The 56,051-nt window shown below is 58.8% G+C and carries 56 protein-coding genes, 1 tRNA gene and 3 pseudogenes (2 of these 60 running past the window's edge); 34 read left to right on the top strand and 26 right to left on the bottom strand.

Annotated features, from left to right (window positions below):
* Positions 1-1,396, bottom strand: the 5' portion of a protein-coding gene (gyrA, locus tag DXT96_RS05180; protein WP_153513714.1) for a DNA gyrase subunit A. Its footprint begins 1,397 nt before the window's first position; the window shows 1,396 of its 2,793 coding nt (coding positions 1-1,396); its start codon is at positions 1,394-1,396; the stop codon falls past the left edge of the window.
* 217 nt (positions 1,397-1,613) lie between these two features.
* Here gyrA and DXT96_RS05185 point away from each other — a divergent pair, with 217 nt between their 5' ends.
* Both DXT96_RS05185 and DXT96_RS05190 read left to right on the top strand, forming a co-directional pair.
* Entirely contained in the window at positions 1,614-2,243 is a 630-nt protein-coding gene (locus tag DXT96_RS05185; RefSeq protein ID WP_149897602.1) for a MarC family protein, read from the top strand.
* A gap of 132 nt (positions 2,244-2,375) precedes the next feature.
* Positions 2,376-3,524, top strand: a complete 1,149-nt coding sequence (locus DXT96_RS05190; RefSeq protein WP_153513715.1) for an HPP family protein — start codon at positions 2,376-2,378, stop codon at positions 3,522-3,524.
* Positions 3,525-3,639: 115 nt separating this feature from the next.
* On the opposite strand, the gene DXT96_RS05195 is transcribed toward DXT96_RS05190, so the two are convergent.
* Positions 3,640-4,212: a single-stranded DNA-binding protein gene (locus tag DXT96_RS05195; RefSeq protein ID WP_174372579.1), complete on the bottom strand. Its 573-nt coding sequence runs from the start codon at positions 4,210-4,212 to the stop codon at positions 3,640-3,642.
* A gap of 265 nt (positions 4,213-4,477) precedes the next feature.
* On the opposite strand from DXT96_RS05195, the gene uvrA reads away from it, so the two are divergent.
* The 3 genes from uvrA (at position 4,478) to DXT96_RS05210 (ending at position 8,972) form a co-directional block, all read left to right on the top strand.
* Positions 4,478-7,399, top strand: a complete 2,922-nt coding sequence (gene uvrA / locus DXT96_RS05200; RefSeq protein WP_153513716.1) for an excinuclease ABC subunit UvrA — start codon at positions 4,478-4,480, stop codon at positions 7,397-7,399.
* A gap of 57 nt (positions 7,400-7,456) precedes the next feature.
* Positions 7,457-8,257 carry a DUF72 domain-containing protein gene (locus DXT96_RS05205; RefSeq protein WP_153513717.1) on the top strand — a complete coding sequence of 267 codons (801 nt, stop codon included), beginning with the start codon at positions 7,457-7,459 and terminating at the stop codon, positions 8,255-8,257.
* Positions 8,258-8,447: 190 nt separating this feature from the next.
* Entirely contained in the window at positions 8,448-8,972 is a 525-nt protein-coding gene (locus DXT96_RS05210; RefSeq protein ID WP_153513718.1) for a GNAT family N-acetyltransferase, read from the top strand.
* Between the two features lie 87 nt (positions 8,973-9,059).
* Here the strand turns inward: DXT96_RS05210 and dusA are convergent, their stop codons facing one another.
* Entirely contained in the window at positions 9,060-10,076 is a 1,017-nt protein-coding gene (dusA, locus tag DXT96_RS05215; RefSeq protein WP_153513719.1) for a tRNA dihydrouridine(20/20a) synthase DusA, read from the bottom strand.
* A gap of 123 nt (positions 10,077-10,199) precedes the next feature.
* Between dusA and DXT96_RS05220 the strand changes: the two are divergent.
* The 4 genes and pseudogenes from DXT96_RS05220 to DXT96_RS27360 all read left to right on the top strand — a co-directional run bounded on the left by DXT96_RS05220 (position 10,200) and on the right by DXT96_RS27360 (position 12,998).
* Positions 10,200-11,245 (top strand): annotated as a pseudogene (locus DXT96_RS05220) (tyrosine-type recombinase/integrase).
* A gap of 736 nt (positions 11,246-11,981) precedes the next feature.
* A complete protein-coding gene (locus tag DXT96_RS27350) occupies positions 11,982-12,212 on the top strand; it encodes a transposase (RefSeq protein WP_371418810.1) in 231 nt (76 codons plus the stop codon).
* 155 nt (positions 12,213-12,367) lie between these two features.
* A pseudogene (locus DXT96_RS27355) lies at positions 12,368-12,628 on the top strand (transposase); the annotation flags it as partial.
* Positions 12,564-12,998 carry a transposase gene (locus DXT96_RS27360; RefSeq protein ID WP_371418811.1) on the top strand — a complete coding sequence of 145 codons (435 nt, stop codon included), beginning with the start codon at positions 12,564-12,566 and terminating at the stop codon, positions 12,996-12,998. The pseudogene DXT96_RS27355 and the gene DXT96_RS27360, both read left to right, overlap by 65 nt.
* A gap of 370 nt (positions 12,999-13,368) precedes the next feature.
* Here the strand turns inward: DXT96_RS27360 and DXT96_RS26885 are convergent, their stop codons facing one another.
* The 3 genes from DXT96_RS26885 to DXT96_RS05245 form a co-directional block, all read right to left on the bottom strand.
* Entirely contained in the window at positions 13,369-13,830 is a 462-nt protein-coding gene (locus tag DXT96_RS26885; protein ID WP_174372576.1) for a hypothetical protein, read from the bottom strand.
* Between the two features lie 143 nt (positions 13,831-13,973).
* Positions 13,974-14,999, bottom strand: a complete 1,026-nt coding sequence (locus DXT96_RS05240) for a cyclopropane-fatty-acyl-phospholipid synthase family protein (protein ID WP_153513721.1) — start codon at positions 14,997-14,999, stop codon at positions 13,974-13,976.
* A complete protein-coding gene (locus DXT96_RS05245) occupies positions 14,996-15,784 on the bottom strand; it encodes a DUF1295 domain-containing protein (protein ID WP_153513722.1) in 789 nt (262 codons plus the stop codon). The genes DXT96_RS05240 and DXT96_RS05245 overlap by 4 nt, the downstream gene beginning before the upstream one ends.
* 189 nt (positions 15,785-15,973) lie before the next feature.
* Between DXT96_RS05245 and DXT96_RS05250 the strand changes: the two genes are divergently transcribed.
* From DXT96_RS05250 to DXT96_RS05280, 7 genes are all read left to right on the top strand, one after another.
* Entirely contained in the window at positions 15,974-17,347 is a 1,374-nt protein-coding gene (locus DXT96_RS05250; protein WP_153513723.1) for an NAD(P)/FAD-dependent oxidoreductase, read from the top strand.
* Positions 17,344-18,162, top strand: coding sequence for a DUF1365 domain-containing protein (locus tag DXT96_RS05255; protein WP_153513724.1), 819 nt, complete (start codon positions 17,344-17,346; stop codon positions 18,160-18,162). The genes DXT96_RS05250 and DXT96_RS05255 overlap by 4 nt, the downstream gene beginning before the upstream one ends.
* Positions 18,149-19,381, top strand: a complete 1,233-nt coding sequence (locus DXT96_RS05260; protein WP_153513725.1) for a cyclopropane-fatty-acyl-phospholipid synthase family protein — start codon at positions 18,149-18,151, stop codon at positions 19,379-19,381. Before DXT96_RS05255 ends, DXT96_RS05260 begins: the two co-directional genes overlap by 14 nt.
* 27 nt (positions 19,382-19,408) lie before the next feature.
* Complete coding sequence (locus DXT96_RS05265; protein ID WP_153513726.1) at positions 19,409-19,786, top strand: DUF2147 domain-containing protein; 378 nt, start codon at positions 19,409-19,411, stop codon at positions 19,784-19,786.
* 94 nt (positions 19,787-19,880) lie between these two features.
* Entirely contained in the window at positions 19,881-20,312 is a 432-nt protein-coding gene (locus tag DXT96_RS05270) for a DUF2177 family protein (RefSeq protein ID WP_149898503.1), read from the top strand.
* A gap of 131 nt (positions 20,313-20,443) precedes the next feature.
* Entirely contained in the window at positions 20,444-20,986 is a 543-nt protein-coding gene (locus DXT96_RS05275) for a sigma-70 family RNA polymerase sigma factor (protein ID WP_149898502.1), read from the top strand.
* On the top strand, positions 20,983-21,693 hold the full coding sequence (locus DXT96_RS05280; protein WP_153513727.1) for an anti-sigma factor domain-containing protein: 711 nt from the start codon (positions 20,983-20,985) through the stop codon (positions 21,691-21,693). The genes DXT96_RS05275 and DXT96_RS05280 overlap by 4 nt, the downstream gene beginning before the upstream one ends.
* A gap of 173 nt (positions 21,694-21,866) precedes the next feature.
* Here DXT96_RS05280 and DXT96_RS27145 read toward each other — a convergent pair.
* Positions 21,867-22,301 (bottom strand): annotated as a pseudogene (locus tag DXT96_RS27145) (sensor histidine kinase); the annotation flags it as partial.
* Between the two features lie 101 nt (positions 22,302-22,402).
* Here DXT96_RS27145 and DXT96_RS05290 point away from each other — a divergent pair.
* Both DXT96_RS05290 and DXT96_RS05295 read left to right on the top strand, forming a co-directional pair.
* Entirely contained in the window at positions 22,403-23,092 is a 690-nt protein-coding gene (locus tag DXT96_RS05290) for a fumarylacetoacetate hydrolase family protein (RefSeq protein ID WP_153513728.1), read from the top strand.
* A 35-nt stretch (positions 23,093-23,127) separates the two neighbouring features.
* Positions 23,128-23,661, top strand: a complete 534-nt coding sequence (locus DXT96_RS05295; RefSeq protein WP_149897595.1) for a gamma carbonic anhydrase family protein — start codon at positions 23,128-23,130, stop codon at positions 23,659-23,661.
* A gap of 38 nt (positions 23,662-23,699) precedes the next feature.
* Here DXT96_RS05295 and zur read toward each other — a convergent pair whose 3' ends face one another.
* From zur to znuC, 3 genes are read right to left on the bottom strand one after another with little or no spacing between them, the layout of a single operon-like run.
* A complete protein-coding gene (gene zur / locus DXT96_RS05300; RefSeq protein ID WP_149897594.1) occupies positions 23,700-24,113 on the bottom strand; it encodes a zinc uptake transcriptional repressor Zur in 414 nt (137 codons plus the stop codon).
* Entirely contained in the window at positions 24,110-24,928 is an 819-nt protein-coding gene (gene znuB / locus DXT96_RS05305) for a zinc ABC transporter permease subunit ZnuB (RefSeq protein ID WP_153513729.1), read from the bottom strand. The genes zur and znuB overlap by 4 nt, the downstream gene beginning before the upstream one ends.
* Positions 24,921-25,835, bottom strand: a complete 915-nt coding sequence (gene znuC / locus DXT96_RS05310) for a zinc ABC transporter ATP-binding protein ZnuC (RefSeq protein ID WP_153513730.1) — start codon at positions 25,833-25,835, stop codon at positions 24,921-24,923. The genes znuB and znuC overlap by 8 nt, the downstream gene beginning before the upstream one ends.
* Before the next feature lie 104 nt (positions 25,836-25,939).
* On the opposite strand from znuC, the gene znuA reads away from it, so the two are divergent.
* On the top strand, positions 25,940-26,917 hold the full coding sequence (gene znuA / locus DXT96_RS05315) for a zinc ABC transporter substrate-binding protein ZnuA (protein WP_153513731.1): 978 nt from the start codon (positions 25,940-25,942) through the stop codon (positions 26,915-26,917).
* A gap of 21 nt (positions 26,918-26,938) precedes the next feature.
* Here the strand turns inward: znuA and DXT96_RS05320 are convergent, their stop codons facing one another.
* Positions 26,939-27,991, bottom strand: coding sequence for a LacI family transcriptional regulator (locus tag DXT96_RS05320; protein ID WP_153513732.1), 1,053 nt, complete (start codon positions 27,989-27,991; stop codon positions 26,939-26,941).
* A 488-nt stretch (positions 27,992-28,479) separates the two neighbouring features.
* Between DXT96_RS05320 and DXT96_RS05325 the strand changes: the two genes are divergently transcribed.
* The 3 genes from DXT96_RS05325 (at position 28,480) to DXT96_RS05335 (ending at position 32,628) form a co-directional block, all read left to right on the top strand.
* The gene (locus DXT96_RS05325; protein ID WP_194287549.1) at positions 28,480-30,978 is read left to right on the top strand and encodes a glycoside hydrolase family 2 protein; all 2,499 of its coding nucleotides are present in this window, start codon (positions 28,480-28,482) and stop codon (positions 30,976-30,978) included.
* 103 nt (positions 30,979-31,081) lie between these two features.
* Positions 31,082-32,113 carry an L-glyceraldehyde 3-phosphate reductase gene (gene mgrA / locus DXT96_RS05330; RefSeq protein ID WP_153513734.1) on the top strand — a complete coding sequence of 344 codons (1,032 nt, stop codon included), beginning with the start codon at positions 31,082-31,084 and terminating at the stop codon, positions 32,111-32,113.
* Between the two features lie 188 nt (positions 32,114-32,301).
* Positions 32,302-32,628 (top strand): RcnB family protein, encoded by a 327-nt coding sequence (locus DXT96_RS05335; protein WP_149897588.1) that lies wholly within the window; start codon positions 32,302-32,304, stop codon positions 32,626-32,628.
* A 69-nt stretch (positions 32,629-32,697) separates the two neighbouring features.
* On the opposite strand, the gene gndA is transcribed toward DXT96_RS05335, so the two are convergent.
* From gndA to ccoG, 5 genes are all read right to left on the bottom strand, one after another.
* Positions 32,698-34,128, bottom strand: a complete 1,431-nt coding sequence (gndA, locus tag DXT96_RS05340; protein ID WP_174372561.1) for an NADP-dependent phosphogluconate dehydrogenase — start codon at positions 34,126-34,128, stop codon at positions 32,698-32,700.
* 164 nt (positions 34,129-34,292) lie between these two features.
* On the bottom strand, positions 34,293-34,451 hold the full coding sequence (ccoS, locus tag DXT96_RS05345; protein WP_149897586.1) for a cbb3-type cytochrome oxidase assembly protein CcoS: 159 nt from the start codon (positions 34,449-34,451) through the stop codon (positions 34,293-34,295).
* Positions 34,448-36,736: a cation-translocating P-type ATPase gene (locus DXT96_RS05350; protein WP_153513735.1), complete on the bottom strand. Its 2,289-nt coding sequence runs from the start codon at positions 36,734-36,736 to the stop codon at positions 34,448-34,450. Before DXT96_RS05350 ends, ccoS begins: the two co-directional genes overlap by 4 nt.
* Positions 36,733-37,233, bottom strand: coding sequence for a FixH family protein (locus DXT96_RS05355; RefSeq protein ID WP_153513736.1), 501 nt, complete (start codon positions 37,231-37,233; stop codon positions 36,733-36,735). The genes DXT96_RS05350 and DXT96_RS05355 overlap by 4 nt, the downstream gene beginning before the upstream one ends.
* Complete coding sequence (gene ccoG, locus DXT96_RS05360) at positions 37,230-38,813, bottom strand: cytochrome c oxidase accessory protein CcoG (protein ID WP_153513737.1); 1,584 nt, start codon at positions 38,811-38,813, stop codon at positions 37,230-37,232. The genes DXT96_RS05355 and ccoG overlap by 4 nt, the downstream gene beginning before the upstream one ends.
* A gap of 119 nt (positions 38,814-38,932) precedes the next feature.
* On the opposite strand from ccoG, the gene DXT96_RS05365 reads away from it, so the two are divergent.
* From DXT96_RS05365 to DXT96_RS05375, 3 genes are read left to right on the top strand one after another with little or no spacing between them, the layout of a single operon-like run.
* Positions 38,933-39,337: an SRPBCC family protein gene (locus tag DXT96_RS05365; RefSeq protein ID WP_153513738.1), complete on the top strand. Its 405-nt coding sequence runs from the start codon at positions 38,933-38,935 to the stop codon at positions 39,335-39,337.
* Positions 39,338-39,348: 11 nt separating this feature from the next.
* Positions 39,349-39,705 (top strand): VOC family protein, encoded by a 357-nt coding sequence (locus tag DXT96_RS05370; protein ID WP_153513739.1) that lies wholly within the window; start codon positions 39,349-39,351, stop codon positions 39,703-39,705.
* A 16-nt stretch (positions 39,706-39,721) separates the two neighbouring features.
* The gene (locus DXT96_RS05375; protein ID WP_153513740.1) at positions 39,722-40,180 is read left to right on the top strand and encodes a VOC family protein; all 459 of its coding nucleotides are present in this window, start codon (positions 39,722-39,724) and stop codon (positions 40,178-40,180) included.
* Positions 40,181-40,219: 39 nt separating this feature from the next.
* On the opposite strand, the gene ccoP is transcribed toward DXT96_RS05375, so the two are convergent.
* The 5 genes from ccoP to cobU form a co-directional block, all read right to left on the bottom strand.
* On the bottom strand, positions 40,220-41,083 hold the full coding sequence (gene ccoP / locus DXT96_RS05380; protein WP_153513741.1) for a cytochrome-c oxidase, cbb3-type subunit III: 864 nt from the start codon (positions 41,081-41,083) through the stop codon (positions 40,220-40,222).
* Positions 41,084-41,086: 3 nt separating this feature from the next.
* A complete protein-coding gene (locus DXT96_RS05385) occupies positions 41,087-41,239 on the bottom strand; it encodes a CcoQ/FixQ family Cbb3-type cytochrome c oxidase assembly chaperone (RefSeq protein WP_006316283.1) in 153 nt (50 codons plus the stop codon).
* 12 nt (positions 41,240-41,251) lie between these two features.
* Positions 41,252-41,983 carry a cytochrome-c oxidase, cbb3-type subunit II gene (ccoO, locus tag DXT96_RS05390; protein ID WP_153513742.1) on the bottom strand — a complete coding sequence of 244 codons (732 nt, stop codon included), beginning with the start codon at positions 41,981-41,983 and terminating at the stop codon, positions 41,252-41,254.
* Positions 41,984-41,993: 10 nt separating this feature from the next.
* Positions 41,994-43,616 (bottom strand): cytochrome-c oxidase, cbb3-type subunit I, encoded by a 1,623-nt coding sequence (gene ccoN, locus DXT96_RS05395; RefSeq protein WP_153513743.1) that lies wholly within the window; start codon positions 43,614-43,616, stop codon positions 41,994-41,996.
* 240 nt (positions 43,617-43,856) lie between these two features.
* Positions 43,857-44,378 carry a bifunctional adenosylcobinamide kinase/adenosylcobinamide-phosphate guanylyltransferase gene (cobU, locus tag DXT96_RS05400; RefSeq protein WP_153513744.1) on the bottom strand — a complete coding sequence of 174 codons (522 nt, stop codon included), beginning with the start codon at positions 44,376-44,378 and terminating at the stop codon, positions 43,857-43,859.
* A gap of 505 nt (positions 44,379-44,883) precedes the next feature.
* Between cobU and DXT96_RS05405 the strand changes: the two genes are divergently transcribed.
* Entirely contained in the window at positions 44,884-45,576 is a 693-nt protein-coding gene (locus DXT96_RS05405; RefSeq protein ID WP_153514204.1) for a DUF599 domain-containing protein, read from the top strand.
* Between the two features lie 60 nt (positions 45,577-45,636).
* Positions 45,637-46,602 (top strand): heparan-alpha-glucosaminide N-acetyltransferase, encoded by a 966-nt coding sequence (locus tag DXT96_RS05410; protein ID WP_153513745.1) that lies wholly within the window; start codon positions 45,637-45,639, stop codon positions 46,600-46,602.
* 250 nt (positions 46,603-46,852) lie between these two features.
* Here the strand turns inward: DXT96_RS05410 and DXT96_RS05415 are convergent, their stop codons facing one another.
* Both DXT96_RS05415 and mgtE read right to left on the bottom strand, forming a co-directional pair.
* Positions 46,853-47,239 (bottom strand): MerR family DNA-binding transcriptional regulator, encoded by a 387-nt coding sequence (locus DXT96_RS05415; protein WP_149897573.1) that lies wholly within the window; start codon positions 47,237-47,239, stop codon positions 46,853-46,855.
* A 74-nt stretch (positions 47,240-47,313) separates the two neighbouring features.
* On the bottom strand, positions 47,314-48,741 hold the full coding sequence (gene mgtE / locus DXT96_RS05420) for a magnesium transporter (RefSeq protein WP_153513746.1): 1,428 nt from the start codon (positions 48,739-48,741) through the stop codon (positions 47,314-47,316).
* Between the two features lie 362 nt (positions 48,742-49,103).
* Here mgtE and DXT96_RS05425 point away from each other — a divergent pair, with 362 nt between their 5' ends.
* The 3 genes from DXT96_RS05425 to DXT96_RS05435 are packed head-to-tail and all read left to right on the top strand — an operon-like array spanning position 49,104 to position 52,218.
* On the top strand, positions 49,104-51,404 hold the full coding sequence (locus tag DXT96_RS05425; RefSeq protein WP_153513747.1) for an FdhF/YdeP family oxidoreductase: 2,301 nt from the start codon (positions 49,104-49,106) through the stop codon (positions 51,402-51,404).
* Positions 51,404-51,706, top strand: coding sequence for a hypothetical protein (locus DXT96_RS05430; protein ID WP_153513748.1), 303 nt, complete (start codon positions 51,404-51,406; stop codon positions 51,704-51,706). Before DXT96_RS05425 ends, DXT96_RS05430 begins: the two co-directional genes overlap by 1 nt.
* 17 nt (positions 51,707-51,723) lie before the next feature.
* On the top strand, positions 51,724-52,218 hold the full coding sequence (locus DXT96_RS05435) for a peptide deformylase (protein WP_153513749.1): 495 nt from the start codon (positions 51,724-51,726) through the stop codon (positions 52,216-52,218).
* A 3-nt stretch (positions 52,219-52,221) separates the two neighbouring features.
* Here DXT96_RS05435 and DXT96_RS05440 read toward each other — a convergent pair whose 3' ends face one another.
* Positions 52,222-52,650: an OsmC family protein gene (locus DXT96_RS05440; protein WP_149897568.1), complete on the bottom strand. Its 429-nt coding sequence runs from the start codon at positions 52,648-52,650 to the stop codon at positions 52,222-52,224.
* Between the two features lie 123 nt (positions 52,651-52,773).
* Here DXT96_RS05440 and DXT96_RS05445 point away from each other — a divergent pair, with 123 nt between their 5' ends.
* Positions 52,774-52,941 (top strand): Thivi_2564 family membrane protein, encoded by a 168-nt coding sequence (locus DXT96_RS05445; RefSeq protein WP_003495928.1) that lies wholly within the window; start codon positions 52,774-52,776, stop codon positions 52,939-52,941.
* A gap of 67 nt (positions 52,942-53,008) precedes the next feature.
* Here the strand turns inward: DXT96_RS05445 and DXT96_RS05450 are convergent, their stop codons facing one another.
* Complete coding sequence (locus DXT96_RS05450; protein WP_149898122.1) at positions 53,009-53,434, bottom strand: PAS domain-containing protein; 426 nt, start codon at positions 53,432-53,434, stop codon at positions 53,009-53,011.
* 196 nt (positions 53,435-53,630) lie between these two features.
* On the opposite strand from DXT96_RS05450, the gene DXT96_RS05455 reads away from it, so the two are divergent.
* Complete coding sequence (locus DXT96_RS05455; RefSeq protein WP_149897567.1) at positions 53,631-53,792, top strand: hypothetical protein; 162 nt, start codon at positions 53,631-53,633, stop codon at positions 53,790-53,792.
* A gap of 199 nt (positions 53,793-53,991) precedes the next feature.
* Here the strand turns inward: DXT96_RS05455 and DXT96_RS05460 are convergent.
* Positions 53,992-54,076, bottom strand: a tRNA-Leu gene (locus DXT96_RS05460).
* 189 nt (positions 54,077-54,265) lie between these two features.
* Here DXT96_RS05460 and lipB point away from each other — a divergent pair.
* Both lipB and DXT96_RS05470 read left to right on the top strand, forming a co-directional pair.
* Positions 54,266-54,997, top strand: coding sequence for a lipoyl(octanoyl) transferase LipB (gene lipB / locus DXT96_RS05465; protein WP_153513751.1), 732 nt, complete (start codon positions 54,266-54,268; stop codon positions 54,995-54,997).
* A 66-nt stretch (positions 54,998-55,063) separates the two neighbouring features.
* A protein-coding gene (locus DXT96_RS05470; RefSeq protein ID WP_153513752.1) for an NAD(P)-dependent alcohol dehydrogenase crosses the window boundary here: on the top strand, positions 55,064-56,051 show its 5' portion. It continues 80 nt past the right edge of the window; 988 of the gene's 1,068 nt are visible here — the first part of the coding sequence; its start codon is at positions 55,064-55,066; its stop codon lies beyond the right edge, outside the window.

The following is a 56,051-nucleotide window of genomic DNA, read 5'->3' on the forward strand; positions in this document are numbered from 1 at the left end:
TCAGACGGGCAAGACGCAATTCGAGAATGGCGCGCGCCTGCTCTTCGGAAAGATTATAGGTGCGGTCTTCGTTGATACGGTGACGCGGATCATCGATCAGCAGGATCAGGCTTTCCACATCCTGCGCCGGCCAGCGCCGCGTCATCAACTCTTCACGGGCCGTAGCCGGATCGGGAGCACGACGGATGACGCGGATGACCTCGTCGATATTGGCAACAGCGATCGCCAGACCCACCAAAACATGCGCGCGGTCACGCGCCTTGCGCAGCAGGTACTTGGTGCGGCGGCTGACCACATCTTCGCGGAAGGAAACGAAAGCGCGCAGCATGTCCAGCAGCGTCATCTGTTCCGGCTTGCCGCCGTTCAGCGCCACCATGTTGCAGCCAAACGAGGTCTGCAGCGGCGTGTAGCGATAAATCTGGTTCAGGATGACATCGGCATTGGCGTCGCGCTTCAGCTCGACGACGACGCGATAACCCTGACGGTCAGACTCGTCACGCAGGTCGGAAATGCCCTCAATGCGCTTTTCCTTGACCAGTTCGGCCATCTTCTCGATCATCGAGGCCTTGTTCACCTGATAGGGAACCTCGGTGATGATGATCTGCTCGCGATCGCCACGCATCGGCTCAATGGTGGCGCGACCGCGCATGATGACCGATCCGCGACCTGTCTCGTAAGCCGAGCGGATGCCGGACCGGCCCATGATCAGCGCACCGGTCGGGAAATCCGGGCCGGGAATGATCTGCATCAGTTCCGGCAGTTCGATAGCCGGATTTTCGATCAGCGCGATACAGCCGTCGATGACCTCAGACAGATTGTGTGGCGGAATATTGGTGGCCATGCCGACAGCAATACCGCCTGCGCCATTGACCAGAAGGTTCGGGAATTTCGCGGGAACAACGACCGGCTCCTGAAGCGTGCCGTCATAGTTGTCACGGAAATCGACCGTTTCCTTGTCGAGATCGTCGAGCAGCGAATGGGCGGCCTTGTCCAGACGGCATTCGGTATAACGTTCGGCCGCCGGCGGATCGCCGTCGATGGAGCCGAAGTTGCCCTGCCCGTCGATCAGCGGCAGGCGCAACGACCAGTCCTGCGCCATTCGCGCCAATGCATCATAGATCGCCGAGTTGCCGTGCGGATGGAATTTACCCATCACGTCACCGGTGACGCGGGCGCATTTGACGTATTTCTTGTTCCAGTCGATACCAAGTTCGGACATGCCGTAAAGAATACGGCGATGAACCGGCTTCAAACCGTCACGGACATCAGGAAGCGCACGGGACACGATAACGCTCATGGCGTAATCGAGATAGGACCGCTGCATTTCCTCAATGATGGAAATCGGTTCAATGCCTGGCGGAAGTTTTCCGCCGCCGGGGGGGCTCTGGTCAGTCAAAACGGATCACATTCTCTGTTAAGAATCGGATGGATTTTTATAGCGGAAACAGCCACGTTACGCCAATTTCCCGGCGAGTTTTGAACAGTCTTTTGCGTCATTTGCAAGACATACACCGCTTTTCGCCGTTTAGGTCGGCAAAAGCGCCGCCGCTCCCTTTTAAAGCGTGTATGACTTGCGTAGGCTCCGGCCTAAAAATAGAATAGGCGGGGAAAAAATGGCCAGCAGCGAAACGCTCATCAACGCGCTTACCACACTTCTGGTCACGCTCGATCCGCCGGGTCTGGCGCCTGTTTTCCTCGCACTTACCGTCGGCATGACGCGCGCCCAGCGTGCCCAGGTGGCGCTGCGCGGCTCCATCATCGCCTTCGGCATTCTCGCCGTCTTCGCCCTATTCGGCCTTGCCATCCTCAATCTGCTTGGCATCTCGCTCGGCGCCTTCCGCATTGCCGGTGGTCTATTGCTGTTCTGGATTTCCTTCGAGATGATTTTCGAGAAACGCCAGGAGCGCAAGGAAAAGACCTCCGAGATCGCCATCACCAAGGATCATCTGCACAATCTGGCGGTCTTTCCGCTGGCGCTGCCGTTGATCGCCGGGCCGGGCGCGATTTCCGCCACCGTGCTTCTGGCGGGAACGATGAGAACGACGCTCGAAATGGTCGTGCTCATCCTGATCCTCGCTTTCGCCATGGCCCTCGTCTACGCGGCCCTCATCGTTTCGGAGCGAATGGACCGTTTTCTCGGCAATACCGGCCGTGCCATCCTCACCCGCCTGCTCGGCGTTCTGCTCGCCGCCCTTTCCGTGCAATTCGTGGTCGACGGCATAAAATCGGCCTTTGCTTTCTGAGCGCCAGTCTATTGCGATGCTTACGCAATAAAATCCTGCGACCGGCAGACATTGCGAAAAATATGCCCTTTAAACCGGCGACCCGCTTCGGTTAAAAGACGCGCATCTTTTCCGGATCAGAAAGTTCTCTCCATGCGATCCACGCTGCGCCGCCTCATCCCGGATGCCGCTCCCGTCAGCAACAGGGAAAGGCTGCGCGCAGCCACCGGCGCCTTTGTCGGCATTCTGCTGACCGGACTTCTGGGCAGCCTTGCCTTCCGTTTCGACCCCACCCTGCCCGCCATGATCGCGCCAATGGGCGCATCGGCGGTGCTTTTATTCGCCGTGCCGTCCAGCCCTCTTGCGCAACCCTGGTCAATCATGTGCGGCAATCTGGTGTCGGCTTTCGTGGGCGTAACGGTGGCGCTGCTTGTTCCGGATATATTCTTCGCCAGCGCGCTCGCCATCAGTCTTGCCATCGCCGCCATGATGGCGTTGCGGTGCCTGCACCCGCCAAGCGGCGCGGTGGCGCTGACAGCCGTTCTCGGCGGCCCCGCCGTGCACGGCCTCGGCTATGGTTTCCTGCTCTGGCCGGTCGCCGGAAACTCGCTGATCCTGCTCGCCCTGGCGCTGGTCTATAACAATGCCACCGGCCGCGCCTATCCGCACGGTCTGAAACTGGGAAAAGCCAGCCACGGCACCACGGATCCCACCCCCATCCAGAAAATCGGCTTCTCCTCCGCCGATCTCGACGAGGTGCTGAAGGAATACGACCAGGTTCTGGATATCGACCGCGACGAGCTGGAAACCATCCTGCGCAAGACAGAGCTGCGCTCCTGGCGTCGCCGTGCGCTGCATCTCGATTGCGCCAGCGTCATGTCGCGGGATGTGGTCGGCGTCGCCCCTGACGATAGCCTGCGCCATGCCCATGCGCTGATGCACAGCCATCATTTCAAGGCGCTGCCCGTCACCAACGACAAAGCCGAAATCGTCGGCATCGTCACCCAGACGGATTTTCTGGAAAAGGCGAGCTGGAGAAACGGCCGACCCTCCATCGGCTTCCTGCAGCGGCTGCGCCTCATTCTGTCCGGCGCCAGCGCCCCCAACGATACCGTCAAGGACATCATGACCTCGCCGGTCAGAACCGTGCGGCCAGAAACGGCAATCGAGGAAGCAATTATCCGCTTTGCGGAAGAAGGACTGCACTACCTGCCTGTCATCGACGCCAACGGCAAGATGGTGGGCATCGTGTCGCAATCCGATGTCATGGTCGCGATGCTGGCGGACAAGGCCGCAGCATAAGAAGAGCCTGCGATACCGTCACAATATGCGCCGCAAGCCCTTTGGTGAGCAGCCTGTGACAGGCAAAAACGATGGAAGCCGACACGCGCAGCCCGCTCCCACCATCGTCACGCGATCAGAACGGGATATCGTCGTCCATATCGTTGGAGAAGCCGCCGGAAGGCTGGCCACCGCCGCTGCGGGAAGAGCCGCCGCCACGTGCCGGCTGCTGGTCGTAACCGCCGCTGCTACCATAATCACCGCCGCCGCCGAAGTCTCCGCCGCCGCTGCGACCGCCACCGCCGCCGCCTTCACCGCGACCATCAAGCATCGTCAGCGTGGAATTGAAGCCCTGCAACACGATTTCGGTCGAATAACGGTCGTTACCCGTCTGGTCCTGCCATTTGCGGGTCTGCAACTGGCCTTCGATATAGAGCTTGGCGCCCTTTTTGACATATTGTTCGACGACCTTGCACAGGCCTTCGTTGAAAACCACGACGGTGTGCCATTCGGTCTTTTCCTTGCGCTCGCCGCTGTTGCGGTCGCGCCAGGTCTCCGAGGTGGCGATGCGCAGGTTGGCGATGGGGCGGCCATCCTGCGTCCGGCGAATTTCGGGATCGGCGCCGACGTTTCCGATCAGAATTACCTTGTTTACGCTACCAGCCATCTCGTCATCCTGTCCGCCGACCATCATGACCGGCAATTGCATTTCAAAAAATCCCGCACACAATAACCATCGCGGACGTCAAAAGGCACCGCAACGGCGGAACTATCCACAGCGAATAATCACGACCTTCGAAGGGCGAATATTGGCGCTTGCTATTTGTTCCTTTTTTGTTCTATTTAATCGCGAAATTCGAGTCAAGTGGGCTGAAAAGCTCCGACCGACAGGGAATAGACCTCGACACCCCCGGCTGCGTCACTACATAAGGACGCGCTGCCATCAAGCCCGTTAATTTTGTCCGAGCCTTGCCATGAGTGAACTGAAGACGATTTCCATCCGTGGTGCCCGCGAGCATAACCTCAAGGGTATCGATCTGGATCTGCCCCGCAACAAGCTGATCGTCATGACCGGACTTTCCGGCTCGGGCAAGTCGTCGCTTGCCTTCGATACGATCTATGCCGAGGGCCAGCGCCGTTATGTCGAAAGCCTTTCGGCCTATGCGCGCCAGTTCCTCGAAATGATGCAGAAGCCGGATGTCGACCGGATCGAGGGTCTGTCGCCGGCGATTTCCATCGAGCAGAAGACCACCTCGAAGAACCCGCGTTCCACGGTCGGCACGGTTACCGAAATCTACGACTATATGCGCCTGATGTTTGCGCGTGTCGGCGTGCCCTATTCGCCCGCTACGGGCCTGCCTATCGAGAGCCAGACCATCAGCCAGATGGTGGACCGCATCCTCGCCTTTGAGGAAGGCACGCGTCTTTATGTTCTCGCGCCGATCGTGCGCGGCCGCAAAGGCGAATATAAAAAGGAACTTGCCGAGCTGATGAAGAAGGGCTTCCAGCGCGTCAAGGTGGATGGCCAGTTCTACGAGATCGCTGACGTTCCTGCCCTCGACAAGAAATACAAACACGACATCGATGTGGTGGTTGACCGTGCGGTGGTGCGTCCGGACATGGCCGCGCGCCTTGCCGACAGTCTCGAGACCTGCCTCAAGCTCGCCGATGGGCTGGCTATCGCCGAATTCGCCGACAAACCCCTGCCACCGGAAGAAACCGCCGCGGGCGGCTCCGCCAACAAGTCGCTCAACGAAACCCATGAAAGGGTGTTGTTTTCAGAGAAATTCGCCTGCCCGGTCTCCGGCTTCACCATTCCGGAAATCGAACCGCGGCTGTTCTCCTTCAACAATCCCTTCGGCGCCTGCCCCAGCTGCGATGGCCTCGGCTCGCAGCAGAAGGTCGATGAGAACCTGATTGTTCCCGAGCCGGCGCGCACGCTGCGTGACGGCGCGATTGCCCCATGGGCGAAATCGTCTTCGCCCTATTACAATCAGACGCTGGAAGCACTCGGCAAGGCCTTCGGTTTCAAACTGTCGAGCAAGTGGTCGGACCTCTCCAAGGAGGCACAGCACGCCATTCTTCAGGGTACCGATGACAAAATCGAATTCAATTATCAGGACGGCGCGCGCTCTTATAAAACGTTGAAAAACTTCGAGGGCATCGTTCCCAATCTGGAGCGCCGCTGGAAAGAGACCGATAGCGCCTGGGCGCGCGAGGAAATCGAACGTTACATGTCGGCAGCGCCCTGCCCGGCCTGCAACGGTTTTCGCCTCAAGCCGGAAGCGCTGGCCGTCAAGATCAACAAGCTGCATATCGGTGAAGTCACCCAGATGTCGATCCGCAAGGCGCGCGACTGGTTCGAGACGCTGCCCGAAAATCTCAATGCCAAGCAGAACGAGATCGCGGTCCGTATCCTCAAGGAAATCCGCGAACGCCTGCGCTTCCTGAATGATGTCGGACTGGATTATCTCAGCCTGTCGCGCAATTCCGGCACGCTTTCCGGCGGCGAAAGCCAGCGCATCCGGCTGGCCTCGCAGATCGGCTCGGGCCTGACAGGCGTTCTCTATGTTCTGGACGAGCCGTCAATCGGCCTGCATCAGCGTGACAATGCCCGCCTGCTCGAGACGCTGAAACATCTGCGCGATATCGGCAATACGGTGATTGTCGTCGAACATGACGAGGATGCCATTCTGACGGCGGATTATGTGGTCGATATCGGCCCGGCCGCAGGCATTCACGGCGGCCAGGTCATCGCCGAAGGCACACCGCAGGAGGTGATGGCCAATCCGAAATCGTTGACCGGTAAATACCTCTCCGGCGAACTCGGCGTTGCCGTACCGGCAGAGCGCCGAAAGCCCAAGAAGGGCCGCGAGATCAAGGTTTATGGCGCACGCGGCAACAATCTCCAGAATGTCACGGCGGCAATTCCGCTCGGCGTTTTCACCGCCGTTACCGGCGTGTCGGGCGGTGGAAAATCCACCTTCCTGATCGAGACGCTTTATAAGTCGGCGGCACGCCGGGTGATGGGCGCACGTGAAATCCCGGCCGAACACGACCGCATCGACGGTTTCGAATTCATCGATAAGGTTATCGATATCGACCAGTCGCCGATTGGCCGCACGCCGCGCTCCAACCCGGCCACCTATACCGGCGCATTTACGCCGATACGCGACTGGTTCGCCGGTCTGCCGGAGGCCAAGGCGCGCGGCTACGCGCCGGGCCGTTTCTCCTTCAACGTCAAGGGCGGCCGCTGCGAGGCCTGCCAGGGCGACGGCGTCATCAAGATCGAGATGCACTTCCTGCCCGACGTCTATGTCACCTGCGACGTCTGCCACGGCAAGCGTTACAATCGCGAGACGCTGGACGTGACTTTCAAGAGCAAGTCCATCGCCGACGTGCTGGATATGACGGTGGAAGAAGGCGTGGAATTCTTCGCCGCCGTGCCGGCAGTGCGCGACAAGCTGCAGGCTTTGTTCGATGTCGGCCTCGGTTACATCAAGGTCGGCCAGCAAGCCAACACGCTGTCCGGCGGCGAGGCCCAGCGCGTCAAGCTCGCCAAGGAACTGTCGAAACGCTCGACAGGCCGCACGCTCTACATTCTCGATGAGCCAACGACGGGCCTGCACTTCCACGACGTCAACAAACTGCTGGAAATGCTGCAGGCACTGGTGGACCAGGGCAATTCCGTCGTGGTGATCGAACACAACCTCGAAGTCATCAAGACAGCCGACTGGATCATCGACATCGGCCCCGAGGGCGGCACGGGTGGCGGCGAAATCGTGGCGACCGGCACGCCGGAAGATATCGTCAAGGTCGAGCGCTCTTACACCGGTCATTTCCTGAAGGAACTTCTGGAACGCCGGCCGGCCGGGAAACGCGAGGCTGCGGAGTAATCCGCAGTCTTTCACAGCAAAGGTCGAATGGGCCAAAGGCCGGAGGAGGAACAGCATATGTCGACATCAGGCACGATCCGCACCGGTATCGGCGGTTGGACCTTCGAGCCCTGGGAAGGCACCTTTTATCCGGAAAAACTGCCGAAGAAGCGCCAGCTCGAACATGCCAGCCGGCAAATGACGGCAATCGAGGTGAACGGCACCTACTACAGCAGCCAGAAACCGGCGACCTTCGCCAAATGGGCCTCCGAAGTGCCTGACGATTTCATCTTCTCCCTGAAGGCCAGCCGCTTTGTCACCAACCGCAAGGTTCTGGCCGAAGCGGGTGAATCGATGACGAAATTTTTGACTCAAGGACTGACGGAGCTTGGCTCTCACCTCGGCCCGATCCTCTGGCAATTTGCGCCGACGAAAAAATTCGATGTGGAGGATTTCGGCGCCTTTCTGGCGCTCCTGCCGGAGAAACAGGATGGTATCCGGCTTCGCCATGTGGTCGAAGTGCGCAACCCGACATTTCAGGTACCGGAATTCATCGATCTTATCGCCAGACACAAGGTCGCCGTTGTCTGCGCCGATCACCACGATTATCCGATGCTGCCGGATGTGACGGCCGACTTCGTTTATTGCCGCCTGCAAAAAGGCGAAGACGACATCGCCACCTGCTATCCGAAGGCCGAGATTGGCCATTGGGCAAAACGGGTCAAAACCTATGCGGCGGGCGGTGTACCTGATGATCTGCCGCTGATCGCGCCCGACCGGAAAGCGGAAAAGACACCGCGCGACGTTTTCGCCTTCTTCATCACCGGCGGCAAGATCAATGCGCCCAACGGTGCGCAGGAATTGCAAAAGGCTGTCTGAGTGATGCGGCGCCGCTGAACACCGGATGTTGCAGCCTCACCCGGCAGGTCGTCGTGTTGGAAAACATTCGATGTCCGGAGAATAAACAGCCTGCGTCTCACTCCCGTCATCTCACCCCGGCAAGAATGCCGATGATCGCCCAAGACGTTTCGTCGGCAAAGGGCTGTCGTCTTTAGAAGGTTGAGCGGGAATGGATATGATCGAGACGGAACGTTTACGCCTGCGCCATTGGCGGGACGATCATTTTGACGCCTTCGCTGCAATGCAGACCGATCCGCAGGTGATGGCCGATCAGGGCGGGCCGGCGGACGAGGCGCGGAGCAGGGAAAAATTCGAGCGTTATCGCAGGGCGCAGCGCGAACAGGGCATCGCCCGCTGGGCGGTTGAAAATCCCGATGGCCTGTTTCTCGGTTATGCAGGCGTTATGCCACGCCTCTCCGAAGACCATCCGCTCGGCCCGCACCACGAAATCGGCTGGCGTTTCATAAGGCAGGCGTGGGGAAAAGGTTATGCGACCGAAAGCGCAAAAGCCGCCTTGGCGCATGCGAACGATTTCAAAGGAATAGCTGGGATCGTCGCTTATACAAGCTCCGATAATTTCCGCTCCCGGGCCGTCATGTCGCGCCTCGGCCTGATCCGCAAACCATCACTCGATTTCTGCATGACTGGCGATACCGGGAGGGAATGGCACGGGCTGGTCTGGATCGTCCCTTGAGAGATTACCCGATCCCGGCTGCGGAATTTCTCGCGATACCCCGGTCGCTAAGCGGCATGAAAATCGTAAGAAGGCCGTTTCCAGCCTTCAGCCCGCCAGTTCTTTTGTCGGATTGAAATCGATCGCAGCAAAAGCCGCCTCGATCACCTCCGGCCCTGCCCCCGGCCGGGTGGCATCGCTGGAGAGAATTTGCCGGAAACGGCGCGCGCCCGGCATGCCCTGAAACAGACCGACCATGTGGCGGGTAACGTGGTTGAGACGCCCGCCCGCGGCAATATAATCGACGGCATAGGCCATCATGGCGTCGCGCAACCCCATCCAGTCGTATTGCGGGGCCTCTTCGCCATAGATGCGGTGATCCACATCGGCGAGGATGGATGTGTTGTGGTAGGCAGCACGGCCAAGCATGACACCATCCATATGCTGCAGATGATCGCAAGCCTGATCGAGATCGGCGATTCCGCCATTGATACCGACGAAGACGTCGGGATTTTCCCGTTTCATGCGATAGACGAGATCATAATCGAGCGGCGGCACCTCGCGGTTTTCCTTCGGCGAGAGCCCTTGCAGCCAGGCTTTGCGCGCATGGATCCACACGGCATCCGCGCCGGCCGCGACAACACGCGCCAGAAAATCCGGCAACACCGATTCCGGCTCCTGATCATCCACCCCGATGCGGCATTTGACAGTCACCGGCACAGTCGCAACCGCCTTCATCGCCGAAACGCACTGCGCCACGACTTCGGGCTCGCGCATCAGGCAGGCGCCGAAAGTGCCGGATTGCACCCGGTCCGAAGGGCAGCCGACATTGAGGTTGATTTCATCATAGCCGTAATCCCCGGCAATCCGCACCGCCTCGGCAAGCTTGGCGGGGTCGGATCCGCCAAGCTGTAGCGCAACGGGATGTTCCTGTGGATGGTAACCGAGCAGCCTGTCGCGCTGGCCGTGGATGATGGCGTCGGCAACGATCATTTCGGTAAACAGCAGCGCACGCTTCGACAATTGCCGGTGCAGAAACCTGCACCTCGTGTCGGTCCAGTCGATCATGGGGGCCACGGAAAAAATCTTAACCCCTGATTTTATTGATTTTTCGTATAAATTCAATATTTTATACCCGTTATATTGATGTCGTTTTTCATCTTGTTTCGTCCTACTTTTTCCACGCTGTTCCACCCAATTTTATAGTCAAGTATGACGATGTCGTACCGAGAGAGGAATATTGAACCGATGAGCACCATCACCGCGAGAAAACGAAAAGACGGATCGCTTGGTTATACCGCGCAGATCCTCAGAAAAAAAGGCGGCCGTATAGTTTTCAGGGAGGCCAAGACTTTCGATCGAAAGCGCGAGGCGGAGGCGTGGGTTCGATTTCGCGAGACCGATATCGACAAACCTAGCGCGCTGGAGCGGTTGAATGCGGACCGCTTCACCTTAGCGGACGCCATTGATCGGTACGTCAAAGAGAAAGGAATGATGGGAGCCACCAAGAGCAGGTGCTCAGAACGATCAAAACCTTCAAGATTGCCACGATGGATTGCGCAGATATCCGAAGCGATGATATCGTGACATTTGCCACCCAACTGGCCGAAGGCCGTAAGCCGCATCTGTCCTCCATATTTTCGATCGCTCGGCCGGCGTGGGGTATGCCGCTTGATCCCGTCGCCATGCGGGATGCGCAGACGGTCCTTCGTAAGCTGAACGCCATCGCCAATTCTGAGAGCCGGTCGCACCGCCCTACCCCCCAGCTCGACAGGATCATGAATTACTTCACCACCCGAAATTTGGCGACGCTACATGTCTCACGCATGGATCGGGTGGTCGCGTTCGCAATCTACTCGACACGCAGGCAGGAAGAGATAGTCCGGATAGAATGGGAATATCTAGATGAGCCTCACAGCCGCATACTCGTCCGGGACCTCAGGCATCCTGGACAGAAAAAGGATAATGACGTGTGGTGCGAGCTTCCGCCAGAGGCAATGCAGATCATCAAAGCTATGCCGAAGACTGGGCCGCGGATATTCCCCTACGGCACTGCCGGGGTTGGCGCAGCCTTCACCCGCGCTTGCCGTTTCCTTGAGATCGAAGACTTGCATTTCCACGACCTGCATCACGAAGGGATTCCCCGCCTGTTCGAGATGGGTAAGACGATCCGACTCGCCGCCAGCGTATCGGGCCATCGTAATTGGAACAGTCTAAAAAGATACACGCATATCAGGGAGAAGGGCGATAAGTTCGCCGGGTGGAAGTGGCTAAAAACGGTGACGGATAACTAAGAGTGCTTGTATATGTAGACTTGAGGGATCATCCGGTAAGGCCGGAGATATGATCCCTTCATCGGCCGAAAAGAAGCGGCTGCTTACCTTGGGAGCACTGAATCTAACTCGCAAGATGCCGCCTACCATCCAGGCGCAAGGAAATGAGACAAGCGAGCGATAGACACGAAGCTTGACGAAATCAACGGGTTGGCGGTCGACCTTTGTGAGGACGAATTTGAGATGTGGGAGCGAGAGCCAGCGGCGCGAGTAGCGTTACGCGAAGACACAGGGACGAAGTCAGTGAGCCGGATTTCAACTAGCGAGGTTTCAAAGGCAACTACCGCGCCCCCTCTTAAATCAACACACCAGCACCCGATGCGAAAAAGGCAAATTTTCGGAATTGGGTAGCAACTGCCACCAGCCCTTCAGAGTGGGACTACGACGCCCTCGACAGACTCGCCTTTCGTGATGTTAGGGCAGCTCCGCTGCCAGTGATCCATCCATCCCGAAAAGAATCCGATCGACTCTCTTGCTGGACCTTGGTACGAACCGAAGCATGTTCAGACCCATAGACATACGACAACGCTGATTTTCCGCTCGCCGACCTCCGGCGAGGCCCTGTCGTATCGCGTAATCATCAAGGGATCGAACATGCCGACCAATCTGCCCGCCACCATTTCGCCGCAGACCTCCATCTCCTCTGAACTGGAGGCACTTCGGAGGGTGGAAATATTGGGGCAACCAGCACTTCCTGCTGTCACCCTATTGCCAGACCTTCACGCTTAGGAACCTTCGCACCTTCGACGAAGAGCGGTCGTACAAGGCTTTCTGCTTCATCCGCTGGCCGGATACCGAAGGCAGGCCGACCTGCGTCCGCTGCGCGCATTCGAACTGCTGGGAGATCCGACGTCGCCGTTTCAAGTGCCAGGCTTGTCGCCGCGAGTTCTCGGTCACGCCGGAACGGTCTTCGTGTTCCGGAAGATGAGCTTCCGGGACATTCTGGCGGGACTCTGGTTCTCGGTGAATTCGGTTAAAGGCAAGAGCGCTCTCCAGCTCTCCCGCGAGCTGGGCATCCAGTAAAAAACCGCATGGGTGCTGCTGATGAAGATGGGTGAGGCGATTTCGACGCGGCGCTTCCGAATGATACTGGAGGGCGAGATTCATATCGACGGCAAGTACGCGGGCGGCCACATTAAGCCGGAGAATCGAAAGGAGGATCGCGTCGATCGGCGTCGTGCCGAGAACCAGAACTTCAAGCGCCTGACCATCCTGACGTTGCGTGAGAAGACGCCTTTCCGCCGTGGGCGCGAGCAGACCCTATCGCGCGTCATCCGGAGTGAAGACTCCGACGAGGCGTGGGAGATGGTCAAGAAGCACGTTCGAAAGGGTTCACGGCTGCACGCGGACGAGCACTTCAGCTACGACGATCTTGAAGGCCTGCAGGAACTGCACCGGGTCAATCACAGCAAAGAATACCAGGCAGAAGGCGGGGGTCAACACGAACCACGTCGAGAGCTTCTTCAGCCGCATCCAGCGTGCCTATATCGGCATCCACCATCGCTTCTCGGTACGCTACTTCGACTGGTACGCGGCCGAAATCGCCTGGCGCGAGGACAATCGTCGTGTCGACAACGGCCTTCAGCTCCGGGGCATGCTCTACAAGGCGCCCTCAAGGCCAACGTCGAGAAACCTATGCGGATATTGGCAGGGCAACCACCCACCCGACCTTGTTTGGGAGGGCGGGGAGAACCCGGAGCGCCAGTGGCGGTGACTACAGAGGGGCCGCTAGGCCGTAGGGCATGGTGAATCTAGTAGCCAATCAAAGCTGGCGATCGCTTCACTCTCGGCCAAGTCGGCGCTTCCGAATAGTCCGAAATCGCCATGTATGGGCTTCCAACCTTCGGCGACGATCTCCCCTTCGAACACGTTTTGATACCATTCTTCCGGTCGGAGAACGTACACACCATAAGATCGTTCAACGATCCGAACGCGCCTCAGGGCGTCGCCGCCCTGGAGAACTTTTACTATCTGATCTGCATTGCTGGGTGCAGATCTCATCTTTTAATATTCTCCTCGGCAACGACATCTACATTTTACGCTTCGTCAGCATGAGGATCAATGCCGGGTACGCTGTCCCCATGCTATGCGGCAACCTCCCATAAATGCCGCTGCCCGTCGATCTTCCCCGCCCGGCGCACCCGATCAGCCTTGGCAAGCTGATCCAGCATCTGGGAGAAACGGTTGCCGATGAGGCCAAGCCTTGCGTCGTCTTCGCCGAGGCCGTTCTCGCGGGCGAAGGCCACAGCGAAGTCCGCTGTCGTGATCGGCCGTCCCGCCTCTCGGAGTGTCCGCAAAACGAAACCACGGCGATCAAAGCCTTTGAAGAGCATGGAGATGCTCCCCTTGTCGACACCATCCAGCTTGCGTCGACGGCGGGCGGATCCCTTCTCGATCAAGGGCGCATGATCCGGATCATAGGACCGAATGACGACATCGAATGCTGCCTGCTGCTGCTCCAGCAAGATGATCTGCGCCCGCAATTCACCGATGCGAAGGCCGATCTCCCCCTGCTTTCTCTTCAGTTCATCAACGATAAGAACCATGCTCAACCGCTCCATAGGATCGCAGCGATCCTATGCGTTCAGCGGCAGGAAGTCTGGTGGCAGTTGCCACCTAATTCCGCAAATTTTGTCAGCTCAAACGTGGTCCAAATGGGTAAACTCTGTTTTCAGCTGACGTTTTAAGCTTAGTTGGGCATCAGAACGTAGTGCCCGACGCCCCAAACCTCACCATCCTGATGCCCGAAAAGCCCCGCCGTTGCCAGAAAGAACAATCGCCAACGCCGTTCCCACAATCGGGCATCAACGCCATAAACCCGCTGCAGGATCGGTCGTACAAGCACGATCTCCCGGTCGAAATTCGCCAGCCAGTCGAGCGCTGTCCGACGATAATGCGATCCCGACCAGCGCCATTCCCGTTCGACGGTGAAAAGCGTGTCGAAACGATGCGGAAGGTCGAAGGCGGGCATGATGCCGCCGGTGAAGAAATGCTGCGCGATCCAGTCTGCCGGATTATTGTGGTCAAAACGGTAAGACCGGCTACGATGATTGAAGACGTGCAGGAAAAACCGGCCGCCCGGCTTCAGCCATGAATGAACACGCTCGAACAATGCGCGCCAGTTGGACATGTGTTCGAACATTTCCACCGAGACGACGCGATCGAAACGCGCGCCGGAGGTGAAATCATTCATATCGGCGGTCACCACCGACAGGTTCGAGAACCCCCGTGCCCGAGCGCAGCCGATGATATATTCGCGTTGCGATGCGGAATTCGAAACGGACGTGATCCGCGCATTGGGAAAGCGGCCTGCCATATAAAGGGAAAGCGAGCCCCAGCCGCAGCCGAGTTCGAGAATGTCCATACCATCCTGCAATCCGGCATGGGCAACGGTCTCGGCCAGCGCGGCAGTCTCCGCCTCATCGAGCGTCGTCGTGGCATCGGGATAATAACAGCAGGAATACTTGCGCTGCGCGCCCAGAACGAGCGCAAAAAACTCTGCCGGAACCTCATAGTGCTGCCTGTTCGCCTCATCGGTATGGCTGGCTACGGGAAATTTTGCCATATCGGCAGCGAAATCCAGCTCCGCCGCTGCGGGAATACGGGCAAGCCGTCGTTTCGTTCTGGCGCAGAGCATATCTATCCCGGCGAGTGTGACGCTGTCGTTGAGCGGCGCACGTTCTGCGGCATTGATGGCAAAGGCGAGCATGTTCATGGCGTTTCCTCGTTCTTGCGCGGCCCTGGAAAGAAGGCGTTGACGCGACGTTGCAAGGCACGGAATTTTTCCCCGCGCGAGTTCAGCATGTGCTCTTCAAGCGGCGGAATGCCGGAGACGTGGACGAGCAGCCAGTACATCATGACGGGTGCGGCGAGCGAGGCCCATGACAAGGCGTTCGTCTGAACGGCCAGCAGCGGCAAACTGCACCAGAAAAGCCATTCGAAGAAATAATTGGGGTGGCGGGAATAACGCCAAAGACCGGTTTCGCAGACGCCGGTTTTTGCTTCAGGAGTTTTCCTGAATTTCGAAAGCTGAGCATCCGAGAGGGCTTCCCCTGCCAACGCAGCGACGGCAATCATGGTGGCAAGGAGATCGATGACACGCGGAAAAACCTGGCCGTTGCCGGCGGCAAGATAAACCGCCAGAACAAGCACGAAGGCGGCGGCGGCCTGTATCTGGAGGAAGATGAAAAGCCGAAAGGAGGCCGCGCTGCCCCATTTTTCGATGAACTTTGCATAACGGGGATCTTCCCCGCCGCCCCGCGTGCGCAGTCCGATATGGCCGGCAAGCCGCAGGGACCAGACGGCAATAAGGAAGAATACGATGGCGCGCCGCCCGCCGTCACCCTCCGCCAACAAAACAGCCAAAACGCCGCCAAACCCGACGCTCGCCGACCAGACGGTGTCGATCCAGCCGCTGGAACCGGTTGCTCTCTGCAATGCCCACGCTCCGGCCATCAGGAGCGACATGAGAATGGCAAGCATCAGGATCACAGAAAACATCACTACTTCGCTCACCGTTTTGAACAGATCGAGGCCGGGTGTCGTGATGAGAAATACGCCCGGACCGGCAAAAGAGTTTCAGGGTTCGGAAAAAAATCTAAAAACCGTCGGCCGCTGAAACTTATCAGAGGGTTGCCTCGTATCTGCGCTGTCCCAAGGCAAATTTCTGTAATGCGATAGTGAGGATAGATGACCGACACCGAAGCAACACCAAGAGAAAGCCGGCGCCGCATCGCCATCGTGGGAACGGGAATTTCCGGCCTGTCGGCAGCCTGGCTATTGTCGCAGCGGCACGATGTCACGGTCTTCGAGGCGGCGGATCGCATCGGCGGTCACACCAACACGGTAACATTCGATACGGATAATGGGTCGGTTCATGTCGATACCGGCTTCATCGTTTATAACGAATGGACCTATCCCAATCTCACCGCGCTTCTTCAAACACTGGACGTGCCGACCGCAGCCTCCAACATGTCTTTCGCCGTTTCCCTTAACAATGGCGGCTTTGAATATTCCGGCGGAACCGGTCTTGGCCTGCTGGCACAAAAGAGAAATGCGCTGCGACCACGTTTCTGGTCGATGCTGGCGGACCTGCTGCGGTTTTACCGCAACGCTCCGCGAGACCTGCATGTGATGGGAGACGTGTCTCTCGACGACTATCTCACGCGCAACCATTACGGGGCGGCGTTCCGCAACGATCATCTCTACCCCATGGCCGCGGCCATATGGTCCACGCCAGCCATGGAGGTCGGCCGTTATCCGGCAGCGCATTTCATCAAATTTTGCCGCAATCACGGTCTGCTGTTGCTGCGCAATCGGCCAGTCTGGCGCACCGTCGTCGGCGGCGCACGCGAATATGTAAAACGCATCACCGCGCCGTTTGCGGATCGGATTCGCCTCTCGACGCCGGTGACGCGCATCCACCGCCTGCCGGACGGGATCGAAATCACCACTGTGGACGGCGAAGTCGCGCGCTTCGATGACGTGGTGATCGCAACCCATGCGGATCAGGCGCTCGATATGCTCGTGGATGCAACGCGTGCCGAACGGCGCATTCTCGGCGCTTTTACCTACACCCAAAACCGCGCTGTGCTTCACACCGACAGCAGTTTCATGCCGCGCCGGCGCGCTGCATGGTCAAGCTGGAACTATGTGGCGGACACGCGCATTGAAGCGGGCCAGCCGAGCATCACCTACTGGATGAACAGGCTTCAGCCGCTGGGCGAAACCCAGGACATTTTCGTAACGCTGAACCCGACGCGGGAACCGGATCAAGGAAGAATCATCGCCGAGGAAACCTATCACCACCCGGTTTTCGACGCTGGCACCGAACAGATGCGTCAGGAACTGTGGGCCTTGCAGGGCCTGCGAAACACCTGGTTCTGCGGCGCCTATTTCGGCTCTGGTTTTCATGAAGACGGTCTTCAGGCAGGCCTTGCCGTCGCCGAAGATCTTGGCGGCGTGTCCCGCCCCTGGAAGGTTGCCGACGACAGCGGCCGGATCATCCGCCTGGATTTGGCGACGATTGCGACAGGCACACAACTCATGGAGGCGACGGCATGACCCCTCCCCTTAACTCAGCGCTTTTCCCTGGCCACGTGACCCATGCGCGCTTCAAGCCGAAAACCCACAAGCTGGACTACCGGATTTATTCGCTGCTTCTCGATCTCGATGAGTTGGAGACGCTCAACCGGAAATTACGGTTTTTCTCCGTAGACCGTTTCAACCTGTTTTCATTTCATCGCAAGGATCGCGGCAACGGCAGCACGATCGGGCTGCGCCAGCAAATAGAGACCGCCATGGCGGCGGCAGGCATCGCCGTCGATGGAGGGCCCATTCGCCTGCTCACCATGCCGCGCCTGCTTGGCTGGGCCTTCAACCCGCTCAGCGTGTTCTTCTGCCATGGGCGCGACATGTCGCTCAAAGCCATTCTCTGGGAGGTCGATAACACCTTCGGCCAACGACACTGCTATCTGATCCCGGTGGAGGCCGGCACGGGAACAGAGATCGTCCAGCGATGCGACAAGGCCTTTTATGTTTCGCCCTTCATGGACATGGACCTCCACTATGTTTTCCGCGTCATCCCGCCGAGTGACAGGCTGAAGATCGTCATTGAAACTTTCGACGACGACGGTGCCGTCCTGACGGCCCGACATCTTGCCCGAAGGGTCGAGCTGACCGATGGCGCGCTCCTGAAAGCCTTCGTCACCATCCCCTTCCTCACGCTGAAAGTCGTTCTCGGCATTCACTGGGAAGCCCTGCAAATCTGGCTGAAGGGCGTGCGGTTTAGAAAGCGTCCGCTGCCACCAGTCGATCCCATCTCTTTCGTTCCCCCTTCATCGTCGCAAATCGAGGCCAGAATTCATGACCCCGTTTGAAAATCTCTCCCAATTGCCGGCACAGAATACCCGCCTCAACGGCCGCATAGGCATGGGGATATGGCTCATCAACCGGCTGCTGAACAATATCGAGCGGGGCCAGCTGTGCGTCGTCCTTCCCGGCGGCGGAACCATCGAAAAATCGGGTGGGTCTGAAGGCAGTCACGCCGTTATCGTGCTGCATAACTGGCGGGCAATTCGCCGGATGCTCGTCAACGGCGATATCGGCTTCGCGGAAGGCTTCATCGAGAATGACTGGTCTACGCCTGATCTGACGGCGCTCATCCGTTTCGCCGCTCAAAATCGCGACGCATTTGCAAGGTCGATGCGCGGCAGCCTGCCCATGCGCCTCATCAACCGGCTTGCACACGGGCTGAATGCCAATACCAGACGCGGCAGCCGCCGCAACATCGAGGCGCATTACGATCTCGGCAACGAGTTCTACCGGCAATGGCTCGATCCTTCGATGCTCTATTCGTCGGCGATTTTTGACGGCACCACACCCAGCCTTGAGGCCGCTCAACGCAAGAAACTCGAATGCATTGCGGAGAAACTCCAACTAACCGACAACAAAAGCGTCCTGGAAATCGGCTGCGGCTGGGGTGCGCTCGCCATCCACCTCGCCACGCAGCACAATGCCAGCGTGACCGGCATCACCCTATCGCCCTCCCAGTTGAGCTGGGCGAAAAACGCGGCGGAAAAAGAAGGCAAGGCCGGCCGGATCGATCTCAGATTGCAGGATTACCGCGATGTGACCGGCCAATTCGACAATATCGTCTCCGTTGAAATGTTTGAAGCGGTCGGTGAAGCCTACTGGCCAAGTTATTTCGAAACATTGAAACGCTGCCTGAAACCCGGCGGACGTGCGGTGCTGCAAATCATCTCCATCGAGGAAAACCGCTTCGATACATATCGGCGCAAGACAGATTTCATTCAGAAATACGTCTTTCCCGGTGGGTTCCTGCCCTCCGATTCAGCGCTCGAAAAAGCCGTCGGGCAAGCCGGCCTGAAGCTCACGGAGACAGAACTTTTTGGCCAGTCCTATGCGCTCACGCTTTCGGAATGGCGCCAGCGTTTTCATGCCCGATGGCAGACGATTTCCCTGCTTGGTTTCGACGACCGCTTCCGGCGGCTCTGGGATTATTACCTCTGCTATTGCGAAGCAGGTTTTGCCGAAGGGACCATAAATGTCGGCTTGTACACGATAGAACATCGATGAGGCGGGGCTAACAGGTGGAGAAAGACAATGATAATCATTAGATTGGCAATTGTATCTGCCCTGTCCCCGATGCTGGTCGGCGCCAGCGCGACAGCGGCGGAGATCGACGGTAACTGGGTGCGTGGCGACGGCAAGGCAAAAGTGCTGATCGCGCCGTGTGGTGAAAAAATATGCGCCACAAACACCTGGATCAAACCCGGCACGCCGAAGGAAAAGACCGGCGACCGCCTGATCATGGACATCAAGCAGAGCGAAGCGGGCATCTATTCCGGCACCGCCTTTGATCCTCAGCGGGACAAATCCTACAGGATAACGGTGACACTTTCCGGCAATAACATGACCACGAAGGGCTGTATCGTCGCCGGCCTTCTGTGCAAGGGCATAAGCTGGACCCGGATCGACTAGCGCAGATCACGCGCCGTTCCATCCATTAGTTCCATTGTCTTCCGAACGAAAAAACACTCGCCGTCTTCTCAATGCCCGGCAAAGGAAAACACCGATGAAGACCTATTTCGCAGCCTATTTTTTCACGCTCGTCGCCTTTCTGGTGATCGATTTCATCTGGCTGAGCACCATGGCGTCGCGTCTTTACCGCCCGGCCATCGGCGATCTTCTGGCGGAAAATTTCCGGCTCGCTCCAGCGGTCGTCTTCTATCTCATCTACGCTGGCGGCCTCACCTTTCTCGCCGTGCGCCCCGCCCTGCTTTCCGGTGAATGGACGACGGCGCTGCTTTACGGCGCGATTGTCGGCTTCATGGCCTACGCGACCTATGATCTGACCAATCAGGCCACGTTGAAGAACTGGCCAACCACCCTCACCATCGCCGATCTTCTTTGGGGAACCTTCGTTTCCGCAGCTGCGGCCATCATCGGCTATCTCGTCACGGTGCGCCTCCTCGGCCCACTGGAAAATTCGGCGGGCATATCATGACGACGCTTCCTCTCGGCTACGGCGTAAGTGGGGCCCTCCTGTGGCCCCCACATCATGAACTTCCTCTTCCTCATCCCTTGTCTTCGTGTGAAGGACGACCTTATAAAGGAAGCGCAGCAAGGAAGGTTCGAATGCAGGGCACAGAGATCGCAAGCCTAATCAACCGTGTCGGCATGGGTGATCGTTCAGCATTCGTCTCGCTCTATCAGGCAACCAGTCCGAAGCTTTTCGCGATCTGCCTGAAAATCCTGCGTGACAGGACCGAAGCCGAAGAGGCGCTGCAGGAAATCTACATCAAGGTCTGGCAGCGCGCCCGCACATTTGCCGCAAGCGCCGGCAAGCCCGCAACATGGCTTGCCGCCATCGCCCGCAACCATGCGATCGATACGATCAGGGCGCGCAAGCCCCTCAACGACGACATCGACGACGCCTATGACATCGCCGACGACAGCATCCGCAATCCGGAGCAGCAGATCGTGCTGGCCGACGAGGGTCGCCGGATCGACAATTGCATGCGGGAACTGGAAACGGTTCACGCGCAGGCGGTACGCCGGGCCTATGTGGAAGGCTTGAGCTATATCGAACTCGCCGAGGAATTGCGGGTGCCGCTCAACACGATCAGAACCTGGCTGAGACGCAGCCTTCTCAAACTCAGAGAGTGCATGCAACGATGACGACGGGCGAACACAGCGACGGCATGCATTCGCGCGACGAAATCCTCGCCGGCGAATATGTGCTTGGCGTGCTGTCGGTCGAAAAGCGTCGCGAACTCGAGCGGCGCATGGAGAACGACAAAGCCTTCGCCCAGCTCGTCCAGCGCTGGGAGGCGGAATTCTCCGACTTCAATGCCGATTACCAGGAACAGGTGCCGAGCGCGACCATTCTTGCCCGCATCGAGGAGCGTCTGTTCGGCGCCAGGCATATCAATACCAATGGCAGCCTGTGGAGTTCGGCATCCTTCTGGCGGTGGATATCGGTCGCCACCAGCGCGACTGCCGTAGCGGCGGTCGTCTACGCCGCATTTCCCGAGAGATGGCAGGAAACCACACCGCTGGTGGCCGAACTCGCGACAACCGACAGTCAGGTCAACCTGCTTGCCTCCTACGATGCGGAATCGGGACGGATGCGCATCGTTCCTGTCGCAACCGGCAAGACCGACGAGAAATCTCTGGAGTTGTGGCTCGTGATGGATGGCGGCAAGACCCGCTCGCTCGGCGTCTTCCAGCCCGGCGCAAATGGCGATCTGATCATTCCCGCCGATATGCGCGGCAATATCAGCGAAGGCACCACCTTTGCGATCAGCGTCGAGCCCTTTGGCGGCTCACCGACCGGTCAGGCGACCGGTCCCGTCATCGCCGTCGGCAGCGCGCGTCACCTGTGAGGTTATCAATCGATAGTTGGGAGTGATGCAGAAGAACCTGCCAGCCTCAATCCCATGCTGGGTTCTCATAGGCTGAAAGATCAGTCAGCTTCCTGCAGCCAACTAGCAACAGGAAAATAGAGGGGTCAATCAATCCCTTGCACCTACACCGCCAATATACGTGGCTCTACGAGTTACGACTTCTCATCCCACGTCATAGCGAAACGGGTTCCCTTCCCCAAATCCGGATGCGTACGCGTTTGCTCAACGCGAGCGCCGATATTCTGCGCCATCGCCATGATGAGCTTCGTGCCAAGGCCGGTGCCGCGGGGTTTTGATTCTGCCTTCGAACCGACGCCATCGTCTTCCACAACGAGAAAGAATTGTCCATTTTGTTCGGATAGACTGTCACGGACCGTACCCGTTTGACCGGGATAGGCATACTTAAGCGCATTGGTCAGAAGCTCGGTTATGATGACACCAAGCGCAACGGCATGGTCCGCATTCAGGTAAACCTCACATTGTTTCGACCGTTATGGAGGAAGATCCGGGCACGGCCTGAAACAGATCGCTGAAGATGGAGGTCAGATACGAACCGAGGGATACAGACCCACATTGGCTGTATTATACCGCAAAATGCCAGTTTTGCGCTCGACAGCATTTTCAACTGGAAATCGGCCCGGAATCGCGGGACAAGAATTACACCTTAAAGAGACGACAGGAAATTCCCATGGCCGCCACCGTCATCCCCGCCCCGAAACCCGTTCTCCTGCCCGTTGAGGGCACAGACGACATGTTCCCCGTGCGGCGGGTCTATTGCGTTGGTCGCAATTATGCCGATCATGCCATCGAGATGGGCCACGATCCCTCGCGCGAACCACCCTTTTATTTCCAGAAGAACCCGGACAATCTACTGCCCGCCGGCAGTGATTTCCCCTACCCGTCGCTATCGTCGAATGTGCATTACGAGGTTGAATGTGTTGTGGTTCTGAAAAGCGGCGGCGCAGATATTCCGGCGGACGAGGCGCTGAACCATGTCTGGGGTTATGCCGTCGGCATCGATATGACGCGCCGTGACCTGCAGGACGGGCTGAAGAAGATGGGCCGCTCCTGGGAGGGCGCCAAGGCGTTTGAATATTCCGCACCGGTTTCGGCCATCGTGCCAGCGGACAAGATCGGCCATCCCGCCACCGGCGCAATCTGGCTCGATGTCAATGGTGAACGCAAACAGACGGGCGATCTTGCTCAGATGATCTGGAAGGTGCCGGAAGTGATTGCCGAACTCTCCAAGCTCTTCACGCTTGCCGCCGGCGATGTGATCATGACCGGGACGCCGGCAGGTGTTGGTCCGATCGTGCGCGGCGATCACATCGAGTGTGGCGTTGATGGTGTTGGCAGGCTGTCGGTCACAGTCGCCTGATCGCTGCCGGCGCATAATCCAGAGGGAGAAACCGAATGCCGCTTTACCGCCTCGCCGACCGGGTGCCGCAAACCCCAGCAGCGGATCGTTACTGGGTCGCCCCCGATGCCAATGTCATCGGCTCGGTGACGCTCGGTGAAGATGTCGGCATCTGGTTCGGCGCGACATTGCGCGGCGATAACGAGCCGATCAGCGTCGGGCGCGGCACCAATATTCAGGAAGGGACGATGGTGCACAGTGATCCCGGCTTTGCTGCCACCATCGGCGAAATGTGCACCATCGGCCACCACGCCATCGTGCATGGTTGCAGCATCGGCGACAATTCGCTGATCGGCATGGGCGCGACGATCCTGAATGGTGCGAGGATCGGCCGCAACTGCCTCGTCGGCGCCAATGCGCTGGTGACGGAAGGCAAGGAATTTCCCGACAATTCACTGATTGTCGGATCGCCGGCGCGGGCCATCCGAACGCTGGATGACGAAGCCGTCGCCGGCCTGCGTCGCTCGGCCGAAAAATACATTGAAAACTGGAAGCGTTTTTCGAAGGATCTGGCGATTATCGAAGGATGAGCAATGGCGGGCAGCGATGCCCGCCCCGCAAACAAAACCTATGACGCACAATTGGCGCAGAGACCGCGAATCTCGATGGTGGTCTTTTCCGCCTTGAACTTGTTGTCCTTCACCCAGCGCTCAAGGCGGTGGTCGATCTCGTGATCATGGAACTCGGTCACCTGCCCGCAGGATTCGCAGATGGCAAATGCCACCGTTCCATGGTGTTGCGAGCAGCATTCGGCTTGAGTATGCGTGCAGGCGACGAAAGCGTTGAGGCTCTCAAGCCGGTGCACGAGACCGAATTCCACCAGCTTTTCCAGAGCCCGATAAACCTGCAGCGGCGCACGGAAACCATCGTCCCGCAGCTTGTCGAGGATCATATAGGCGCTAAGCGGCTGATGCGCGTTTGACAGGGCATTCATGACCAGCGACTGGTTTTTGGTAAGGTTCTGCTGGGTTTGCGCATTCATGGCTTGCCTCCTTCATCCGCGGAGCGGGAAAAACCCGGCGCCGGCAACAGGCTTATAACGAACAGGATCACCGCGGCAACCACGATGGAGGGGCCGGACGGCGTATCGTAAGTCAGCGAACCGAACAGGCCACCGATAACGGCGATAGCGCCGATCAGCGAAGCCACCACCGCCATCACCTCCGGCGTGGCGGAAAACCGTCTGGCGGTCGCCGCCGGTATGATCAGCAGCGAGGTGATCAGCATGATGCCAACCACTTTCATGGCAATGGCGATCACCAGCGCCATCAACAGTGTGAAGATAAACTTCGCACGTTCCGGGTTCAGCCCCTCGGCCTCGGCAAGCTCCGTATTGACGGTGGAAGCCAGCAACGACCGCCACAGGAAGACCATCGAGACGACGACCACCAGCCCACCGCCCCAGATCAGGGCGATATCGCTGCGGGTGACGGCAAGAATATCGCCGAACAGGAACGAGACGAGATCGATACGCACCCAGTTCATGAAGGCGACAATGACGAGGCCAATGGCGAGAGCCGAATGGGACAGGATGCCAAGCAATGCGTCAGACGATAGTGCCTGCCGCCGCTGCAGAAAAATCAGCAGGATCGAAACGGCCGACGCCACGAGAAAGACGCTGATGATGAGGTTGAGCTGCAACAGCAGCGAGAGTGCGACGCCAAGCAGCGCCGAATGGGCCATCGTATCCCCGAAATAGGCCATACGCCGCCAGACGACGAAACAGCCGAGAGGCCCGGCGGTGAGAGCAACGCCGATGCCAGCGACCATGGCGCGAACGAAGAAATCGTCAAACATGCCGTTCTCCCTGCCCGTGGTTCGAGGGTGCATGGTCCCCATGTTCATGACCGCAGCCGCATTCGCCATGGTGATCATGATGGTGATCGTGAGAATGGGCGTGATGGTGGCCATCTTCAGGATGGCAATGATCGGTCACCGAACCATCCGAGTGCTGTACCCGGCCATCGGGCAAATGGGTGTGATCGTGGTGGTGGCTGTAGACGGCAAGCGCCTTGGCGGCAGAACCGCCGAACAGCCGCATATATTCCGGGCTCTGGCTCACCGCCTGCGGTGTTCCCCGGCAGCAGACATGCCCGTTCAGGCAGATCACGGTATCGGTTTCCGCCATCACCACATGCAGGTCATGCGAGATCAACAAAATTCCGCAATTATTTGAATTTCTGATATTTTTTATCAGATCATAGAGCGCGATCTCGCCGGAGAAATCCACGCCCTGCACGGGCTCGTCGAGAACCAGCAGATCGGGCTTGCGGGCGATGGCGCGAGCCAGAAGCGCGCGCTGGAACTCGCCGCCGGACAGATGCTGCACCTCGGCATTGGCAAGATGCGCAATGCCTGTCGCATTCAGCGCCGCGTCGATCTCGCGCGCGGGCAGCGGCCCGGTCAGCGTCATCAGCCGGCGCACCGAAAGCGGCATGGTCCAGTCCACCGAAAGCTTCTGCGGCACATAACCGACGCGCAGGCCGGCAATGCGCGAGACCTCCCCTTCGCTCGGTTTCAAGACGCCGATCGCCATTTTCGCGCTGGTGGATTTGCCCGAACCGTTCGGGCCGATCAACGTGACGATCTCACCTTTGCTGACGGAAAACTCCACGCCGCGCACCAGCCAGCGGCCATTGCGCTGCACGCCGGCATTGGCAAGGGAAACCAGTATATCGTTACCCTGACGGGCGGAATGAAGCATGGGATTGTCCGTTCGGCGATGTTGCCTACCGCTATTGCATACGTTATAGAGTTACGCAATAAATGTAATAACATAACTATACTTCTTCAAGTGGAGTGCATTTCATGAAATCGATCCTGATCCCGCTCATGGCGTCGGTGGCAATAGCGGCCGCCGCTTCGGGCGCCACAGCCGCGCCCGATGTCGTGGTCTCGATCAAGCCCGTCCACTCCCTCGTCGCGGCCATCATGCGCGGCGTGGGTGAGCCGCAGCTTATCGTCGAAGGTGCTGCCTCGCCGCATACCTATAATCTGCGGCCATCCAATGCTCGCAGGCTGGAAAAGGCCGATCTGGTATTCTGGGTCGGGCCGGGGCTGGAAGCTTTCCTGGAAAAGCCGCTGGAGGCACTGGCCAGCAAGGCGACGGTGGTGGAACTGGAAGATGCCAAGGGTCTGGAAAAGCTGCCTTTCCGTGAAGGCGGCCCCTTCGAGGCACACGACCATGGCGAAGAAGGCCACGAGGACCATGCGGATGGCGAGGCGGCCCACGACCATGGCCATGACCACGGCGACCACGACCATGAGCACGGCGCTTATGATACTCATCTCTGGCTCGATCCGGCCAACGCCAAGGCGATGGCGCAGACGATCGAAACCGCATTGATTGCGGCCGATGCCGGCAATGCCGCAACCTATCAGGCCAACACCAAAAAGCTGATCGACGATCTGGATGCACTCGACACGGAACTGGCTGAAACGGTCAAGCCGATCAAGGAGAAGCCGTTCATCGTCTTTCACGACGCCTATCAATATTTCGAGCATCGTTATGGCGTGAAGACGGCGGGGTCGATCACCGTCAGCCCCGAGACCCTGCCCGGCGCAGATCGCGTCAAACAGATGCAGGAGAAGGTTCGTCAACTGGGCGCAACCTGTGTTTTCGCCGAACCGCAATTCGAGCCGAAACTGATCTCGGTCATCACCGAAGGCACGGCGGCGAAGTCTGCGACGCTCGATCCGGAAGCGGCAACGCTGGAGCCCGGTCCAGACCTCTATTTCAAGCTGATGCGCGGCATTGCCGGCTCACTGAAGGATTGCCTGTCCTGATCCGGAACGGCGCCGGGCTCCTTACGGCTTCGGCGCCATGGAAGACCAGACCGGCTCGCTGACGCTCTGCAGGGTTTCCGGCGGTGCGCCGTTGATGCGCGCCAGAAGGGCTTTCGCAAGCTCCCTGCCCGCCAGCTTGATATCCTCGTTGACGGTATGGATTTGCGGCTTGATCCAGTTCAGGAACTCGGCAGACTGTTTCGAGACGATATCGATATCCTCACCGATCTTGACACCCGCCGCTTCAAAGCCCGCCACCAGCGCGATGGTGCTGCTGCCGCTGATCGACACGATACCATCGGGGCGATCATCCGATTGCATCAGCCTCTCGCCGAAATCACGGATTTTTTCGAGCGGCGTCTCGATTGTGACGACATCGATGGGAAATTCGGCAAGGCCGAAATCCCTGATCCCCCGATTGAACCCCTTGCGCGCGTGATCGTGGTAAGAAAATCGCGATGGCGGCATGATCACGGCAATCCTTTTGCGCCCGCATTGCGCCAGCCGCTCGACTGCCTCGTAGGCGTAAGCCTCATTGTCGAAATCGTGAAAGGCATGTTCGATGCCCATATCCGAACGCCCATGGGTGACGAAGGGCATGTTGCGCTCCGTCATGAAACGCACGCGCGGATCGTTCGGCTCGATTTTCGAAATAATGACCCCATCCGCCGAGCCGGTCTCGAGAATATAGCGGATCGGCACCATGGAATCCTTGGCGTGGATATGCGGCGTGACGACGAGATGATATTGCGTGCTGGAGAGGACCTCGGTGATGCCGAACACCATCTGGCTGGTGAAACCCATCAGCTCTTCATCGACACTCAGCACCAGCGCAATGACATTGGTCTTGCCAGTACGAAGCCGCACGCCAGCGCGGTTCGGCTGGTAGCCGATTTGCCGGGCGATCAGCCGCACGCGCTCCTTGGTCTCGGCGCCGATATCGGGCGCATCCTTCAATGCACGCGACACCGTGGTGATGCCAAGACCCGTCATATAGGCAATGGTCTTCAAGGTCGGGCGCTCGCCCGTCGTCGCGGGGATGTCGCCTCCGCCGGATTTACCAGTATCGTTCATGTCATTTCGCCACGCTTTACCGAACGATAATCATAGATAGCTTTTGCGCTGTTGCAAAGGCAAACGTCCCTTCGCACAGTTCGGTCTCATCCGATCATGCCTCGATTCAGCTATAACGATGCAGGTGCAGAAAATATTTCCGCCCATGAGACCGCTCCTGCAGCCATGAAACCCATGTTTCTTCAACATACCAAACTTAATTATTTAAATTAAAAAATAAACATAATTAATTGATATATAAATCAAAAATATCGAATTATAAAAACAAGACCACTTCCTCACCGTGTAGCGTTGATGACGGACGCTTTTAACCTCACAAGTCGGCAATCAAAGGCATGACGGCACGTTTGTTTTACGGTAACGTTGCCGGAGAGAGGAAATTGTGAAGCGGAGCGAACCGGCAAAAGCCGTTTTGCCGGCATCCAGTTCCCCCAGATTCTGACACAAGCCTGCTTCATAATGCCGGCCTGTCTTCTTCGAATTCATATATGCAGGGTCCGAACATGATCTCTTCCTCCACGCCCGAAACCACCATCGATCTGGCCGGGCTCTGGCGCCTCACATCGGTGGACGGAGATCATGCCACCGAGCTTTCCGTTCCAGGCGATATTCATACCGCGCTCAAAAACGCCGGCATCATTCCCGACCCCTATCACGGTGCCAATGAAAACGCGGTGCAATGGGTGGCGCAGCGGGACTGGATCATTGAGCGCACATTCATCCTCGATGAGGCCGATGCCAGCTGGTATCTCGATATCGATTATCTCGACACCGTTGCCATCGTCTTCGTCAACGATATCCCGGTCCTGAGCGCCGACAATTGTTTCCGCCGTTACCGCCCCGATATTTCGCGCGCCGTGCGGCCAGGCGAGAACACCATCCGCATCCATTTCCATTCCAACATCGTGGCCGGCGCAGAGCGACAGGCGCGGCAGCCCTTTTATATTCCCTATCACCCGGGCAATTCGCCGATCGCCAATGGCAACATGCTGCGCAAGCCGCAATGCCATTTCGGCTGGGACTGGAACATCGCCATTGCGCCGCTCGGCCTTTATGGCAAAATCCTGCTGAAGCGCCTCGATACGGCCCGCATCGAGCATGTCGTCACCTCGCAGCACCATGTCGAAGGCGGCGTCGAGCTGCATGTGGCCGTCACGCTTTTTGCCGAAGGCCCGGCAAGCCTGCCGGTCTATCTCTCCCTCAACGATGAAAGGCTGCGGCTCGATTGTGGTGTCGGCGCAGGCGAGACGGTGGTGCGCCACGTCTTCTTCGTGGAGAACCCCGCGCTATGGTGGCCAGCGGGCAGCGGCGAACAGACGCTCTATACGCTCGCGGTAGAATTGCCCGACGAAACCGTCACCCGTCAGATCGGCTTCAGGACCATCGAACTGCTGACGGACAAGGATGAGGCCGGCAGCCGCTTCGCCTTCCGCATCAATGGCCGGGAAATCTTCTGCCGTGGCGCCAACTGGATTCCATCAGATGCGCTTTATTCGCTGACCAGCCGGGAAAAGACCGAAGACCTCCTCTGCTCCGCCGTCGAGGCCAACATGAACATGATCCGTGTCTGGGGCGGCGGATTTTATGAGGAAGACTGGTTCTACGATCTCTGCGATCGTCTCGGCCTGCTGGTCTGGCAGGATTTCATGTTCGCCTGCAATCTTTATCCCTGCAGCGAAGACTTTCTCGACAATGTCGAACACGAGGTCGATTATCAGGTGAAACGCCTGTCCTCGCATGCCTCCATCGCGCTCTGGTGCGGCGATAATGAGCTGGTGGGGGCGCTGACCTGGTTCGATGAATCCCGCAACAATCGCGACCGTTATCTCGTCGCCTACGACCGCCTGAACCGCACTATCGAAAGAGCCCTGAAAAAAGCCGCCCCCGAAGCGCTCTGGTGGCCCTCCAGCCCCGCCTCCGGTTATCTCGATTATGGCGATGCCTGGCATGCCGATGGTTCCGGTGACATGCATTACTGGTCCGTCTGGCACGAGAACAAGTCATTCGACAATTACCGGTCGGTCAAACCGCGTTTCTGCTCCGAATTCGGTTTCCAGTCCTATACATCCATGCCCGTCATCCGCACCTATGCGGAAGACAGGGACATGAACATCGCCTCCCCGGTCATCGAGCTGCACCAGAAGAATGTCGGCGGCAATGAACGGATCGCCGGCACCATGTTCCGTTATTTCCGCTTCCCCAGGGATTTCGAGAACTTCGTCTATCTGAGCCAGGTCCAGCAGGCGCTGGCCATCCGCACGGCTGTCGATTACTGGCGCTCATTAAAGCCCCATTGCATGGGCACGCTTTATTGGCAGCTGAACGACACATGGCCGGTCGCCTCGTGGTCGAGCCTCGATTATGGCGGCGGCTGGAAGGCGCTGCATTATGCTACTCGCCGCTTTTTCCAGCCGGTCACGGTCTCGGCCATTCCCTCCAGGGATGGACGACAGGTGAGCTTTTCCATGGTCAACGACACGGCGGAAGACGTCGAGATCGACATGAACATCGTTGCGCTGACCATGGACGGCAACCGCGTGCCGCTGAAATCCGCCAACGGCACATGCGCGACGGATAAGGCCGCGACGCTGACTGAAATCGACATGGACAGCCTGCCGGATGGCGCCATCCTTGCGTGGAGCTTCATTGCCTCCAACGGCATGACCGGTGAAGGCCATCATGTGCGCGACACCTACAAGGCGCTGGAGCTTCAGCCCGCCGGGTTGGAACTTTCCGTCGGCCCGTTGAAAAACGGCCAGTTTGAAATCGATGTCACCGCTGCCGGTCTCGCCCTCTTCGTCATGCTGGAGGCAGACCAGCCGGGAAGGTACTCCGACAACCTCTTCGATCTTTCCGCCGGCGAAACGCGTCGCATCATCTTCACACCGAAGGCGGACGGCCCCCAGCCGCATTTCCGCATCTTCGATCTTCATACCTGCCAATCATCGCCCAATCCCGGCATTGAAACCATGCGGCGAAAGGCATAACCATCCCTCTCGGGAATGACAGGTGCGCCCGCGCCTGTCTTCATCGGTTCAAAGGGTTGCCGGGTTCTCCGGCAGCCAGTCATCAGCAAGTGGAGGAAGACCCATGGTTTGGCAACCGGCCGAAAACCGATACGCGTCCATGAAATACAATCATTGCGGCAAGACCGGCCTAAAACTGCCGGCGATTTCGCTGGGGCTCTGGCACAATTTCGGCAACGACACGCCGCACCAGACGAAACAGGCCATCTGCCGCCGTGCCTTCGATCTCGGCATCACCCATTTCGATCTCGCCAATAATTATGGCCCGCCGCCCGGTAGCGCCGAAACCGCCTTCGGTGAAATCCTGAGGACCGATTTTGCCGGCTATCGCGACGAGATGATCATCTCCTCCAAGGCCGGTTACAACATGTGGCCCGGCCCCTATGGCGAATGGGGCAGCCGCAAATATCTGATCTCCTCCTGCGACCAGAGCCTGAAGCGCATGGGGCTGGATTACGTCGATATCTTCTATTCCCACCGTTTCGACCCCAACACACCGCTTGAGGAAACCTGCGGCGCGCTGGACCAGATCGTGCGCTCGGGCAAGGCGCTTTACGTCGGCATCTCGTCCTATAATTCGAAGCGCACCCGCGAGGCCGCCGCCATCCTGAAAGATCTCGGCACGCCCTGCATCATCCACCAGCCGAGCTATTCGATGATCAACCGCTGGATCGAGGAAGACGGTCTGGTCGATACGCTGGAAGAGCTGGGCATCGGCTCCATCGTCTTCTCACCACTGGCGCAGGGCATGCTGACGACAAAATATCTGGGCGGCGTGCCGGATGGCAGCCGAGCATCGCAGAGCAAGTCGCTGAACCCGGCCTTCCTCAACGAACGCAATGTCGAAAACATCCGCGCGCTCAACCGCATTGCCGAGCGACGCGGCCAGACGCTGGCGCAGATGGCGATTGCCTGGGTGCTGCGTGGCGGCCGCATCACCTCGGCGCTGATTGGCGCAAGCCGTGTCGAACAGGTCGAGGATTGCGTGAAGGCGCTCGACAATGCCGAGTTCTCCACCGAGGAGCTTGCGGAAATCGACGGTTACGCCAAGGATGCGGATATCAACCTCTGGGCAAAATCCGCCGAACGGGTCTGATACAGAAACGGTCGCCCGGTCCGCCGGGCGGCCTGCTCGCTCCGAAACTGAGCCAAAAATCTCAAAATAAAAGATTAACTTCCTCCCCTAACCATTAACAACCATTACATAAATGTAATTTTAAATTCAGTTTCCGTTCATTCGTTTATTCGTAAGTTCTTCTCATCGAAACCCGAGAGGAAACTTCCATGAAAAAGTTCGTCACCATTCTTCTGGCAGCCACCGTTCTTGCAGCTCCGATGGCTCAGGCGCAGAGCCGTCACGACGATCGCCACCGCGGCGTCACCGTCGAGCGTCAGATCACCACCAAGAAAGTCATCGTCAAGAAGCACCGCTGGGATCGTGGCCAGCGCCTCTCGGCCCGTGAGCGCCGCCAGATGGTGGATCGCCGTGATTATCGCCGTTACCGTCTTGCCGAGCCGCGCCGTGACCAGCGCTGGGTACGCGTCGACAACCAGTTCCTGCTTATCAACGCTGTGAGCGGCCTCATCGTCGGCCTCGCCGCCGCCCGCTGATCCAAGGCACCGGATGGAATAAAAAAGGCCCGCTTACGCGGGCCTTTTGTCATTTATCGTCTCAGCCGATCAGAAACTGTCGGCGCCGCTACCCCATGGGCCGTGCGGCTTGTCGACACCATCGGTGCGTTCAAAACCATGCGCACCGAAGAAGTCGCGCTGCGCCTGAATGAGGTTGGCGCTGCCGCGGCCACGGCGATAGGCATCGAAATAACCGAGTGCCGAAGCCAGCGCCGAAACCGGCAGGCCCGACAGGACGGCGTAGGAAACCACACGACGCAGCGGCGCGTCGGTATCCTTGACGATGCCGGAGAAGGCAGGCGTCACGATGAGGTTGGCCACATGCGGGTCCTTGGTGAAGGCCGAAGTGATCTCATCGAGGAATTCCGAGCGGATGATGCAGCCGGCGCGCCAGATGCGGGCAATCGTCGGCATCGGCAGGTTCCAGTTGAACTCCTTCGATGCCGCCGACATGATGGCGAAGCCCTGCGCATAAGCGCCGACCTTGGCGGCCAGCAGCGCGCTTTCCAGATCGGCGATGAAGGCCTTTTTGTCGGCAGGTGTCGCTGCGAGGGTCGGCAGGCCGAAGATCTTTTCGGCAGCTTCACGCTCGTCCTTCTGCGAGGACAGGATACGGGCAGCTACGGCAGCCTCGATCGCGGTTGCGGCAACGCCCATGTTCTGCGCTTCGATGACCGACCACTTGCCGGTACCCTTCTGGCCGGCCTTGTCGAGGATCAGATCGACCATCGGCTTGCCGGTGATCGGATCGGCGGCGCGCAGAACCTTCTCGGTGATTTCGATCAGGTAGGAATTGAGACGGCCCTTGTTCCATTCGGCGAACACATCGGCGATCTCGGCAGCGCTCATGCCAAGGCCATCACGCAGGATGCCGTAGATTTCGGCGATCATCTGCATGTCGGCATATTCGATGCCGTTATGGATGGTCTTGACGAAATGGCCGGCGCCGTCATTGCCGAGCCATGCCACGCACGGATCGTCATTATACTTGGCGGAAATGGAGGTCAGCACCTTTTCGACGCGCTTCCAACTGTCCTCGGTGCCACCGACCATGATCGAAGGTCCGTGACGCGCACCTTCTTCACCGCCGGAGACGCCCATGCCGATAAAGGTCAGGCCGCTATCCTTCAGATTGTCGAAACGGCGGATCGTATCGCGGAAATTGGCATTACCGGCGTCGATCATGATGTCGCCATTGGCGAGATGGGGTTTCAGGATTTCCATCTGCTGGTCGACCGGATCGCCGGCCTTGATCATGATGATGATCGGGCGCGGAGGGCGAATGGCGGCGACGAATTCCTCGATGGTTTCGCAGGGAATGATCTGGCCCTGCAGTTCGCCCGCATCGGCGTAGAATTTTCGTGTAACTTCCGGGGTTCGGTTGAATACGGCAATCTTGTTGCCCTTTTCCGCGATGTTCAACGCCAGGTTCGAGCCCATGACGCCGAGACCGATCAAACCGATTTCTGCCTGTTCCACGGATGTGCCTCCATCTTGCTTTTAGGTGGTCGTGTTGTGGCACTGTAATAGGCAAACGGCAAGGCTAGGGGCGACTGAAACGATTAAATTTTGATGACGCAAGTCAGCTTTGCATATTTGCGACAGGTCGAGGCCGGTCCAGGGCTGACATTTGCGCTTCCCGTTTAAGAAGGCCGGGGATGATCGTCGCCGTCATCTATCGCCCGCCAGGCCGCCCCGTCCATATCGTCATATTGGCCTGAACGAACCGACCAGAGAAAGGCGAAAAGCCCCAGCGCGCCGAGGAACAATGCGACCGGAATGAGATAGATCAGCATGTTCATGCCAGTTGCGCCCCCTCGCCCGCAAATCCTGCGTTCGCTTCATTTTGAGGACGGACAGTGTCAACCGCACCGGCAAGGCGCAAGGCATTGGCGACGACAATCAGCGACGATGTCGACATGGCGATGGCCGCGATCATCGGCGTGGCATAGCCGGCAATCGCGATCGGCACGGCAACGAGATTATAGCCTATGGCGAGGGCGAAGTTCTGCCGGATAAGCTTTCCGGCCCGCCGCGATGTCTCAATCGCGAAGGGCACGGCATCGAGATCCTCCTGCATGAACACAAAATCGGCAGCCTGCCGGCCAATATCGGCGGCGGTGGCGGGCGCCATGGAAACATGCGCGGCGGCAAGCGCCGGCGCGTCGTTGATACCGTCTCCCACCATCAGCACCCTCCGACCCTCAGCAGCCAGCTCGGCGCAGCGCGCCGCCTTGTCCTTCGGCGACAGGTCCGCACGCCAGTTGCCGATCCCCAGCCGCTGCGCCATGGCGCTGACGGCAGCAGCCCGGTCACCAGAGACGATTTCCTGCACAAGGCCCCGCACTGAGAGATGACGCAAAGCCGCAACCGCACCCGCGCGCGGATTATCCTCGAAGCCGAAGCTCGCCAGATGCCGACCATCAAGTGACAGCACCACTTCCGACCGCGCATCGCCATTGTCGATCCCCACCTCATCGGGGCACGCGAAACGGCGATTGCCGAGCCGGTAGGTTCCGGCTTCTGTCTCCGCCTCAACACCCGACCCCGGTATTTCCCGTACCACTTCATAGGCCGGCAAGGCACCATTATAGGCGGCATGCAAGGCTTTCGAGAGAGGATGGCGCGAATGGGCAGCGAGCCCAGCCGCAATCGCCATGGTGGCGGGTTTCACATCTGTCTCGACCAGTCTCGGCTTGCCAACGGTCAGCGTGCCTGTCTTGTCGAACAGCACAGTATCAATTTCGGCCAGTCGTTCCATGGCCGAGCCTTCCTTGACCATGATGCCGTGCCGGAAGAGCCTTCCAGCCGCCACTACCTGCACGACGGGAACGGCAAGGCCGAGCGCACAGGGGCAGGTGATGATCAGCACCGCAATGGCGATCAGCATCGCCTGTTTCCAGTCGCCGCCGAAAATGCCCCAGCCAAGAAATGTCACCAGCGCAAGAAGATGCACGACGGGTGAATAATAGCTTGCGGCCCGGTCGGCGATACGGCGGTAACGCGCCCGCCCGCCTTCGGCCGCCTCCATCAATCCGATCACTTCCGACAGAAAGGAATCCTTGGCCGAGGCGGTCACACGTGCGGTGAGCGAACCGGTGAGGTTGAGCGTACCGGCCTGCAAGCTGTCGCCTGCCGTAACGCGGCGCGGCGCGCTTTCACCATTGACGATGGACATGTCGAGATCGCTGCTGCCACTTATGACCATAGCATCCACCGCCACCCGATCGCCTGGCGCAATCGCAATCGACATACCGGGCTGCACGTCACCGAGTTGGCGATACTCACGCGTTCCGTTCTCACCGATGACGGTCGCTCCGCGCGGTGAAAGTCGCGCAAGCCCGGCAATGGCAGAGCGCGCCTTGTCGCGCATGATGTGATCCAGTGTGCGGCCGATCAGCAGGAAAAACAGCAGCGACACGGTCGCATCGAACCAGACGTGTTCGCCATGGTGTATGGTTTCCCACAACGACACGGCATAGGAGAGCGTGATGGCAAGCGCGATCGGCACATCCATATTGGTGCGGCCGTGCTTCAGCGCATTCCAGGCCGATTGATAAAAGAAACGGCCGCCATAAATCAGCGCCGGCGCGGCGATCATCGCCGAAATCCAGTGGAACATGTCACGCGTCGCCGCATCGGCCCCGGACCAGACGGACACTGACAGCAGCATGATATTGGCGGATGCAAATCCGCACAGCGCCACCGCCCTTATCAGCTGCGAGCGCAACGCGTCCGAGGCATCCTGTCCGCTGGCGAAAAGATGTGTGCGGTATCCCGTCGACAGGATTGTACGGGCAATGTCGGCGGGATCGGTCCTGACACCATTGATCTCTTCCTTCCAGACAACCGCCACACGTTTGGACGACAGGTTCACCCGCGCCCGCTCCACTTGGCGGAGACGGGCGAGCGCTGTCTCGATGGTTGTGATGCAGGCGCCGCAATAAACATCCGGCACGCTGAGATCGGTCTGGCGCAACCCCTGCCCAAGATCGCGGCTCGCCAGCATCAGTTCCTCTGACGACGGCGGATTGACCGTCTCGCCGAGTTGCAGCGAACCCTCCGTTCCCGGTGCGCAGCAGCTCATAAACGCCCCCTGATAACGGCGATCCGCGTGCCCTCATGCACGATGATCCGGCCGTCCCTGATGGCCGTGACCTCGACGATCCACTGGCCCGGCAGCATGTCATGCGCGGCCGTAAACACACCGGTGGAAACCGGCTTCAGCTCCATGTCGAAATTCTGATGTTCGCCAACCGGCCGGCGGAAATGCATCGTCACAGTATCGGTCTCGACGGGGCCGCTCTCAGCATGAAACACCTCGTAACGCACGCTCTTTTCATCTACCACGAGCCTACCCTTGATGCCGGTTGCAGCCCGTGCCTTGGCGGCCTCGGCCTTGGCATTGAACTGCTGGCTGGCCACATAGGTGTTGGGCACGACAAGCCCGCTCCAGCTGGTAACCGCGTTCCAGGCCATGATCATGTTGACGGTGATGATGGTGCCGAAGAACAGCACCATGACACCGAGCATGTGCCAGCCGGTGAAAACAAAGCCGGATGCTTGGCGATTATTCACTGTCATTTTTTCACTCCCGGAGCATTAAAGACCGCATCGTAACGGGCCGTCTCGTGGCCGGCCGTATCGCTGACGATGAATTCGAAATTTTCCGCTGCCCGCGCGACGTCCTCGCCCGGCAGGGTGACGAACACCTTCAGCGTCGTCGCCTCGTCCGGCTCCACCGTCACCTCAAAGGCGCGCGCCGCCGTATCCGCCATGCCGTTTATCTTCATCACCGCATTCGGAAGGCCTTCTATCGTCAGGCTCATGGTGCGCGGCTGCGGCACCATGTTGAGGATGCGGACGGTATAGCCGTTGCGGATCGAACCATTCGATTCCAGCACATATTGCGGATTGCGGTCATGCAGGACATTCAGCGCCAGCCGCTCGCGCGTCACCAGCGCTACCAGCAGGCCAATGCCGACGGCGGCCCAGATTACCGTGTAAAGCAGCGTGCGCGGCCGGAAGACGATGCGCCAGTCGAAGTGGCGGATGCTCCTCTTGAAGCTGCCGTCCTCCTCGCGCACATTGGCTGGGCGGATGGAGTGCTCACCGTTGCCGGTCGCCAGCGCCATGTTGGACTGATATTCGGAGAGCGTCGCATAGGCGATCAGCCCGCGCGGCTTGCCGATCTTGTCCATCACCCCGTCACAGGCGTCGATGCAGAGCGCACAGGTGATGCATTCCAGCTGCTGCCCGTCCCTGATGTCGATGCCCATGGGACAGACCGCGACGCAGGCGTTGCAATCGACGCAATCGCCGATGCTCTCTCCGGCTGCGACGGCCTTTTTGGCATGCCGCGAACGCGGTTCGCCGCGCCAGTCATTATAGGTGACGACAAGCGAATTCTCATCCAGCATCGCCGCCTGAATACGCGGCCAGGGACACATATAGGTGCACACCTGTTCCCGCATCAGCCCGCCAAAGACATAGGTGGTGGCGGTGAGCGTGGCGACGGTCGAGTAGGCAATCATCGGCGCCTGCCCGGTCATGAACTGCATTGCCAGCGTCGGCGCATCGGCAAAGTAGAAAATCCAGGCGCCGCCGGTCAGGACGCCGATCACCAGCCAGATTGCATGTTTCAGCACGCGCTTGCGCAATTTGCCAAATGTAAAGGGCGCTGCATCCAGTTTCATCCGGGCGTTCCTGTCGCCTTCGATTGCCCGTTCGACGACCAGAAACAAATCGACCCAGACGGTCTGCGGACAGGTATAACCGCACCATGCGCGCCCGACGGCTGATGTGACTAGAAACAGCCCCAGCCCCGCCATGACAAGCAGCCCGGCAACAAAGAAGAATTCCTGCGGCCAGATTTCGATGAAGAAGAAATAAAAGCGCCGGTTGGCGATATCGATCAGCACGGCCTGATCCGGGGCATAAGGTCCCCTGTCCCATCGCAAAAATGGCGTCAGATAATAAATGCCGAGCGTGACCAGCATCACCAGCCATTTGAACCGCCGGAACCGGCCTTCAGCGCGCTTGGGAAAAATCTTCTTGCGCGCTTCGTAGAGCGGTTTGCGCGTTTTTGCCGAATTGACGGCTTCCGCCTCCAGCCTTTCGACGGGCTGTTGCGGGCGATCCTGTCCGGCGCGATAGATGTTCATGATAGGAGTCCATTTTTATCTCCTTGCTTTCTCCCACCTCACCGGCAAAACATCCTTGACTTACATCAAGTGACGACAAAGTGGCGCAGGGAGGGACCGCGCCGCAGAGGGAGGACGAGATGCCTGTCATGCAATCGAGAATCATTCATCTGTCGGTCGAAAAACCATGGAGCCATGTCTATGATTTCGCCGCCGATCCGCAGAACATGCCGCTCTGGGCCGCCGGTCTTGCCGGCGGCCTGAAACCAGACGGTGAAGACTGGATCGCGCAGGGCGGACCGCTCGGTGAGGTGCGCGTCAATTTCGCACCCGCCAATGAATTCGGCGTCATAGACCATGTCGTCACATTGCCTGACGGCGTGAAGGTCTATAACGCCTTGCGGGTGACCCCGAACGGCGGCGGCTCGGAAGTCAGCTTCACGCTGCTTCGCCTTCAGGGCATGACGGATGAGGCTTTCGAACAGGACGCGCGCGCGATCACGGCCGATCTCGAAACGCTAAAGACGCTGCTCGAAGCGGATTGATGGAGTAAACGATGACAGAGAATACCAACGACCGACGCATCGACTATGTCGAATTCAACGTCGCCGATATCGAACGCAGCAAGGAATTTTACGGCGGCGCATTCGGCTGGACCTTCAAGGATTACGGTCCGCAATATTGCGAGTTTTCCGACGGCCGCCTGACGGGCGGCTTCACCACCACCGCGCCCGTTTCGGCCAAGGGCGGACCGCTCGTCATTCTCTACGCCACCGATATCGAAGATGTGCAGCGTCGCGTCGAGGCGGCCGGTGGACAGATCAGCGTCGCGCTATTCGAGTTTCCGGGCGGACGCCGCTTTCATTTCACCGATCCGGATGGATACGAACTGGCCGTCTGGTCGAAAAACTGATCGGCAGGAGCCCGCCATGACTTTGACAACGCCGCCTTTTTTGCTGGTCGGTATCGATCATATTGTCTTCATCGTCGACGACATGACGCGGGCGCTCGATTTTTACCGGAACGTGCTGGGGTGTAGGGATGGTTACTCTTACCCTGCTCTCGGGATGGAGCAAGTCTGGTGCGGAAACGCCTTGATCGTGCTTTGGGATGCCACGCACCCCGGTGGCACAAAGGCTGCTCCGCCTGTCGCCGGAGGACGTAATGTCGATCACATCTGCATAGCGACCGGTCCTCTGAACCATGATGCGCTTCGCGCGCACCTGGCGAAATTTAACGTCAAGATAGAACAGGAAGCCTTTCACGGCGGCGCGAGAGGCATGGGACATTCGTTCTATTTCCGTGATCCCTTCGGCAACAAGATCGAGTTGAAGGGACCAGCCGAATATCCGGATGGACGGGCGGAAAACGCCTCATCTGAACAATAAAAAGGGCGCCCCCGGCGCCCTTCTTAAATTCTGCTCGCTTCACTCGCCACCACCAAGCGAATGCACGAAGATCGCCAGCTGCTTGACTGTCGTATCCCCGAGACGCTCACCCCAGGCGGGCATGACGCCGTGCTTGGGCGACCGAATCTGTGAGACGATGCCTTCTTCGCCGTGAGACTTCAGCCAGATCGCATCGGCAAGATTGGGCGCGCCGAACTCGCGGTTACCCTTGGCGTCCTCGCCGTGGCAAGAGGCGCAATTGTCGGCAAAAAGCTGCTTGCCGGGTTCCACCAAAGCCGGGTTGGAAGGGGTGCCGGTGAGGCTGACGACATAGGCGGCAACTTCGCGGATTTCATCCGATTTCAGAATGTCGCCGAACGCCGGCATTTCCGAAGCTCGCGTATCCGCATCTTCGGCAAAACGAATGCCGTGTTTCACCGTCGTGTAGATGTCGTCAACGCTGCCGCCCCACATCCAGTCGTCATCGTTGAGGTTGGGATAGCCCTGCCCGCCTTCCGCACCAGAACCGTGACACTGAATGCAATTCACCTTGAAAGCGGCTGCACCGCCGGAAAGGGCAAATTGCATCAGGGTTTGATCGGCCTGAATGTCGGCAAGCGACGAATTGGCGATTTTATCGACATAAACGCTCTGCGCCTGTTTCGCATCCGCGATTTCGGCGGCGATTTCGCCACGGCTGCTCCAGCCGAGCAACCCTTTCGTGGCACCCGATATCAGCGGGTAAGCCGGATAGGCGATGGTGTAGCCGATTGCCCAGAGGATCGTGAAATAGAAGGTCCAGACCCACCAGCGCGGCATGGGGTTGTTCAGCTCGCGGATACCGTCCCATTCATGGCCGGTGGTTTCGACGCCGCTGATGTCATCAATGTGTTTTTCGGACATATCCTAGTCCTCCCTGAGCGGAATGCTGGCGGCATCGTCCGCGGCTTTCTTGGAGCCGGGGCGAAGAGTGAAAACAACGACACCGGCAAAGAACAGGGTCATGGCAAGCAGGCCCCAGCTATCGGCGAAGTGGCGCATGGCCGTGTAGGTTTCCATGGCTTTCTCTCCTCACCGGTATCCGGCGGCATCGTCATAGGTCGAGAAATCGACCAGCGTGCCGAGCATCTGCAGATAGGCGACCAGCGCATCCATTTCGGTGAGCTTGGCCGGATCGCCGTCGAAATCGCCGACCTTTGCCTTGGGATAACGCGCCAGCAGTTCCGACGAATCCGCATTCGGGTCGGCCTGTGCGGCAAGATCGGCGGCCGACTTCTCAATCATCTCGTCGCTATAGGGCACGCCAACGGCACGGTTCGCCTTCATCTCCATCGAAACATCGGTGATCTTCAGCGACGTGGTCTTCAGGAACGCATAGGACGGCATGATCGATTCCGGCACCACCGAGCGCGGATCGGCCAGATGCTGCACATGCCATTCGTTCGAATAGCGATCACCGACGCGCGCGAGATCCGGACCCGTGCGCTTGGAGCCCCACTGGAACGGATGGTCGTACATGGATTCCGCCGCCAGGCTGTAATGCCCGTAACGTTCCACCTCGTCGCGGAACGGCCGGATCATCTGGCTGTGGCAGACGTAACAGCCCTCGCGGATGTAGATGTTGCGCCCGGCCAGTTCCAGCGGCGTGTAGGGGCGCATGCCCTCCACCTTCTCGATGGTGTTTTCGAGGTAGAAGAGCGGTGCGATTTCCACGATGCCGCCGATCGAGACGACCAACAGGGAACCGACCAGAAGCAGCGTGGCATTGCGTTCGATGACGCCGTGTTTGTCGAGTATGGACATCGGCCTCTCCTTATTCAGCGGGCTGCAGCGAAGGTGCGGCATCCTTGCGGACGCCCTCCTCGCGTTGATGACCGAGGATGGTCATCGTGACGTTGTAGGCCATGATCAGTGCGCCGCTGAGGAACATCAGACCGCCCAGTGCACGCATCACATAATAGGGGAACAGGGCCGCGACCGATTCCGCGAAGGAATAGACGAGGAAGCCCTGGCTATCATATTCGCGCCACATCAACGCCTGCTGGATGCCGGCCACCCACATGACGGCGGCGTAAACGACGATGCCGAGCGTGGCGAGCCAGAAGTGCCAGTTGACCAGTTGCAGGCTGTAGAGACGATCCCTGCCCCAGAGTTTCGGCGTCAGGTAATAGATCGCGCCGAAGGTGATCATGCCGTTCCAGCCAAGCGCGCCCGAATGCACGTGGCCGATGGTCCAGTCGGTATAATGGCTGAGCGAGTTGACGGCCTTGATCGACATCATCGGACCTTCGAAGGTCGCCATGCCGTAGAAGGCCACCGCCATCACCATCATGCGCACGACGGGGTCAGTGCGGATCTTGTCCCATGCGCCCGAAAGCGTCATCAGGCCGTTGATCATCCCGCCCCAGGAAGGCATCCACAACATGATCGAAAACACCATGCCGAGCGTCTGCGCCCAGTCCGGCAGCGCCGTATAGTGCAGGTGGTGCGGGCCGGCCCAGATATACATGAAGATCAACGCCCAGAAGTGGATGATCGACAGGCGGTAGGAATAGACCGGGCGGTTCACCTGCTTGGGAATGAAATAATACATCATGCCGAGGAAGCCGGCCGTCAGGAAAAAGCCGACGGCATTATGGCCGTACCACCATTGCGTCAACGCATCCTGCACGCCCGAGAAGGCCGAGTAACTCTTGACGCCGAGGAATGACACCGGAACCGCCAGGTTATTGACGATGTGCAACATGGCGATAGTGACGATGAAGCCGAGATAGAACCAGTTCGCCACATAGATATGCGGCTCCTTGCGCTTCAGGATGGTGCCGAGGAAGGTGGCGAGATAGGCGACCCAGACGATGGTCAGCCAGATATCGACATACCATTCCGGCTCGGCATATTCACGGCCCTGCGTGATGCCGAGCAGATAGCCTGTCGCGGCCATGACGATGAAGAGGTTGTAGCCCCAGAAAACGAACCAGCCGAGATTACCGCCGAACAGGCGCGCGCGACAGGTTCTCTGCACCACGTAGAACGACGTCGCGATCAGCGCATTTCCGCCGAAAGCGAAGATCACCGCCGATGTGTGCAAGGGCCGCATCCGGCCGAAATTGAAATAGGGCGCGATGTTGAGATCGGGAAAGGCGAGCTGAAGCGCAACCACCACCCCAACCAGAAAACCGACGACACCCCAGAAAACGGTGGCGATGACGCCGTATTTCACAACCTCGTCGAAATATTCCGACTGGAGGCGGGCGCGCGCGGCCGGATCGGCGGGCGCGAAGGAAACGCGGCGCAGCAGAAGCACCGTGCTGACCAGTAGTGTAAAGAACAGCACCCACATATGGGCGGCGAAAAGACTGTCATGGGCAAAGGCTGCCCCGAGCAACGCGAGAAAGGCCCCGAGGGCCACGATCGCGGTTTCTAACGTGTAATTCATTGTTGGTTTCCCCCAACGTGCAAGCCGACCGACGAAAGGCAGGGTATGCGCCTGGGAGAGCGGAAACGCGCCTTTGCGTCGGTTGCAGCATTGCCACCGGCGGGAGAACGCCACCTTGATCCAGATCAAGAAAGCAAAGCTGTCGCAGCCCCGACAAAACAGGCAGCGGCGTTGCCGGAAGAATTGCGTAAGCGCAAAAGCACTAACGAGTGACGGCAACCGTCTTTTGCAGGGCCAGACTCAGCCCTTCATCTTCAAGGGTAACCCGGCGGCGACGAAATAAACCTCACCGGCAATGGCGGCGATGCGCTGGTGCAGCCGCCCGGCATGGTCGCGGAACTCACGCGCCATACGGTTTTCCGGCACGATGCCGAGACCGACCTCGTTGGAAACGAGGATTACCTTCGCTTTAGCCGATGCGATTGCCGCCACCAAAACGTCAAAGGCGGCCTCGATATCGGCATTTTCCATCATCAGATTGGTGAGCCACAATGTCAGGCAGTCGATGAGGATGACATTGTCCGGTCGGTCGAGGCGCTGCAGCACCGCGACAATATCGACCGGCGCTTCATGGGTGGTCCACTCGCCGCCGCGCCGCGCCTGATGATGGCCGATGCGGTCACGCATCTCCTCATCCCATGGCCTGCCGGTGGCCAGATAATGCAGGCTTCCGCCGACCGTTACCGCAACCTCTTCCGCAAAACGGGACTTGCCGGAGCGCGCGCCGCCAAGAATGAAAACGGAGCGGTTTTTATCTGTCATCGGAAACCTGAATGAGGAAATGAAACGGACCGGCGTCTTTGCATTGTCGCAAGCCGGAGACAGGCGGCCATGAAGGGAACGATTCGTAGAAAAAGGCGTTCCCCGGTTGCTCATGCCGGACTGCCGCTGATACCGGACCGGAGGCGTCAAAACCTGTCCGCACGATGCGAGACATATCAGAGCTATGACAACTCCGGATGCCGGCAACACCGGTCCTTCGAAGAAGGCTAGGTGCGAACGGCCATCCTGTCAATCTGCCGGAGATGGTATCGGGATATCAGGCGGAACCGGTACGCAAAACCTGACCCGGAACCGGCAGACCTGTCGTCCGCGAGAGCGATTGATAAAGCCACATGGTTACCGGAACGTTAGCAGAAAACGAAATGGCGACACGGCAACGCGCGGTGAGAATATTTGCTCACGGAGGTCGTCGCCATTGCCTTGCCATGGCCTTCAAATCAATATGCTTTCGAAGATTCGCAAACAGCAAGGTGGCCTGCCCGTGATGACCATCATGGACTACATATCGATCGTCGTTTTCGTCGTGCTGTGGGCTGCCTATACCTATATCACGACGGGATCGCGGCTGTTTTCGCGCGCCAGCCTCAACCAGGCCATGGCCGGGCGCCGGCGCGACTGGATCATGAATTCGCTGAAGCGCGATCTGAAGATGATCGACACGCAGATCATGGCCGGTTTGCAGAACGGCACGGCCTTCTTCGCCTCCACCTCCATCTTCGCCATCGGCGGCTGTTTCGCTCTGCTGGGCGCGACGGAACAGGTCGAATCGGTGTTTCGTGACATGCCTTTCGTGCATTATTCCGGGCGCACGGCCTTCGAGCTGAAAGTCATCGGGCTGACCTGTCTGTTCGGTTATTCCTTTTTCAAATTCGGCTGGTCCTACCGCCTGTTCAACTATTGCACGATCCTGTTCGGCGCCATTCCCATGGTCCATGATGCCGGCGCCGACCGCGAAGCGGCCGAGCGTGCCGCCGAAAACGTCATAAAGATGAACATCATCGCTGCTAAGAATTTCAATGACGGCCTGCGGACGATCTTTCTGTCCATCGGTTATCTCGGCTGGTTCATCAGCCCCTATGTCTTCATCGCCAGCACCGTCATCATCATCGTGGCATTGCTGCGCCGCCAGTTCTTTTCCGAGGCTCGTCGCGCCATCATGGAAGATGACAGGCCTTGAAATAGCCGCACTTCAAGGGCCAAGCCCGAATGAATACCGGTCTCGTGAAAAGCGGAAAACATGGACACAAACGCAGCCGTCACCGAAACAAGCCGCAGGGGCCGCATAGGCGGTCTCGATACCCTGCGCGGACTGGCGCTCATCGCCATGGCGTCCTATCACTTCACGTGGAATCTGGAATATTTCGGTTATCTCGAACCCGGCACTGCAACCACGGGTCTCTGGAAACTCTATGCGCGTGGCATCGCCTCCTCATTCCTGTTTCTGGCCGGTTTCAGCCTGTTTCTCGCCCATGGCAAAAGCCTGAACTGGCCGTCCTTCGGCAAACGGTTCGCCATGGTGGCAGGCTCAGCGCTGTTGATTACCGCCGCCACCTATTTCGCCTTTCCCGACAGCTTTATCTTCTTCGGCATCCTGCATAATATCGCCGCCGCAAGCCTCGTCGGGCTGCTTTTCCTGCGTGCCCCCGCGGTCGTGACACTGCTTTTCGCCGTCGTCGCCTTCGCGTTGCCGCAATATCTGCAATCCGACCTGTTCAATACAAAATGGCTGGCCTGGATCGGCTTTGCCACCATGCCGCCCCGCTCCAACGACTATGTGCCGCTGCTACCCTGGCTGGCACCCTTCCTTGCCGGACTTGGCGTTTCGCAATTCGTCACTCCCCGCAACTGGCTGGATCGTTTTCGCAACCCCAGCTCACCGCGCAACCTGGTCGCCAGCGCCGGCCGTCACAGCCTTGCCTTTTACCTCATACACCAGCCGGCACTGATCGGCCTCGTCTACGTCCTGTCGCTCGTCGCTCCGCCTCCTCCCGTCGATCAGGTGGAGCTCTACAAATCAAGCTGTGAGAAAAGTTGCGTCGAACAGGCGAACGGGGTGGAACTGTGCCAGCGTTTCTGCGGCTGCACGCTGGAGAAACTGCAGGCGGAAAGCCTGTTTGACATCATGATGGAAGGCAAGCTCAGTGCCGATCAGCAGACGAAGGTCAGCGAATTGGCACAGCAATGCACGGTTGAGGCGCAGTAAACGCTTGCCGCTTGTTTCTTCTCCCCGCCGGGGAGAAGGTGGCCCGAAGGGTCGGATGAGGGGGTAACGTCGCCGGATTTCGGAGAGCAAGCCCCCTCATCCCGCTGCCGCGGACTTCTCCCCGGCGGGGAGAAGAAACAAGCGGTGACCGCCTATCCAGATGCACCCCGACGATTTGGAGAGGTTGAGACGCGTCAGCCCCATTCCCGGCTCTAAGTGAAACGGGCGCACAGCAACTATCGAGCTATGCTCAAGTCCCGACGCCGATTTCGGCGAGCCGCGTGAGACAGGCCTCTTCGACATTGTCGAGTTCCGCCAGCGTCTCCTCGATGTCCTTGCGCTTTTGTCTGAGATCGGCGCGCTTTTCATCGACCTTCTTCATCAGCAGAATAAGCTGCCCCGATTCGCCCGGCGGCTCCTTGTAGACGTGAATGATCTCGCGAATTTCGGCGATCGTGAAACCGATACGGCGGCCGCGCAGGATTTCCTGGATAAGACGTCGGTCAGCAGACCTGAAAAGCCGTGTACGGCCACGACGCTCAGGGTGAATGAGGCCCTCATCCTCGTAAAATCTCAAGGTGCGGGTGGAAACACCGAATTCGCGTGTCAGTTCGGTTATGCTATAATACTTGTCCAAGGGCCTATCCGATTCATAACCGGATGATATTATTTGACCTTCACGTAAAAGTCAATTTTGCCCGCAGCCCTCTCCTAGCCGGAAACTCCATACCACCAGGTCGCGATGCCGAGAAAGCTGAAAAAGCCGACAATATCGGTCACCGCCGTCACGAAGACCGCCGAGGAGACTGCGGGATCAGCCCCGAACTTGTCGAGAACCAGCGGAATGAGAATACCGGCCAGTGCAGCCGCCAGCATGTTGAGACACATGGCCGTGGCGATGATGCCGCCAATATGCACATCCTGAAACCACACGCCGGCGACGATGCCAATGGCGCAGCCGAACAACATGCCGTTCAGGATGCCCACCCCCGCCTCACGCCGGATGATGCGGGCAGCGTTATGAATATCGAGGCTTTTGGTGGCGAGCGCCCGCACCGACACCGTCATGGTCTGTGATCCGGCATTGCCGCCCATGCCGGCGACGGTCGGCATCAGGATCGCAAGGGCGATGATCTGCTGGATCGTTGCATCGAACAGGCTGATGACGGAGGCGGACAAAAAGGCGGTAAGGAGGTTGACGGCAAGCCACGGCACGCGCGAGCGCGAGGTGCTGACGATACTATCCGACAGTTCTTCATCACCAACGCCGCCGAGGCGCAGCAAATCCTCTTCAGCCTCTTCCTGAATGACGTCGACCACGTCGTCGATGGTGAGCACGCCAACGAGCCGGCCGTTATTGTCGACCACGGCGGCGGACAAAAGGTCATATTGTTCGAAAAGCTGCGCCGCCTCTTCCTGGTCCATTTCGGCCGGAATGGAGTGGTTGGTGTCGTGCATGATCGTTTCGATCTTCACCTGCCGCTTGGCGCGCAGCACCCTGTCAAGATCGAGCGCGCCGACCAGCTTGAAGGTGGGATCGATGACGAAGATTTGCGAGAAAGATTCCGGTAGCTCCTCCTCCTCGCGCAGATAATCGATGGTCTGGCCGACGGTCCAGAAAGGCGGCACGGCGACGAATTCCGTCTGCATGCGCCGGCCGGCCGAGCTTTCCGGATAGTCCAGCGCCCGCATAAGCCGCACGCGTTCGGTAAACGGCAGCTGCGAGAGAATGTCCTCGCGGTCGTCGTCATCGAGATCTTCGAGAATATAGACGGCGTCATCCGAATCCAGTTCGCCGATACCGGCGGCGATCTGCTCGTTCGACATCTGGTCGACGATATCGAGGCGGATCCCCTCATCCACCTCGGTCAGCGCCGTCATGTCGAAATCGGAACCGAGAAGCCGCACGAGTGCGTGGCGCTGTTCCGGCAGGATGGATTCCAGCACGTCGCCGAGTTCGGACTCATGCAGCCGCGCTACATTCTTTCGCAGGAACAGCAGGTCGCGGTCGGCGATCGCCGCGCCCACCATCGCCAGAAAATCCGAACGGACGGAGCCGTCCTCGGCATAGATATCGGAAAGTGCCTCTTTCGGCTTCAACTCTTCGGGAGCGGCAAGATCGTCGTCACGGTCTGTCATCTGGCGTCCCCCTGTTTTCGAAATGCCGCAGTGCACGAATGCGCAGGCAGAATGGCGTTAAAAAGCATATTGTCAACAACCGGATAGCCGGAAAACAACAAGCCTCGCGACTGCGACGAAAATGTCATGAACCGCGCTTTCGTGAGACTATAATTCACGAATATCGCACCCGCGTTAACGCGTCCTGCCGGTTCGGCGTCGCACCTGGCACAACGCCCCGCAACGCCCGACTGTTCCGTAGAAAACGGCAAGTTAAAGATTGACATATGTCGCCTAAAGGCGATTCTGAAGAAGCTTTTTTACATATGATCGGCCTTGTTCACCACATGGCCAAGCACGTAGATTTCAGGAAAAACACAGCAATGAGCAAGACGGATTTCATCGGCAAGGCCTCCTCGGCTGCAGGCGGCTGGGGCGCGCTGAAAAGCGTGGGCAAGCGGCTTATGGAATCCGGTGCGCCGATTTCCGGCGCGCGTGCGCTGCTGAAAGCGAACCAGCCTGATGGCTTCGATTGCCCGGGCTGCGCATGGGGCGACCCCGAACATGGCTCTTCCTTCGAATTCTGCGAAAACGGCGTCAAGGCGGTCGCATGGGAAGCGACGGAAGCCCGCGTACCGCCGGATTTCTTCGCCACCCGCACCGTCTCCGAACTGCGCGGCTGGTCCGACTACGAGCTGGAAAAACAGGGTCGGCTGACGCATCCGATGCGTTACGACCGGGCGACCGACAAATATCTGCCGGTCTCGTGGGACGACGCCTTTGCCGAAATCGGCCGGATTCTGAACAGCCTCGACAGTCCGAACCGGGCGGAATTCTACACATCCGGCCGTGCCTCAAACGAGGCCGCCTTCATTTATCAATTAATGGTCCGGATTTTCGGCACCAACAACTTCCCCGACTGTTCCAACATGTGCCACGAGGCCAGCGGCGTCGGCCTGAAAGCCTCGATCGGCGTCGGCAAGGGAACGGTGCTGCTCGAGGATTTCGAACAGACGGATGCGATCTTCGTCATCGGGCAGAACCCCGGCACCAACCATCCCCGCATGCTGGGCGATCTGCGCCGGGCAGCCCTTCGCGGCGCAAGGATCGCCGTCCTCAATCCCATCCGCGAAAAGGGTCTGGAGCGCTTCGCCGATCCGCAGGACAAGATCGAGATGATCACCGGCAGCAGCACCAGGATCGCCACCAATTATTACCAGCCGCGACAGGGCGGCGACATGGCGGCGGTGCGTGGCATGAGCAAGGCGGTCTTCGCCGCCGATGACGCCGCAAGGGCGGCGGGCGAGCCCGCCATCATCGACTACGACTTCCTCGCCGAACATGCCGTCGAATTCGAGGCCTATCGCGCCGCTGTCGAAGCGACGAGCTGGGAAAGCATCCTCGACCAGTCGGGCCTCACCCGTGCGGAAATCGAGGAAGCCGCCGGCATCTACATGAATGCCGGTTCCGTCATCGCCACATGGGCCATGGGGGTCACCCAGCACCGGCACTCCGTCATCATCGTGCGCGAAATCACCAATTTCATGCTGCTGCGCGGCAATATCGGCCGGCCCGGCGCCGGCCTTTGCCCGGTGCGCGGCCATTCCAACGTGCAGGGTGACCGCACCGTCGGCATCGATGAAAAAGCCCCGCCCGCCCTTCTCGATGCACTGGAAAAGGAACTCGGCGTTCCCATGCCGCGCAAGCCCGGCCACAACACCGTCGAGGCGGTGGCTGCCATGCTGGATGGCGAGGCTCAGACCTTCATCGCGCTCGGCGGCAACTTCATGCGCGCGACGCCCGACAGCCCGCTGATCGTCAAGGCGTTCGAGAAGCAGAAGCTAACCGTCAACATTGCCACCAAGCTCAACCATTCGCATCTGGTGCCGGGCGAAACCTCCTTCGTGTTGCCCTGTCTCGGGCGAACGGAAATCGACCGCAATTCGGCGGGCCGGTCGCAGATTGTCACGGTCGAAGATTCCATGAGCATGGTCCATGGTTCCGGCGGCATCAACCCGCCCGCGTCAGACGAATTGCGCTCGGAAGTCGCCATCGTCGCCGGCATTGCACACGCGACGCTCGGCGATGCCCAGGTAAACTGGAAAGCGCTCGCCCATGACTACGATCTTATCCGCGACATGATCGAGCGGGTCATTCCCGGTTTCGACAATTTCAACGAACGCGTCCGTGCGCCGCGCGGTTTTCATCTGCGCAACGCCGCATCCGAACGGGAATGGAACACGCCGGCGAAAAAGGCCACATTCTATAGCGGCCCACTACCCGAACAGACCGAACACCAGCAGGCGCTGACGCGCGACGACCTCTTCGTGCTGCAGACCTTCCGCAGCCACGATCAGTACAATACGACGATCTATGGCATGGATGACCGCTATCGCGGCGTCTATGGCGAGCGAAACGTCATCTTCATGAACCCTGCGGACATGGAGACGCTCGGTGCCCATTCCCGCCAACGTGTCGATGTCATCGGCGAATATGGCGACGGCGTGGAACGCATCGCGAAAAATTTCCGGCTGGTTCCCTATAATATCCCGCGCGGCAGCGTCGGCGGTTACTATCCGGAACTGAACGTGCTGGTGCCGCTGTCGAGTTATGGCGAAGAAAGCTTCACCCCCACGTCGAAATCCGTGCTGGTCTCCGTGCGCCTGCTCGCCGATGCCTCCTGATGAATGATGAGAAATCCGCAGCCTCCTTCATGGCGATGGTTGAGCAGATGCAACAAGGGTCTTCGCAGGCGCTGACGGCCACAGGTGCGGCGATCCTGCTGGCGATTCATCTTGAAATAGCCACCGACAGCCGCAGCATCGCCAACCGGCTTGGGCTTGCGCATGCGCTGGTTCTGCGCGAAATCACTGCCCTGTCACCCCGCTTCCTGCGGGTGGCGAGACGCGATGCTCGCACCCAGCGCAGCTTTCTGGAGGCGACGGCGGAAGGACAGGCACTCGCCGCGTCCTCCTCCCGGATTTGAAACAAACGGAGCATTCCTTGGCAATCAGGTCGATCCTGCCCTATCCCCATGCCGGCCTGTCCGAAATCTGCGCGCCGGTCACTGTCTTTGACGACCATCTGCGAGATCTGGTCACGGACCTGATCGACACCATGCTGGCCGCGCCCGGCGTCGGCATCACCGCCGCTCACATCGGCGTAAAACAACGTGTTTTTGTGCTGGAACTGACGCCGGGAACCGTCCTGACCTACATCAACCCCGAGATTCTCAGCCAATCCGCGCAAACGATGCGGCATGTGGAGGGCAGCGTCTCGATGCCGGGTTTTACCGACGAGGTGGAGCGGCCGTCCGAGATCGAGGTGAGGTTTCAGGATATATCGGGGATCGAACACCAGCAGACCGCCGAGGGATTTCACGCCATCTGCATCCAGCACGAAATCGACCAGCTGGACGGCATTTTCTGGCTGAAGCGTCTTTCGAAGCTGAAGCGCGACCGGCTGGTGAAAAAATGGGATAAGTCCCGCAAGCCCTGAGGATCAGCCAGCAATCGACAGCACGAACTCAGCGTCACCCTTCAATGTGTTGCTAACGGTGCAGATATTCTCCGCCGCATGGGCGAGCGCATCGCGGGTCGCATCGTCGAAATCCCCGGCAAACGCAATCTTGATATCGAAACGGATGATACGATAGGGCTCCCCGGCGGATTTTTTACCCGAGACCTCTACGACAACACCCTCGAAACGATCAAGCAACCCCATATGGCTTGCTGCGATTCGGGCGCTGAGCGCCAAACAGGCGGCAAGTGAGGAGTAAAGGAGATCGATCGGGTTGAATCCCGGTTCAGAGACACCGGTGACGATCTCCAGCGCACCGCCGGTTACCGTCGAAATAACCGGGCGACCAAGCCGCCCGAGTTTGGCGGTGGCGCCAACCGGTCTCGATCTCACTTTCGCGCCATCGGCCATTCAAACAAATCCTAATTTAATCGCGTGCAACTGAATGCATGGAACAAAAGTCTATCTGGCGCTTTTTACTCACACAACGGTGAACGACCGTTGAAACCTTTATTTTACAGGGAGCTGGGACATATGGTTACATCTACGCTCGTCAGCATTCTGATCACCTTCCTGGTGATCGTGCTCGTCTTGTGGCTCATCGCACGCCTGCCCGTCGGCGGCGGCGCAAAACAGATCGCGCAGATCATCGTCATCATCATCGGTATTATTTCGCTGCTGAAATATCTCGCGGTCTTCTGATGTCCCGGTGACGCGCGAACGGAAAAAAGGCGGCGAAAGCCGCCTCTTTTTGTTCGAAGATCGCGACCTACTGGCGAGGCTCAAACTGGTAGGGTTTCTTGAGCGTAATATCCCGAACGCTGCCAATACCGAGAAAAGGCGTATTGTCGGCATCAAAAATCGCCCTGCCCTTCGCCACGATCCAGCGCACTGAACCATCAGGCAAATTGACCTTGTAGCGCTGATCGAAGAACTCACCGGTGGTAATGCTGTCGAAAATGGCCTGAGCCACCCGATCGCGCATTTCCACATCAATTTTTTCAAGAACTTGTTCGATCGTCACACCACGCGACGCCACCGGTTCGGAAAACCCGTGGCATTCCGCAGTCACTGCATCCATGATCAGCCTGTTATCGGCAATGCTCCACATGTAATAACCGAGCACATTGTCCGAATCCGTCTTGTCTCCCAGCACGAAAACCCCCGGACATTTTTTTCTGACAAAAGCTAACACCAGACCTCTCATATTCCACCCCTCGTTTTGTAGGGGTAACCGCCTGGCTACTGCAGCGTGTATCGATATCCACCGAAATTTATAACGATCGAATCCAGATATCGTTCTCAAAGGAGCGATAAATTCTGAAGAGACATCGCAAAGCCCCCCGCCTGCACCTAAATAGCCTTGCGATGATATTTCGAAGGAGGTGAATATGCTGCGGACCGCTCTTACTTTTGGACTGCTGACGGTGACCGTCGTTCTTACCGGTTGCCAGACCTGGCACAGCCCATATCGTGGAAATGAGTGGCGGATGGATCAGGTCATGGATGGCGACCCCTACCGTGTCGGTGACGGACAGCGAAACCGGCGCTGAGACCGTCCCATTCATTCGATCCGGACGGCGGCAATTCGATGTTTTGCCGCCTCCAAATTGTAGCACTGTGGTGACGGGGTAAAAAAATCTTACGCGACCGGGGTGCCCGCAATGTGTGCCGACGAACCTTCCTGTTGAACAGGGACGTGAAGCTAACCAATTGGCTAAAAAAGAAAAAACCCGCCGAAGCGGGTTTCTTTGGTGCGGTCGAGAAGACTCGAACTTCCACGGGTTGCCCCACAGCGACCTCAACGCTGCGCGTCTACCAATTCCGCCACGACCGCATCGTGGTAGATGTCAACTTGCGCCGACGGGGGTGCATGTAGCAAAAGGATTTTCGGTGCACAAGAGCGTCGTGACAGTTTTTTGAAATTAAAAATCGCCCCGACCCACCCTATACGCAGGAAGCCCGGAAATGCTGGGGTTGCCGCCTTGTCGCCATTTTGCGAGAAGGCTGTGGAAAGGACTTTTTCATGCTCACACGCACGGATATCGAGACAAATATGTTCCCTCTCGCCGGTTCGCCGCCCGTTCGCTGGCGAATCTCGGAAGGTCTCGTCCCTTACGGACAGGCGATCGAGGAAATGGAGCGCGAAGTTGCGGCCATTGCCAGCGGCGAGGCCGACGAACTCGTCTGGCTTCTGGAGCATCCGCCGCTCTACACCGCCGGCACCAGCGCCGATGCCGCCGATCTCATCGAGCCGGATCGTTTTCCTGTCTTCGCCACTGGTCGCGGCGGCGAATATACCTATCATGGTCCGGGACAGCGGGTCGTTTACGTCATGCTCGACCTGAAACGACGCCGACAGGATGTCCGCGCCTATGTGGCGGCGCTGGAAGACGTGATCATCCGCACGCTCGACAAGATGAATGTTCGCGGCGAGCGGCGCGAGGATCGGGTCGGCGTCTGGGTCAGGCGGCCTGAAAAACCGTTGCTGCCGAGTGGCGGCATGGCTGAGGACAAGATCGCCGCACTTGGCATCCGCTTGCGCAAATGGGTGAGCTTCCACGGGCTGTCGATCAACGTCGACCCCGACCTCGGGCATTTCTCCGGCATCGTTCCCTGCGGTATCAGCGCCTATGGCGTCACCAGCCTTGTCGATCTGGGATTGCCGGTTATGATCGGCGATGTCGACGTTCTGCTGCGCGAAGCCTTCGAGGAGGTTTTCGGCCCGGCAGTGCCCGAGGCCGGATCAGGCGGCTGATCTCACCGCAACCTTTGCCTCCGGCCGGCGTTTGCAGCATCGATCACCACAAGAGGAGGAACGACCATGTTCACAACGTCCGCCTATGCCTGCGATGACGGTTCTTCGCCGATGAAGCTCGCGACGATAAAACGTCGCGATCCCGGTCCGCGCGATGTCGAAATCGAGATTGAATTCTGTGGCGTCTGCCACTCGGATATCCACACGGCCCGCAGCGAATGGCCGGGGTCTCTCTACCCTTGCGTTCCCGGCCATGAAATCATCGGCCGCGTCGGACGGGTGGGTTCAGACGTCACGAAGTTCAAGACAGGCGACCGCGTCGGCGTTGGCTGTATCGTCGATAGCTGCCGCGAATGCGCAAGCTGCGCCGAAGGGCTGCAGCAATATTGCGAAAACGGCATGACCGGCACCTATAATTCGCCTGACAAGGCCATGGGCGGCGGTGCGCATACGCTGGGTGGTTATTCCGCCCATGTGGTGGTGGATGACCGCTATGTGCTCAATATTCCCGAAGGGCTCGATCCGGCCGCCGCCGCACCCCTGCTCTGCGCCGGCATAACCACCTATTCCCCGCTGCGCCACTGGAATGCCGGCCCCGGCAAGCGCATCGGCGTCGTCGGTCTTGGTGGCCTTGGCCATATGGCCGTCAAAATCGCCAATGCCATGGGCGCGACAGTGGTGATGATCACCACCTCTCCCGGAAAGGCGGCAGACGCTAAGAAACTCGGCGCGCACGAGGTTATCGTTTCGCGCGACGCTGACCAGATGAAGAAAGCCGCTTCCAGCCTCGATCTCATCATCGACGCGGTCGCCGCCGACCACGACATCGATTCCTATCTCGCGCTTCTGAAACGCGATGGCGCCCTGGTACAGGTCGGCGCGCCGGAAAAGCCGCTCACCGTTCACGCCTTCAGCCTCATCCCCGGCCGCAAGACCTTTGCCGGCTCGATGATTGGCGGCATTCCTGAAACGCAGGAAATGCTCAATTTCTGCGCCGAAAAGGGCATCGCCGCCGAAATCGAGATGATCGATATCGATCAGATCAATGACGCTT

The organism is Agrobacterium sp. ICMP 6402 (assembly GCF_009498615.1).
GTDB lineage: Bacteria > Pseudomonadota > Alphaproteobacteria > Rhizobiales > Rhizobiaceae > Agrobacterium > Agrobacterium burrii.

Bases quoted from the DNA above. Each gene is read 5' to 3' on its own strand.
- DXT96_RS05185 (WP_149897602.1), top strand. From the start codon at position 1,614: ATGGCCAGCAGCGAAACGCTCATCAACGCGCTTACCACACTTCTGGTC.
- DXT96_RS05190 (WP_153513715.1), top strand. From the start codon at position 2,376: ATGCGATCCACGCTGCGCCGCCTCATCCCGGATGCCGCTCCCGTCAGC.
- DXT96_RS05195 (WP_174372579.1), bottom strand. From the start codon at position 4,212: ATGCAATTGCCGGTCATGATGGTCGGCGGACAGGATGACGAGATGGCT.
- uvrA (WP_153513716.1), top strand. From the start codon at position 4,478: ATGAGTGAACTGAAGACGATTTCCATCCGTGGTGCCCGCGAGCATAAC.
- DXT96_RS05205 (WP_153513717.1), top strand. From the start codon at position 7,457: ATGTCGACATCAGGCACGATCCGCACCGGTATCGGCGGTTGGACCTTC.
- DXT96_RS05210 (WP_153513718.1), top strand. From the start codon at position 8,448: ATGGATATGATCGAGACGGAACGTTTACGCCTGCGCCATTGGCGGGAC.
- DXT96_RS26885 (WP_174372576.1), bottom strand. From the start codon at position 13,830: ATGGTTCTTATCGTTGATGAACTGAAGAGAAAGCAGGGGGAGATCGGC.
- DXT96_RS05240 (WP_153513721.1), bottom strand. From the start codon at position 14,999: ATGAACATGCTCGCCTTTGCCATCAATGCCGCAGAACGTGCGCCGCTC.
- DXT96_RS05245 (WP_153513722.1), bottom strand. From the start codon at position 15,784: ATGTTTTCTGTGATCCTGATGCTTGCCATTCTCATGTCGCTCCTGATG.
- DXT96_RS05250 (WP_153513723.1), top strand. From the start codon at position 15,974: ATGACCGACACCGAAGCAACACCAAGAGAAAGCCGGCGCCGCATCGCC.
- DXT96_RS05255 (WP_153513724.1), top strand. From the start codon at position 17,344: ATGACCCCTCCCCTTAACTCAGCGCTTTTCCCTGGCCACGTGACCCAT.
- DXT96_RS05260 (WP_153513725.1), top strand. From the start codon at position 18,149: ATGACCCCGTTTGAAAATCTCTCCCAATTGCCGGCACAGAATACCCGC.
- DXT96_RS05265 (WP_153513726.1), top strand. From the start codon at position 19,409: ATGATAATCATTAGATTGGCAATTGTATCTGCCCTGTCCCCGATGCTG.
- DXT96_RS05270 (WP_149898503.1), top strand. From the start codon at position 19,881: ATGAAGACCTATTTCGCAGCCTATTTTTTCACGCTCGTCGCCTTTCTG.
- DXT96_RS05275 (WP_149898502.1), top strand. From the start codon at position 20,444: ATGCAGGGCACAGAGATCGCAAGCCTAATCAACCGTGTCGGCATGGGT.
- DXT96_RS05280 (WP_153513727.1), top strand. From the start codon at position 20,983: ATGACGACGGGCGAACACAGCGACGGCATGCATTCGCGCGACGAAATC.
- DXT96_RS05290 (WP_153513728.1), top strand. From the start codon at position 22,403: ATGGCCGCCACCGTCATCCCCGCCCCGAAACCCGTTCTCCTGCCCGTT.
- DXT96_RS05295 (WP_149897595.1), top strand. From the start codon at position 23,128: ATGCCGCTTTACCGCCTCGCCGACCGGGTGCCGCAAACCCCAGCAGCG.
- zur (WP_149897594.1), bottom strand. From the start codon at position 24,113: ATGAATGCGCAAACCCAGCAGAACCTTACCAAAAACCAGTCGCTGGTC.
- znuB (WP_153513729.1), bottom strand. From the start codon at position 24,928: ATGTTTGACGATTTCTTCGTTCGCGCCATGGTCGCTGGCATCGGCGTT.
- znuC (WP_153513730.1), bottom strand. From the start codon at position 25,835: ATGCTTCATTCCGCCCGTCAGGGTAACGATATACTGGTTTCCCTTGCC.
- znuA (WP_153513731.1), top strand. From the start codon at position 25,940: ATGAAATCGATCCTGATCCCGCTCATGGCGTCGGTGGCAATAGCGGCC.
- DXT96_RS05320 (WP_153513732.1), bottom strand. From the start codon at position 27,991: ATGAACGATACTGGTAAATCCGGCGGAGGCGACATCCCCGCGACGACG.
- DXT96_RS05325 (WP_194287549.1), top strand. From the start codon at position 28,480: ATGCAGGGTCCGAACATGATCTCTTCCTCCACGCCCGAAACCACCATC.
- mgrA (WP_153513734.1), top strand. From the start codon at position 31,082: ATGGTTTGGCAACCGGCCGAAAACCGATACGCGTCCATGAAATACAAT.
- DXT96_RS05335 (WP_149897588.1), top strand. From the start codon at position 32,302: ATGAAAAAGTTCGTCACCATTCTTCTGGCAGCCACCGTTCTTGCAGCT.
- ccoS (WP_149897586.1), bottom strand. From the start codon at position 34,451: ATGAACATGCTGATCTATCTCATTCCGGTCGCATTGTTCCTCGGCGCG.
- DXT96_RS05350 (WP_153513735.1), bottom strand. From the start codon at position 36,736: ATGAGCTGCTGCGCACCGGGAACGGAGGGTTCGCTGCAACTCGGCGAG.
- DXT96_RS05355 (WP_153513736.1), bottom strand. From the start codon at position 37,233: ATGACAGTGAATAATCGCCAAGCATCCGGCTTTGTTTTCACCGGCTGG.
- ccoG (WP_153513737.1), bottom strand. From the start codon at position 38,813: ATGAACATCTATCGCGCCGGACAGGATCGCCCGCAACAGCCCGTCGAA.
- DXT96_RS05365 (WP_153513738.1), top strand. From the start codon at position 38,933: ATGCCTGTCATGCAATCGAGAATCATTCATCTGTCGGTCGAAAAACCA.
- DXT96_RS05370 (WP_153513739.1), top strand. From the start codon at position 39,349: ATGACAGAGAATACCAACGACCGACGCATCGACTATGTCGAATTCAAC.
- DXT96_RS05375 (WP_153513740.1), top strand. From the start codon at position 39,722: ATGACTTTGACAACGCCGCCTTTTTTGCTGGTCGGTATCGATCATATT.
- ccoP (WP_153513741.1), bottom strand. From the start codon at position 41,083: ATGTCCGAAAAACACATTGATGACATCAGCGGCGTCGAAACCACCGGC.
- DXT96_RS05385 (WP_006316283.1), bottom strand. From the start codon at position 41,239: ATGGAAACCTACACGGCCATGCGCCACTTCGCCGATAGCTGGGGCCTG.
- ccoO (WP_153513742.1), bottom strand. From the start codon at position 41,983: ATGTCCATACTCGACAAACACGGCGTCATCGAACGCAATGCCACGCTG.
- ccoN (WP_153513743.1), bottom strand. From the start codon at position 43,616: ATGAATTACACGTTAGAAACCGCGATCGTGGCCCTCGGGGCCTTTCTC.
- cobU (WP_153513744.1), bottom strand. From the start codon at position 44,378: ATGACAGATAAAAACCGCTCCGTTTTCATTCTTGGCGGCGCGCGCTCC.
- DXT96_RS05405 (WP_153514204.1), top strand. From the start codon at position 44,884: ATGACCATCATGGACTACATATCGATCGTCGTTTTCGTCGTGCTGTGG.
- DXT96_RS05410 (WP_153513745.1), top strand. From the start codon at position 45,637: ATGGACACAAACGCAGCCGTCACCGAAACAAGCCGCAGGGGCCGCATA.
- mgtE (WP_153513746.1), bottom strand. From the start codon at position 48,741: ATGACAGACCGTGACGACGATCTTGCCGCTCCCGAAGAGTTGAAGCCG.
- DXT96_RS05425 (WP_153513747.1), top strand. From the start codon at position 49,104: ATGAGCAAGACGGATTTCATCGGCAAGGCCTCCTCGGCTGCAGGCGGC.
- DXT96_RS05430 (WP_153513748.1), top strand. From the start codon at position 51,404: ATGAATGATGAGAAATCCGCAGCCTCCTTCATGGCGATGGTTGAGCAG.
- DXT96_RS05440 (WP_149897568.1), bottom strand. From the start codon at position 52,650: ATGGCCGATGGCGCGAAAGTGAGATCGAGACCGGTTGGCGCCACCGCC.
- DXT96_RS05445 (WP_003495928.1), top strand. From the start codon at position 52,774: ATGGTTACATCTACGCTCGTCAGCATTCTGATCACCTTCCTGGTGATC.
- DXT96_RS05455 (WP_149897567.1), top strand. From the start codon at position 53,631: ATGCTGCGGACCGCTCTTACTTTTGGACTGCTGACGGTGACCGTCGTT.
- lipB (WP_153513751.1), top strand. From the start codon at position 54,266: ATGCTCACACGCACGGATATCGAGACAAATATGTTCCCTCTCGCCGGT.